Here is a 57671-nt window from a genome sequence, read left to right as displayed (position 1 = left end):
CGCAAATGAAGGCAACAACCATTGAACGGGTGTTGACTGATCTTTATAAATCCCGATAAACGAATGGTCAGTTCTATTGCTTACGAATACGATTTTTGTACCGTCAGGAGACCATTTATAACCTGAATTATTTCCTTTTGCGTAGAATAGATTCTTTGCCGGAGACGAACCATCTATTGCTGCGATTTTGATCTGGCCTACGCTGGAGAATATTAAATCTTTACTATTCGGAGCAATCACCGGATAATCTCCTTCTCCAATTGTAATCGTTTTTCCACCTGCAAAAGGAATACTTAACACCTGCATTTTCGGGGCAACTGGAGAAGAACCGGCATTTACGGGACCTCCATCCCTTCCGCCGTGGTCGCCACCCCTGACAAATACAATCCACTTTCCATCATCGGAAACAGATAGACTAGTTAATTCCTGCCCGTCATCTTCGTTATAGCTGGTTAGCTTCATTACCTGATAATCCGGGGCTGTTGCAGTATAAATATTTCGTTTACCCTGTTCATTTACTGCCCAGGCAATTTTTGATCCGGAGGGGGAAGAAACCAATTGAGAGGGGAATGGATAACTCAATACAGATTTTATCGGGAAAGGTTGACAGAAACCACAAACTGAAAACAAAATAAGAGACAGTAATATAATTGCGGCTTTGTTCATGAGTGATGATTTATAGAAAGTTATGAAAAAAGCCCTTACCGATAAAGGAAAGGGCTTTGTATTAGTTATTTTAATAAAATTGTTACTGATCCCACCAAAGTTTGGTTGTTCGCGGAACTTCAACAGGAACGTTTGAGCTATTCTTGCTTTTTTCTCCCTGGGGATAATCTAACCGTCTGATAAAGGTTGGCAAGGCTGCATTGGCCGGCATACCAAAGTCTTTATATTTGTAATCGAAGCGGCGGGCATCATTCCAGGCTTCAGGATTTAAATATGTGGCGATATATTTTTCTTTAAAAATTAAATCTCTGGTAAGCGATGCAGCGCCAACGGCGACAGTAGGTTGCGCCAGGTAAATCTCCTTATCTGCAGTTGCCACCTGAAATTTATCCATGTTAGCTCGTATAGCGGTTAAATAAGCGTTGTAGGATCTCGTCCTGTCTGTATCAAAAGCAGCTTCAGCTTCTATAAACTTTAGTTCTGCATAGGTTACCAAAAAAATTGGTGAAGTGTTCCCGCTCCATGGTGAGTTTTGGGAAATATAGCATTCATCTTTTCTGGTATTAGCACCGGGTAATCTATTGCCTGCCCCGTTTACCGTACCAATATAAATACCGTCAACCGTTTTATCAGTAATTTTTGGCAGACGAGGATCTTCGATACCGGGATATGTTTTACCGTTTAAAGCATCTATTAATTGTTCAGACAACCACCCCCCTAATGATTGATTGGCATTATTGAGTGCAACAGTTGCCCAAAAGTTCCGTTCCCTGAAAGTTTGCATCCTCGCATCTTCATCGTTAGAGGCAAAAGACTTACTTACGGCATCCAATACAGCCACTGGATTGTAGGTGCTCGTTTTACTTACTTTGTTTAATAAACGTGCCTTTAATGCGTAGGCCATTTTTAGCCAGTTGGCTCTTTCTGTCGAGGTGTTGGTTCCATAAATCAAATCACTGGCGGCTGCAAGTTTCACCGTAGAGGAGGTTTTCGCTAACTCTACAATGGCTTCATCTACCAGTGCCATAGATGATGCATATACATCCTGTTGCCTGTCATACTTTGGAACAAGGTTATTAATGTTAAAGGCCTCCGAAAATGGTGCATCACCCCACAAATCGTTTACCATGATCAAATTATATGCAATAAGCAAATCTGCTACCCCCTTATATTCACTTGAATTTTGTGCGACAGCGAGCTTTTTCATTTCGTTCGCGTCAGCCATTGCAAAATACAGCGCGTCCCAGGTGGTACTGAAATCAATCGACTGGTAGGTGTCTCCTGCTCCACTGGCAGCAGGATTAGCCGTGTATTGAACATAAGGTAAAATGATACTAGCGACATTGTAATTGTTAAATCCTGCCTTATAGGTTGACGTAGCCAGCAACGCATTTAGGGTTGGAGCGGTTACCTGGTTTGGATTATCAGCTACCTTATCGAAGTAACTATCTTTACAGCTCTGGAATCCAAGGGCGGTAATTAAAGCTGAAAACAAAGTGTTTTTTATAATCTTTTGCATCTTTATTCCTTTTTAAAATCCAACATTAAGTGTAAACATAATTGTGCGGGCAGAAGGATAGGTAAATCCTGCTGAACCATCATTATTGCTTCCCGAATCGTACGAACTCGATTCCGGATCGACACCATAGTATTTAGTCCATAGCCAAAGATTATTACCTGTAACAGATAATGAGGCATTTTTGATGGTTTTACTTGGCAACCACCTCTCCGGAAATTTATAAGATAGGCTAGCTGAACGTAAACGTACCCAGGACGCATCAGTTACAAATGGTTCTGAAACATTTCTATAGTAAATACGGTAATAGCCATCGCCATAATCAACTCCATCAGGTGCTATCCTTTGCCCAAGCCAAACTTGCTTGGTATTTGGGGTTCCATTAGCCAGATTGCCTTCAAAGACTTTAAAACTTCTCCTATCGGTGGTGTAATCAGGCAAACCGAATGCAGAGTAAAAATCTTCTAACCAATTATATTTTTCAAAACCAAGCCGGGCATCAAACAACACGTTTAAACTAAAATTTTTGTAATTAAATGTGTTACCTAAACCGACGATATAATTTGGCTGTGAATTTCCTAATAACCTTTGTGTTCCACCTGAAATGATTGGAAAACCGTTGGCTCCGATAAGCAGAGGAAGGTCTTTATCCAATACATTTGGATCCTGAGCAGTTGGCGAATACCTCTGAAAATAACTTCCATAAATGTTACCATAAGGTTGTCCCTTAATCAGTTTCATCGTTACACCTGCATTACCATATCCTCTGGCGGCGCCATACACAATTTCGCTAATACCATTTGGCATAGAAAGAACCTTATTCCTGTTTGCTGAAAGGTTCAGGTTCACATTCCAGTTAAAGTCTTTGCTTACGATTGGCTTACCATTAATGACAAGCTCAACACCACGATTTCTAATATCACCGGCGTTAATTGATTTTGTAACATATCCGACAGCCGATGAAATTTGCGTTTGAACAATCTGATCCTTGCTTAATGAGTAATAATAAGTAAAGTCAAAACCCAGACGATTCTTTAGAAATGACATCTCTAAACCTGCTTCATAAGTATTTGTAAATTCAGGACGCAAATCAGTATTTCCTAAGTTGGGAGCTATAGTTAAGCCACCTGTTCCGGTAGGTAATGAAGTATAAGGTGTGTAGCCCGTGAAAGTAGCATATTCTGATGCATCTTTTCCGATTCTGGCATACGACAGCCTTAACTTGGCCTGGCTAATTACAGCAGGAAGTTTGAACTGATCAGAAAACACGTAACTTAAACTTGCTGAAGGATAGAAGAAAGATCTGCTTTCCTTGGGCAGCGTTGATGTAATATCATTTCTACCTGTTACAGTCAAAAACACAAAATTTTTGTAGTCGAAAGTCGCTTCCCAGAAGTAACCCACTAATCGCTTTTGTCTGATAGACTGACTAGGTGTAAGCACCCCTGCATTCGCAAGATTAAAGAAATTGTAAATACCTAAAATACTTCCAAGCGTTCCAATGTCTTTTATTTTTCGGTCATAAAGTTCCTGCCCTAATCTTAAAGTTCCTGTAATATCATCAGTGAGTTTTGTGTTGAAGGTTGCAACGAAAGTACTGTTGATTGTCCTGAACTTGGTATTATATTCACCGTAATATCCCTGATCGTTATCATACATTGCCTCACCTGTGTACATTGGACCTCTAGCAGTACGGACACGATTATCGTTATAAGTGTCCACTCCAAAACGATAAGAAAAATTTAACCACTTTGTTGGATCATAACTCAAACTTGCGCCGGCTATAAACCTATTCACGTCGCCCTTCAGTTTATTGTTAGCCGTTCCCCAAATGGGATTGTTTGTACCAACGTATTTTTGTGATCCGTCTGCATTTTCGTAATCGGCAACATCATACCTCGGCGACCAGTAAGCCAGACTTTCGCCAAACCGGTCTGCACTGTACGTGTACCCTCCTGAATTTGTAAAGTTCATATTGACAGACGCTTTTAACTTGGGGCTGATCTTAAGGTCTGTATTCAATCTTGCAGACAGGTTTTTGTTATCTGTGTTCGGCATCATTCCTTTTTGATACAATTGAGAAACAGAGGAGAAAAATCTGACAACCTCACTACCTCCGGCTACTGAGACTGAATTTTTCACTTGCTGGCCTGTTCCGAATGCTTGTTCATAGTTATCAAAAAGTTCATCAGGATGTGTTGGATCTTTCAATTTTGCTTCTGCTATGGTTGGACCCCATGCAGGTCCAATCCCCGTAGGTGGATTAGTGTAATCACCCAAAACACCTTGAGTGTACTCTTTTTGCACCTTTGGACTAATCAGAACCTGATCAAAGCCATAACTGCTATTCAAATCAATCTGTAAACCATTTTGCTTCCCCCTTTTTGTTGTTATCACTACAACACCATTTGCTCCCCTTAATCCATATAATGCAGTTGCAGCACCACCCTTGAGTATATTAATGGTCTCAATATCTTCAGGATTAATATCTGAAGCACGGTTGGTCACCCCTCGCGCGCCATAAGCTGTACCTCCTGGATTAGCTCCAACGGTAGAGGTGGAATTATCAATCTGTACACCATCAATTACATAGAGCGGATCTCCCGAGATATTCGGATCTATTGAATTTACGCCCCTTACTCTGATACTGGCGCCCTGACCCGGGCCACCACCAGTACTGGAGATGGTTGCGCCGGCTACCTTTCCCTGCAATGCATTTATAAGATTTGGTTGATGGTTGAAGTTCAAGTCCTCAGACCTAACCGTTTGGGCGGAATATCCTAGAGATTTAGCCTGTCTGGTAATCCCCAATGCAGTGGAGATCGTTACCTCCTGTAATTGCTGTGCATCAGGAGCTAAATTACTATTGATCTCTGCTCTATCGCCAACTGTAATTTCCTGAGTCTTGTAGCCAATCAAACTAATCACAATTATGGCGCTAGTGCCAGGCACCTGAAGCGTAAATTTGCCATTTGCATCTGTCGATGTCCCTGTACCGGAACCCTTAACTTTGATACTCACTCCGGGTAATGCCCCTCCATCGTCTGAAGCTGTAATTCTTCCGGAAATCATTTTCACCTGAGCGGTGGAGGATAGGCCGGATAGTAAAAGACACAGAAAAGAGAGCAATGTAAAGATTTTTTTCATATCTCTATTTGTTTAGGTTAGTGTATTAGTTATATGCAATATATGCTTTTTATAAGCAAAACACTATCCTTTGGAGGTGACAACATGTCCAATGAGATAAAATTTTTACGTAGATTCAGATAGAAAGCAGCTTTTTGCTGGAATTGAGGTATTAAAACACCTAAACGCGGATGACTCGAAGAAATAAAGCTAATTCAAAAATGAAATTCTATGAATTAAACAAGAAGCATTGAGCATACATCAAAAAAGCTCCCGGTTTTCACCAGAAGCTTTAGTATTTATATATTATATTTGGGTTTTACTGTTGTAATCCACCGCCCATTCCACCACCTTGTTGCTGGTCTTGTTTAATATCGTCGTTTTTAATCTTTTTCTTTTCCGTAAATTTCAACTTACCAAATGAGTAACTAAAGTTTACGCCAAATGAACGAAGCGGGTAGTAAACATTTGTACTCTGATAAAGGGTGGTTACTTTATTACCGACTGTGGTAACAGAATTATTTACCGTTTTGATGTGCAAATCACGGGTGAAAGGGTTCAGGGTATTAATACCAATTGATCCCTTTTTATTCAGGATATCCTTCTTGAATGATGCGCCATAAAACACCATGGCATCAGTTTTACCCTGATAGGTTCTTCTTGGAGAGTTAACTACACCAAATAATTCAAAATTATACCCTTTACCGAAACCATAAGCAGACCGGCCGAAGATGTTATAGTTCAAAAATGTTCCTGTGCTTAAACCTGTTTGTTCATTGCTTACCTCATAAGTATTAACACCCAGATTGGTCATTAATGTCCATTTTGGTTTTGGATTGTAAGATGCAAAGACATTTGCACCGTAAGTTTGCGCTGTACCAACATTGAGGTAGGTAGACAATGTTTTATCCACACCATTTTCTCTTAAAGGCGTAATGGAACTTTCTATAACCCCACCTGTGCGACGGTAAAATACGGATGCGTTGATAACTGATCCCTTGATAAAAGTAGAATATCCCAATTCAAAATTATCACTCAATTCCGGACTCAAGCCTGGTTCTCCCTGCCTAACATTAAACTGATCACTCTCATTACGAAATGGATTTAAATAGGCTAGAGTTGGCCTTTGTACCCTGCGGTTATAGCTTAACTTTAAAGTTGCATTGCCTTTTAGTGTTTGAGAAATAATGGCGCTTGGAAACAGGTTAAAGTAATCATTCTTCTGGGTACCTTGCTTCTCAGTATTGAAATCAATGGTAGTATATTCTGATCTCAAACCACCTTTGAAATTCAGTTTTTTGCTTAATTTAAAACTGATTACCCCATAGGCAGATGCAACATTCTGGTTGTATTCAAAGTCCTGGGCAGCATTATTAGAGAATTCACTGTTTATATTTCTGAAAATCCCTTTAGCACCAACCTCCAAAATTGTGGTTTTACTGAATGGGTAAGTATAATCCGTTTGCGCAGTATATTCTTTATTTTTACCTGTATTGCTGTTATTTACTGCAGGGAAGGTACTTCCAACAATTTCATTTTCAAAGTCGGTTGTATTCCGTCCTGAAGATAGCTGACCGGAGATGGTAAATTCTTCACCCTCTTTTTTCGAGGTGTGTTTATAATCCACATTCCAGTCCAGGTTGTTAAATCCCATATCCATATTACTGATATTTTTCAATGGTACACCATTTAAAATGTAATCAGCTTTACCAGGCCCTCCGTTCGAGAAGTTATTATACTTAACTGTAGAACTTAGATTGTTATAAGCATTGAAATCGTAATCGGCTCCAAAACTTCCGTTATAACCATTACGGCTCCACCTGGAAACGCCATCCTGACGAATCGAATTGATGCTGGTTTTTGTTAGTGAGTCTATCCTGGTATTGTTTTCAAATAAAACCCTTGAATCTTGTGCATAGGCCAAATTGGTTCCTAAGCTCGTATTTACACTCAAACGTCCCGTTTTAGCGGTCAGATTAAAAGCACCGTTATTCTGGCGCGTTCCTGCCGAAACATTTACGGTTCCACTCACCCCCTGGGCATTCGATTTTTTAGTGATGATGTTGATGATACCTCCTGAACCCTCAGCATCATATTTGGCAGATGGGCTGGTAATTACCTCTACACTTTTAATTTGTTCTGCAGGAATCATTTTCAAAGCATCAGCTACACTGCTGGCCATGGTTCCTGATGGTTTACCATTAATCAATACGCGAACTGCTCCGCCCCTTAACTGAACGTTTCCATCCACATCAACAGATAACATCGGAACCTTACGCATCACATCAGTGGCATCACCACCGGCATTTGTTCCGTCTGCTTCAGCATTGTAAACCATTCTATCAATCTTGTTTTCGATTACGGCTTTTGTACCCTGAACCTGAACATCGGCCAATGAGTTTTCATTTGATGAGATATATACCGTTCCTAAATTCTGATCGGGTTTAGATGGTGTTGTAACCACCTGAACAGTTTTAGTTTTATAGCCCATAAATCCAATCATCAATTTATAGGTATCGGGAGTAACGTTCTGCAAAGTTATTTTCCCTTTTGGATCAGTTACACCGCCGTTCATGGATTTATTATCCTTTACCCTAAGCAGAGATATTGTAGCATAATCTATTGGTTGCTTGGTAGCTGAGTCTAAAATTACGGCAGAAATCCTTCCGGCAACTGAGGATTTTTGTGCGCCGCCAAAGCCACCGCCAAACTGTGCCTGTGCTTTAAAGAAAATACCAAGAATAAAAGTTAAAAGTAAAATTCGTTTCATGCTAATTTGTTAGTCTATAGTTATTAGTCTGCGCAAATTGCAATTTGTTACAACAGTGTAGAATACTTTTCACGCGAGTCAGTTAATTTGATCGGCAAAAGTGCGACTTTTTTCGGTAAAACGAGCGGAAGATCGAAAATGTATGCCGAGGTGCAGATCAGGGCCTAAAAAAAATGGATAACAAGCAATGTGCTTATTATCCATTCCATATTTCCAATTTCACCTTTCAAATCTCACCTCCCGAATCTCATGTAACATATCTCCAATTACCGTTCGGTATTATTAGGTCTGGTGTAAACCAGTTGCATTACATTGATATTCCGCATGGCGAAAGCCGCCTCACAGTAATTTAGGTAATAATTCCACTTCCGGATAAAGGTTTCATCGAAACCTAAAGCCTTCACCTTATCGAGTTGTTTATTGAAGGCAACGTACCACAGATGCAAGGTTTTAGCGTAATCTAAGCCCATATCTTTCAAATCGACCAAAGTTAAATCGCCTGTGTTATTAATAGCCTTGTTGATTGCGGCCACAGAAGGCAGTAATGAGCCTGGAAAAATATGCTTTTGAATCCAATCTACCCCACCCCGCAACTGCTCGTACCGGCAATCTGGTGAGGTTATTACCTGAAAAGCAAAGATCCCGTCTTTTTTAAGTAGCGACTGACATTTCTCAAAATAAGTCTCCAGATACTGATGCCCTACGGCTTCCAGCATTTCAATGGAAACAATTTTATCAAAAGTCCCTTCAATCTTGCGATAATCCTGAATGATGATCGAAACACGATCTTCCAGCCCCGCCTCACGCACTCTTTCTACGGCAAGTTTCTGCTGTTCTCTGGAAATGGTAACAGATGTAACCCTACATCCGTAGTTCTTCGCAAGGAAAATTGCATTACCACCCCAGCCACTGCCAATTTCTAGTACATGATCTGTTGCTTTTACTTTTAGCTGTTTGGCTAACCGGTCATATTTAGCATATTGTGAATCTTCCAGACTGGTATGCTCATCTAAAAAATAACCGCTGGAATAAGTCATTGTTTTATCCAAAAACGTAGCAAAAAAATCGTTATTAAGATCGTAATGTTCCGAGATATTTTTTTGAGAACCAGCCAGTGTATTGGCCCTTCTAACGTGTGTAAGTTTATTTACAAACTTAAACAAGTTAAGTGCAATCGATTTTACCTTGCTTCCTGTTACCGACGGCGCATTTTCTACATTTAAAAGCACCCAGTTAATTACCTGGGTAATATTCGAGGTATCCCACAAACCAGATGTGTAGCCTTCGCCAAAACCAATGTCTCCATACAGTGCAATGGACTTAAAAAAATCAGGATGATTGACCTGGATGTCAGCTGAAATTTTACCCTCGCCACTTCCAAAGGTTATCACTTCGCCGTTTGGCAATGCTAATTCCAGTTTCCCTAAAGTCATTTTGGCCAGGGCACTCAGTACCACTTTTTCAAAAAAACCTTTTGATGTTTTGGTAGCGACAAGCGTATTCATAAAATTAATCTATTATGGTTTGGGTTTATATGGTTTATATACGTTACGTTGCAGCTCAGGGTTTTCAGCTTTAGGATGAAAGGGTATTTTTTTAATCCACAATTTAAATGCCTGCCAGTGAATCATGCCCATTACCTGTAAAGGGATTAAAGGAATCGACAGAAAATATCTGATCATGCTGGCATTTGATAATGTTTTTTTATCTCCATTTAATGTACTGATAAAAAAACGGTTACCCTGCTTATCAATGTCGTCGATTTTAATTTCAAGCCTGGCATCGGGTACGGTCAGATTGAAATCGAATGAATCATCATGATCGATAAATGGTGAAACGTAAAAATATTTTGTGGTAATTTTTTTAAATGTATTTCCGATTAATTCTTCTTTCCCAAAGAAAAAAAGCTTCATTTCACGGTAAGTATTGCTGATTTCTGCCACACAGCAAACCGGATGTTCATTTTCATTAAAACAAAAGTAGAGCGACACAGGATTGAAGTTGTAACCTAACACATTCAGATTAGTCAGCAACCTGATTTTCAAATTTCTTCCATTCACCCCATTTTGCTCCAGATAATCTTCAAGATGGCCCCTAACGTTCTTAGCCGGATCCGGATTTTCTCTTGGTAATTGCAGGTGCTCGGCATCCCTGAAAGAAAACAAGTTAAATTTATTTCTGCTAAACCACCTCAGCTTTTTTGCCAGCACATCAATTTCATCCAGGTCAATATAAAACATGTATACGCTGTACCAAAACGAATGCTTTTTTGGTGCAAGCCGGTGATGCATCACTTTGGCGGTATATATGGAAGACCTAAAGGGTAAGGTGGTATCTCTAACGGACATGATTAACAAGTTACAAAAAATATTCGTTCAGTTATAAAGCGGGAACAGGCGTGAACGACATTCTGCTATAAATTTTTACACAGATCAACTGCACTTTTGTAAGCATCCTCATGAAAGCCATACTTAAAATAACTTCCGCAATAATATACTGGCCCTGTTTCATTTAGTTGATGAAGCTGGTCCTGCGCCTGCATTGCCGGGACATCAAATAAAGGATGATGGTAATCAATTTCTTTAACGATCTTGTCAGGATTTAACGTGGCTGTCGGATTAATCGAAACAAAGTAATTTGTCTTTTCAGATACACCCTGTAAGCTATTCATCCAGTATATTGTACTTGGCAGCAATTTACCGTCCTGCTTTTCCACGCGATAATTCCAGCTACTCCAGGCCAGTCTCGCTTTAGGCATCTGGGCTTCATCGGTATGTACTACGGCTTTATTCAGCTGATATTTAAATTTCGAAAGGAGTTGGGTTTCCAGAGGTGTTTTATCTTTAACCATTTCAAACGTTTCATCTGCATGGCTGGCCATAATCACCTTGTCAAATTCAAATTTCTCGCCTTTTGAATTTTCGACTTCCACCTTTCCATTTTCAAGTCGCCGAACAGCAATCACTTTATTGTTGATTTTGATCCGGTCGCGAAAAGGGGCAATCAATTTTTCGCGGTAGGCCTGACTTCCATTCTGAAGCGTGTACCATTGGTGCTGGGTATCTAAGCCCAAAAAGCCATGGTTTTTAAAAAACCTGATTAAAGTAACAGCCGGGAAATCCAGAATCTGTTCCATAGGTGCACTCCAAACCGCAGCACTCATTGGAATGAGATATTGCCATAGCATATCATCACTATATCCAAACTCTGCAAAAAACCTGCCTATGGAGTAATCCTGAAATTCCGGTTTGTCGAGAATTTCGATGCTCTGTTTATTGAAACGGTTAATTTGCATCAACATCTTTAAATAAGAAATGTTGAAGAGATTTTTACGCTGGGCGAACAGATGGTTTAAACTAGATCCGCTATACTCCAGATGCTTTGGCAAAAACTGAACGCTGAACGACATATCTGTTTTAATAACCGGGGCATCTATTTCAGCAAACATTTCTGTTAGATTCGGATAAGTCTGGTAATTGAAAACCATAAAGCCGGTGTCCAGATAAATGGGCTTTCCGTTTTCTTCCAGAGTAATGGTATTGGTATGCCCGCCAATGTAATCAGCCTGTTCAAAAATGGTGATGTTGTATTTATGCTGTAGCTTATGGGCACAGCCCATACCAGCTATCCCTGAGCCAATAATGGCAAGTGTATTCATGTAATGTAAAATGGATGTTTGAAAGCGTAGATTGTTTAATATTATTTAACCTTTTGGAATAAATAGTGACAAACCATCCATTCGTTTCCTTTATTGTAATTAAACAATTCGGCGCACGACATATAAAACAAACGCCAGTAAACCCACCATTTCACCGCCTGATCCTTTCCGTAAGTGTTTTCCAGAATTGGCATTATTTCTTTCTTATGCCTATCCATATTACTCAGCCAGGCTTCAGAAGTTTTGCCGTAGTTGGTTCCGTTTACCACCCAGTGCTGATCGATTTTTAAATCGTCGTTAAAATAGAAAAACAGGTGATTCGAAGGCATAATTCCCCCGGTAAAAAAGTACTTGCTCATCCAGTCGGTTTCATCAATTACCTCGAATTTATATGCCAGGGTTTTGTGGGTAAAAATATGAACGAACAATTTACCCTCTGGTTTTAAAAATCCTGCAACTTTGTTCAGCAAAAATTTGTAGTTGCGCATGTGCTCAAACATTTCAACGGAAACAATCCGGTCGAAAGAATCTGCAATATTGAAGGTATTCATATCTGCAGTCAGCACCGTCAGATTTTGTATCCCACGTTGTCTGGCAGTATCATCAATAAAGATTTTTTGTGTAGCCGAGTTCGAAACAACGGTGAAAGTACTCTCCGGAAATTTAGCCGCCATGTACAGCGAGAGTGAACCCCAGCCACAACCCAGCTCCAGCACATTCTGGCCATTTTGCAATTCCGCTCTTTTGCAGGTCAGGGCAAGCATATCATCTTCCGAAGTGTCGATGTCCTTAACACCGGGTTTCCAGTAGCCGCTACTATATTTTAAGTTTTTGCCCAGGCAGTATTGAAAAAATTCCGTTGGAAGTTCATAGTGCTGCTCGTTGGCCTCTGCTGTATTCACTGCAATTGGCGATTGCTTGAGTTCGGCAACCAGATCCATGAATTTTTCCTGCTGCAATTCTTCATCACCAAGCGTTTCATCGTCTAAACGTTGCTTACAAAGTTTTCTGATTCCCAAACGCAATGCAGTATCAGGAAGTTTGTCGTTTTCTAAAAGTTTATCGTACCACATTTTAAGGTAGAAAGTTTAAAAATTAAAGGGCTTAAGGCTTTTATGCGCTCTTAAACCATGGGAAAAAGGCGCTCGTTGTTTGTTGATATTTTTTGTAGGCTTCCGGTTTGCTCCGAAGATTTTGTTCTTCATTGTTGGGTACGCCGGTTACTTTGGTTAACAAATATAAAATGATAGCCGGACTGATAATGGCCAGTATTCCCCATGGGGAAGCCAGCGCAAAGACAAAATAAGCCATCCAGGTTAACCATTCAAAGAAATAGTTGGGATGACGGCTGTAATACCATAGCCCTGTATCGCAAACTTTCCCTTTATTTTTCGGGTCTTTTTTAAACGCAGCAAGTTGCCGGTCTGCAATCAGCTCACCAAGAAATGCAATTAACCAGATGCCTAATCCAACATATTCGAAAAGAGAAATCTCAGTATCGGTATTTGCGGTGATGATGAAAAACGGAATGGCGAGCAAAACATTTGAAATAGCCTGAAACTGGAAAAATATAAAAAAATTCCGGTCAGCCTGCTCACCCCATTCGCTGCGAAGCTGCTGGTACCGGCCTTCCTCCTCATCCAGGTGTCCGATTACCCGCTGCCATAAATGAATACCCAGCCTTAACTCAGCCAGTAAAAAGACAGTGCAGATTAAAATATTTCTGGTTAAAAACCCCTCGGAAAGAAAGAAGGTAATGATCGTGATTACAGGAAAATTCAATGCCCAGAACACATCAACAACGCCGGCATTTTTAATTTTTTTCGCCCAGAGCCAAACCAAAGCCATAATGGTGCAGCATGCAACTAATGAGATGAGGGCAATAAAAAGCAGATGTTGATAATCCATCGTAAGGTTTGGGTTTGGGACTTAGGGATACGTGTAAAACAGAATTTTCTACTCAACGCTACACGTAAATCCTATCTCTTAATCAGTAATTCTTTAATACCCTCGCCCGGTTTTAATTTAAATAAATGAACTAAAACATAGGCCAGAGTGGCTATACTACCTAAACATACGAACAAAATTGTAATAGAGATTTTAAGAATAATACTTTTTTCTTTATAAAACATCCATAAAGTAATAATCAGGATGTTAGCATAGAAATCCCATAATGTGGCTTGCATCCAGGGGATACTACCCAGAAAATCCCATTGTTCAAACAGGTTGCTTTCTAAGGAAGTAGAGATCACTTTATAGCACATGAATACCAACAGTGCAGCGAAAAGGATTTTGAGAAAATTAATCATTGTGCTTGTATATTTTCATCAATATACGACAACAATCGTCAACAGGATGTTTATAAAATGAAATCAGAACCTAACAGCAAAGCCCGTTAAAAATAACGGGCTTTGCTTTATGATGATATGATGGGTGATGAACTAGCTCGTTACTTAAGAGCGTCTACCTGATACTTACTACTCGATACTAAACCTTACGGATCTTGATAATCCTCATCCAGTGCAATACTTTCATTACCGGATAGGTTGGATCAAATTCCCACCATTTGGTTGCAAAATTAGGGCTGTTAGGTTTCTTGTGGTGATTATTCTGAAACAATTCACCCATCAGCAAAAAATCCCACGGTAATGAGTTTTTACTATGATCTTCATTATCATGATTAGAGTAACCGTATTTGTGGCCACACCAGTTCACAATTGCACCGTGTAGTGGTCCCATCAGAAAATGGATCGGCAATAGGATATACATCCACCAGTGATCGGCAAACATGATGTAAAAACCGATGTAAAATAAACCGCAACCGATTCTCCATAACCATGAATCGCCAATTCGGTCAACCAATGGCCACTCCGGGTAATTTCCTCTGAAAGCAGGTTCCGGTTCAATCTTGAAATGAAGGTAATTCATGTACATGTTTTTGGTTGCAATCATCATCCCGAAAACATCTTTAAAGAAGTGAGGCGAATGCGGGTCCTTTTCAGTATCACTGTAGGCATGGTGCATCCTGTGCAGAATGGCATAAGCCCTTGGATTTAAAAATGACGAGCCCTGAGAAAATAAAAGGATTAAATAGAAAAACCGCTCCCAGAAAGGTTCCATTTTAAACATCTTGTGTGATGAATAACGGTGGAGAAAAAAGGTTTGGCTAAAGAGAGAGGAAAACCAATGGCAGAGAAAAAAAATAAGAATTATCATGTATGTGTATATGCCTTAATAAACGGAATTAATTGACATTTAGTTTTATACTGGTTAGTTATGTCAAATAATGCGTATAAAGCGTAAGGTATTTTATTTGAAAAAGGCACGAGTGTTCATCCAGTCGTGCCCTTTTCCTATTGGGTATTGAATATTTACTATCTGCCAAAATCATCCTGAACGCGAACGATATCGCTTTCATCTGATGGGTTTGAAGCATCAGTATGTTGCCAGATCTCTGCCACAACGCCCCAGTCATCTAAACCAATGAGGCGGTGGCGTTCGCCTTGCTGCAATTTGATCTGGTCTTTTGGTGCGTATTTTTTCACTTCACCTTCTTCGTCAGTTTCACTGGTTTTGATACCAACTGTACCTGTTACCACTTGCCAGATTTCGGCTCTGCGGTGGTGATATTGCCATGAAAGGCGTGTGTTTGGGGCTACAATTAAAATTTTCGGACTTAATTTACCACCAATTTTTAAGCTTTCTACATCTAATCCGTCAAAATAGGTATCAGCAAACTGTTGAGCCTGTGCTTCATCAATCACAAAAAAACCACCCCATGGGCGTGTTTCATCGCGGTTTACTACATTAAAACCTTCAATCTTTAAACGTTGTGCAACGTTATCGAATATTTCGCTTTTGTCGTTTTCCATAATTGCCGTAAAAATAGTGCTTTGAAATTAAAAAAGAAGTTTCGGACCGCTTATTTTTTAGCGGGACGAATAAGTGAGGTTTTATTGAACTGAGTTGAAACCTATAACTCCATAAAACCCTCCCCTACGCCCTGCTCGTCCATCCCTACAAAAGAATAATGTCTGGGTAAAAACCAGCCGATGGTTTGCATTACCCCTCTGTAAGTTTCCTCGTCGCTAAAATCTTTGGGAGTGATATTGAAAACAATGTCCTGGGTAGTACCCTGCCCGCCTGCCTGTTCTCTTACCATTAATAGAACCTTGGGTTGCTTGACCCCATTCAATTCCAGGAATTCTTTAATTACTTTTCTGGTTTGCAGTGGCAGGATGGCTTCGGATGGTTGCCCGATCATGATCTGCTCATTTTCAGCAATGGTTTCATCCATTACTTTTTTAGAAAAAGGAGTTTCTGTATCTGTATAAAAGGTCTTATTCAAATGGTAATTCAAAATATCGCCATAGGTAAGCACCCAGTCGGCATGTGTTGGAGAGGGGTTAATCACCACACCATAACCGGCATCCAGTAAAAAGTCATCTTTCATCTGGTCGATTACATAACACTGAAAACTTTTATTGGGTTCGGGCAAAAACAGCTGAAAATAGGGAAAGCCATCTGGTCCGGTGATGATCTGAGGCTCACCACAACGAAAACTGGCCTGCGCAATGTTTCCTAAAAATGCATCTACCCAAGCTGCATCCCGTTGTTCAGGCGCTACCTGAGCCAATTCAAATAGCACACCTGTCTTGCTTAAATCTCCAAGATAGGGTTCTTTTGTCTGGCTTGCTTTGCCACCTTCCTGAGGCGCGATTGCCTCTTCCTTTTTCTTTAAAAAATTAAATATTCCCATTGAAATGCCAAGGTAAAAATTATAAATTACATTAATAACGCTTCGGAAGAGGAATTAATCCTCCACCTCTTTTTCAATTTTTTCCTGTGCCAGCGCCATATCCTCGGTGTCAGCTTCAGGTTTTTCATTTACAACAATAGCGGCAGGGCTATATTGCAATTCTACATACATCGGGAAATGGTCAGAACCACAACTATTTAGTCGTGTAATGCCACCAAGTGCAAAATCCCGCGAGCAGAAAATATGGTCGAGGGGAAAACGCAGAAAAAAATATTTTGCGTTGAAGCTATTGAAAAAGCCCCTCCCACGGCGCGGATCGAGTAAGCCACTCACTTTACTAAATAATTCGGTGGTATAACTCCAGGCCACATCATTCAGGTCGCCCATCACCACAACCGGACCTTTCATTTCTTTCGCTTTAGTGCCCACCAGGAGTATTTCTTTGTCCCTTTCAGTCGACCTTGGATTCTCCTGCGGGACGGGAGGTTCCGGGTGCAGGCAAAATAATTGAACTGGCTGACCAGAGGGAAGAATTACCGTGGCTTCAATCGAGGGAATGTCTTCTTTTACCAAAAACTTCACTGATCCATCCACAATATGAAGTCGGGAATACAACAGCATCCCGTAGGTATTTTCCAGGGGCATACTTAAATGATGAGGGTAACGATTCAATAGCGGACCCATTTGCTTTGCCCACCAGCCATTCGTTTCCACCATCAGGATGACATCCGGATCGCATTCTTCGATCAGTTTATGGTAGGCCGCGTCATTGCGGTTATCCTGAAACACATTGGCGATAAAAAGCCTCAAGCGCTGCGACTGATCTGCATTTTTAATTCCAATAATCTGCTTCCGACCCAATTTTGTAAAAGGAAGAATAAGGTAAATGAGGTAGATCAGGTTGGCTGCCAATGCAGCAAGAATGGAGATATCCCAAACAGTACCATCGGCATATAGAAAACAAAAACAGATTAACACCAATAGATTAACAACCAGTTTCTGAAGTCGCGGATATTCGAAAACCCGGAATATCCAGAAATCATGTCGGATAAAGGGAATCAGGGTAGCCAGAATCAAAAACAGTCCGAGGCCAAAAAGAACGTCGTGCAGCATATTATTAATAAATGTTTGGTTGTAAAATGATGGATACGACTAACCCACCAGTCATCATATCAGCCTTTCAGGCCGCACTTTTATTGTCGTTGGGAAATGAACACCAAACCAGATCAAATGTTTGCTTCCGAAGGGAACATTATTTCAAAGCATGCATTGCTGTACTAATTATTTTTTAATTGGCAAGGGTGGCGGTGCAGTTGTAGGAATTATTTTCTCCCGTTCGTTTCCCTTTGGCTTAGGGAGCCCATCGTAATGGTAAGATTTTTCCGGATCTTCACACCCCGTATAAAAAATAGGCTTTGGCAGAATATTACTGACCGCTACGGTGCCATCGGTTTTGGTGAGCACTTGTTTTTGGAACTTATGTAAATAACGGTTATCACTAAAAGGATTACTTAAAAAGTATGCTTCATTTTCTGCAGCGGTTTTACTGGTGTATAGATAGGTGGCCTGATCAAAATGATAATCGCCCTCATTTTGCAAAAAGGTTTGATAGTGCTTATTGGCTAATATACCATTTTGTGTAGCGACTTTTGATTGATGATACTGCTCCTTCACCTCCATAATTTCCTTCCATTGCTTCTGCTCATCCTCGTCGGACTTATTTTTGAAGTATCCGGTGTCTCCACCATAATTAGATAATTTGATCACTGCCAGGTTATTTTCCTTTGTAATGATCCCATTGAAATCTTCATTCTCTTTTTGACGAGGACTATATACCACGATGAAGTCATTATATCCACCACGGTTTTGATAGGTGAAAGCTACCTTCTGACTATCGACGTCCCTACCTGCCTGCCCGTAAAGCGTTACGGTTTTAGTTCGATGAGGTAACTGATAAACGAAAGGCCCGTCAAAACAATTTGCATCCTCATTGAACACCTGATGAATGCCATCCTCCGCAAAGCGAATAAAAGTTAGGCTACGCCCGTCGAAACCAACAAAGTTTATTTTTGTAGTGTCGCCGATAGATTTGTTCAGAGTAGCATATATTTCGAATACTTCAGGTTTATCTGGATAAAAGTTTAACTCATTCTTGTTAAAGCTATAATGACCGAACACCGCAGTTGCATAGCCGTATAGCATAAATTCGCCGTCATCGAAGAGACAAATCCCCTCGTTGCTTCCATATCTTCCTGAAACCTCTTTATAATCCATTTCTGTGTTATTACTTTGTGCAAATGAAAATTTTACTACCGTCAAGGCAAAAAGAAGTAAAGCAAATATCTTTTTCATACTAGAAAGATCAGGTTTAAGATTGAACACCACACGAATATAAATAATTAAATCACTGATCGGTGTATTGATTAACATACAATTCTATTGCCTGCCCATTTGACGGACAAATCTGATTGATTTTGCACCACTTTTGTGCTTAACGGAGCGGAGATTCAACCCTTGATAAGCAGGGCACTTACAGGGCCTTTACCAGGGGTTAACAGCGAATTGCCCCTACTAACCCCCTACTACTCCCCTGTCAATCCCGCATCAATCGCCTGTTAAAATAACGCTCTGGCTGAAAAAGATTCTGCTCAATATACTGTTAAATAACACTGGTATTCCTGTGGATTCTATGTCACGTTGAGATTACCATATCTGATAAACTGGATGCAGAGAGCGCTTTAATTCGAGGAATGCTCCTTCGCCATTTGTAGAAAACGCCATTGAACACGGGTTTCGAAATCTTCAGTAAGACGGACTTTTAACAATTGGTTTTGGTTTAAAAAACGGGCAGCTGCTCATTCTGATTAAGGACAATGGCAGTGGTATTGCCGATTAAACTCTTTCTCCGTCGGGAAAAACCTCCCTGGCACGAGTGATATTAAAGGAACGGCTTAAGGCATTGTTCAAGGTGGATTGTCAGCATGCCTTTTTTGAGGTTACCGATAGAAAAATAAATCAGGAGAAAGGTGTAGAAGTTCAGTTATTCATTCCCATGGTACATGATTAAAACCGAAATGAAACTTTACGTGCTCGAAGATGAAGCACTGATCTTACAGCACATGTTACAAATGCTGCAGAAACTCGATTTTCTGCGGATAGTAGGCCATTCGGCCGACATTGCAAATGCATCGAAGGAAATACCTGATTTGAAACCAGATATCATTCTGGCCGACATCAGACTTGCATCTCACGGGTTGTATGGGAATCTATTTTTTAACCTTTAATACTTTACGTACGTGACTTTCATCTATCAGTCCAAATTCAGCGGCAATCTGCTTTAAACCATGATTCCCTTTCAGCATTCGATTTTTAATTAGCGTAGTTCGGTAAGTTCTAATATATTCCCGTAATGTTGTGCCACTGTTGCGCTTAAAATAAGTACCGATATAGTCATTTGTGGTATTAAAATGGGCAGCTATGGCGTGTGCACGTAGTTTATCGGGTGTGTATATATTCTTGTGCAGATAACAGAACAGCGCCTGCATATCCCGTGTATGTTTGGGGCTCGTTTTTAAACCGGGCATATTCCGTTGAAGTATAACCGAGAGTCCCAGCACCTGTTGCCAAACCAGTTGCTCATTCAGAAACAGGTCTTTTCTTAAAGATAGTATTACATCAAAAATTTGTCTTACGGTTATCCTATCCTCTAAGCAAAGCTCAAAGCCGGACAGATGTGTTTCCCGGCTTTTCACCAAATATTCCAGCGCTTGCAAACCGTACACAAAATACGCACAATGAAGATGTATATCAGTGAACTTGACATATACAAACCGAGTTGCATTCTCAATTTTAAACTGATGGCTTTCTTCGGGGCCAACCAGGAACACATCACCAGGCTGGTAAGGAATCCTATATTCATTGATCATATGAATACCCGTCCCATTCATGATAAAGATAAACTCATAATGGTTATGAAGGTGAAGGGGATGGGGCCAGGTCTCCACCTCAAAGTCTGAGACCACTATTGGTTGAAACTGCTTGTATCGCTTCATGACATAAAAGTACCGATTTGTATCGGATTTTTACCCCAGGTTAAATTTCAAGATCCCACACCTTTGTATCTAAAGATTTAGAAATGGAAAAAACAGCCTTAGTGGTGGGTGCAAACGGGGTAATTGCATCCAACCTGATTAAACATTTACGTACGCTCGGTAACTGGAACATTATTGGCCTGTCGCGTCGCGGAGGTCAGGATCAAGAGAGATTAAGCTACATTCGAGTGGATCTGCTGGATAGTCTGGAATGTAAAAACGTACTTAGTAACCTCAGTCATGTCACCCATATATTTTATGCAGCATTCAAGGATATGCCGACATGGGCAGAACTTGTACAACCAAATCTCGACATGCTAATCAATGTTGTAGAGGCTATAGAACCAGTAGCAACAAACCTTCAGCATATAAGCCTGATGCAGGGGTACAAAGTTTATGGTGCCCACCTGGGGCCTTTTAAAACCCCGGCGAAGGAAACCGACGCAGCACATATGCCACCCGAATTCAACGTAGACCAGCAGGAATTCCTTGAACGAAAACAACAGGGAAAAAAGTGGAGCTGGTCGGCAATCAGACCTTCTGTAGTGGCCGGAACCGCACTGGGCAATCCCATGAACCTGATCTCAGTGATTGCAGTTTATGCAGCAATTTCAAAGGAGCTCCGAATTCCACTGCGGTTTCCAGGAAAACCAGGAGCATATGATAAGCTCATGGAAATGACCGATGCCGATCTGCTGGCCAAGGCAACAGTATGGGCAGCAACCGAAATTCAATGTGCCAACCAGGCCTTCAACATTTCCAATGGCGATCTGTTTCGGTGGAATGAACTTTGGCCAAAAATAGCAGCATATTTTGGTCTGCAAGTTGCGCCCCCACTCCACATGTCGTTACAGACGGTGATGGCAGACAAGGAATTGCTGTGGACGGAAATGTCCATAAAATATGGCCTGAAAAGTACATATGGTGCGCTATCTTCATGGCCATTCGGAGATGCAGTGTTCTCGTGGGATTATGATTTTTTTGCTGATGGTACCAAAGCACGTCGGTTCGGTTTTCATGAATTCATTGATACAGAAAAGATGTTTTATAGTCTTTTTGATGAAATGAAAGCAAACAAAATTATTCCCTGATGAAAGTCGGTATTAAAAGGATTTCAAAATGATCTGTTGAACATCTTCCGGTCAGTAACTTACTTGTCGGTTTGCTATAGGGAAATCATTTGATGATAAGAATGGTTCCAGCGCCGTTTTCTAACCTGAAATAATGATGGTGTTCATAGCGTAACTCAACTATATCTATCTGGCACACTTTTCCTTTTATCCCACTATCACTTCGGACATTATATCCAATCTTAATGTTTGCCAAATCAACCAAACTTGAATGACGCCCAATCTGAACAATTGGGTTTACTGATTTTGATCTGGTCTTTAGCGATACTACATTTTGGCTTGCTGGTTCCTCCAGACTAAGTGTATAACTGCTTCTCATAATAATTTTGGTTATGAGCTATATACGATAATTACTTTATCAGAGTTTCGATAGCGAAAAAATCGGTGAGAAATACGCTGGGGGGAAGTTAAAACAAAAGCGGTAAAAACCCTGTTCTTCCGGCATAACCATATATTCTAAAACTTTTAGCTATGAAGGGATTGTCGCCATGGGGACTGAGTGCAATTACCGAACTCAGTAACGCAGCAGAAACTTACAGTCATCATTTCAATGGAATCCAACTGAGCATAAAAATCACTTCCGACTCAGTATGGGTTACTATTTCAGCAGATGGCCAGTCACCTATCCATTTCCGGCCTTGCTTTATTCCTTCCGGTAAAATACAATCTTTTGAAAGCCAGACAACGGAGAAAGGATGTAAGATTGATGTTGATTCGATGATCGGGAGATTTAAAATTACAGTAACCTTCTCGAGCGAAGAATACCCTATGCTTCGTTACAAGTGTGAATTTACACCAGCATATGATTTGTTTATACCATTCTGGCCGAAAGATATCCTTTTACAGAATCACAAGAGGGATCCGATAAAAGATTTTGGCGAAATCCATTGCACCCAGCGGCAAACCCGTTCAGGCTTGATCTACTTCACAAAGCCCTCCAGCAATCTGCGCGTACTTTACTTTCAAAATCTTACCTCACTTTCAGATTTCTGCGAGCAAACCGGAACCTCCCTAAGCGGAGTAGTTGGAGGGGAACTTCCTGAAATCGGTCTGTCTTTGCCTCCCAGTATAGAAAAGCCTTTAACTGCAGGCAAACCAATAGTCCTTTCTGATGCTCATATCTGTTTAAATCAAGGATTAAGTGGAGATTCAGATCAGGCGATTGACTACCTGAATATGCTGTCAACCATTTACATCTCCTTGCCCAAACCCAACACCCAATATCGCCCCTGGCCAAACATCCTAAAAAATGGACTGAAAGATCTGATCGAAAACCCAGGTTGCTGGTCGCGGGTGGTAGGAAACAGCTACCTGAATGCCTACCTCTGCGATTACGATACGCCACCAGAAATCATGGTGCAGCTCGCTGTACTTCTCCCTTTGCTCGATTACTCAGAGTGGAGTGGAGATAAGCTGGAAGTAGTGGATACAATCAAAAAAGGGCTTAGCCCATTTTACGATGAAAAGCTGAAGTCCATAGTTCGTTGGCATCCCGGCGCAGTTGAAAAACTAAAAGGAGAAGAAGAACAAAAAGTTCCATTAGTAATGGACTCGTGGTACCTTCACCATCCTCTCCTTAATCTTTCCAGACTGGCTTTAAAAGGTGATAAATCTGCAGAAAAACTATTTCTGGATTCCCTGGGCTTTGCAATTAAGGTGGCACACCAGTTTAAATATGAGTGGCCGGTTTTTTATAAAATGGATACACTGGAAGTATTAAAAGCAGAAACCGAACCAGGAAAGGGTGGTGAGCAGGATGTTGCCGGATTGTATGCACATGTAATGATTCAGGCTTACACACTTACCAATGAAGAAAAATACCTCAATGAGGCCATAACTGCTGCAAACAAACTTGCATCAGTTGGATACGAAGTCATGTATCAGGCAAATAACACTGCTTTTGCGGCTGGTGCATTGCTCAGGTTGTTTAAGATAACGGGTAATCCTCTACACCTCAATTTGAGTTACCGGTGTCTGGCATCTCTTTTTCAGAATGTTCAGTTATGGGATTGCAATTACGGATATGGTAAAAATATGCCCACATTTTTCGCATTATTCCCTCTTACAGATGCGCCTTACACAGCCGCTTATGAAGAGCAGGAGGTGTTTTGCGCCTTTCACGATTTTCTGAATCACGCCACCGGTGTCGACCTGTTGCCTTCTGTAAGGTTGTTATGTGGGGAATACATCCGTTATCTTATAGACCGGGCACCTTTTTATTATCCAACCATGTTGCCTGATGAAATGCTGTCGGAGGAGGTAAAAACTGGCGAAGTAGAACGTGATTTATGGATTGCATTAGAAGACATCCATGATGGCATTGAGCAAAGTGGTGCAGTGGGACAAGAGGTTTATGGCGCCGGGAATGCCTTTGGAATATTACCAAGACACTTTATCAGAATTCCAGATGAAACATTTATGATCTATGTTGACGGGCCGTTTGGAACAGTGCGCAAAAAAAGCGGAAAAGTGACTTTCAATATGTTAAGTCACCAAGCCATGACCTATCGGGTCAAAATTGTATTCCACCAAGAATATCAGGCTGATTTAAGCTTTAAAATGGCTTTAAATGGCACCAAGTTCCTTCCAGTAGCAGTTAAAAATAAACAGATTGAGATGGATGTAAATGGTAGTCATAAAGTAAGTATCAGCTGGAACCAAAGTGGTCAAACATTAAGCTGATTCATCTGTTGGTTAATATAACATCAACCTTGTAAAAATGGATCAACACGAATTTAGTTTAATTGCCGACCGCTACTCTACCTCTTTACATTCCAACGCACTTCGTTTTACTCAAGATGACGATGAAGCCAAAGACCTTGTGCAGGAAACACTATTAAAAGGGGTGCGTTTTTGTCATAAATTCGACCAGGGAACCAACGTCAAAGCATGGTTATACGTCATCATGAAAAATACTTACATCAACAGTTACCGACAGGCAAAAAGGCGACAAGAAGTGATACAGGTGGATGACGAGATATCGAGTGCCAATCTGATGAGTAGTGCATCAACCAATAGCGGTGAGTCTACATTCGTGATGAATGACATTCAAAAAGCAATGCAAAGTATTCCGGAAAATTATCGCATCCCCTTTCAGCGATATTTCGAAGGGTATAAATACGAGGAAATCGCTGTTCAAATGAATATACCATTAGGTACCGTAAAAACGCACATTCACCAGGCCCGGCATTTGCTTAAAAAATATCTTAACAAATACCGGGAAGGGGCAAAGTAATCTCAAAGGAAAATCAATTCAAATTGTGGTAGCGGCACTAGTATTTCTGAATGCTGTCTTTAACGTCCACTCGCTTACCTGGATTCAGGGAATCCTTTTTTATTGTATCTTCATTATCTTTGTAATAATCTCCCTTTACCGGTTTGTAGTTTGTACAGGCTGCCGCGATTAAGGTAAATGCTGTAACTACAACATAAATAGCATGATTTGTTTTCATAGTTTCCGTTTTAACATGAGAAGCTGATTAGGCAGCCTTTGTTTTGTAAAGCTCATATTCAGGTATTCAGCCCTATCAGTGGTTTATACTTAGTTTTACAACAGATTTGTAAGCAAAAAATTTTGGGGGATACTAACTTGTTTTAAACCAAATCCCGATTGTGTTTAGCCAACACACAACTGATATTTTTTCAGTCTGGAGCTGATTTTTTTTCATAAAAACTGAAATTTTTTCAGGATTTTATAACATAAAATTACAAATCATGGTTTGGCATTTGAGTTGTTCATGTATAAGGGAGAACGCGGTTTGGCGTTCATTTGAATTAATTGATTTATAGTCCATTTATTAACTAAAAAATTTTAAAAGGAGATTACACTATGACATTGGTTAAATTTAATCCTGAGAAGAAAAACAATGCATTAATGCCAGGCTTTAATGACATTTTCGAATCTGTACTTAGCGATAGCTTTTTCGCAGACCGTAAGCTAAATACATTACCTGCGGTCAATATTTCAGAAACCCCCGAATCTTTTCATATCGAACTTGCTGCGCCAGGACTGAAAAAGGAAGATTTCAAGGTTTCAGTTGAGCGGGAGACATTAACAATTTCAACACAGCGAGAAAGTCAATCATCAGATAGAACTTACAACAAAAGGGAATTCAGCTTTCACTCGTTCACCCGGGCGTTCACATTACCTGAAAGTGCCAATGTGGATGGAATACAGGCGAGTTATAACGATGGAATTCTAATGCTTACCATTCCAAAAAAAGAGGAAGCAAAAATGGTCACACGCCAGATCGAAATTCAATAATTATTTAAAATGCCGCGAAGAGCGGCATTTTTTGTTTAATTACTTTTACTACAGATCAGGTCGATTTGAACAAGTGCTGTTGGAATTTCCAAATCAGCTTATACAGCTTCATTTTCTGAAGTAGAATGTTTATTAATCTCAATAATCTGAAAATATGAACTGACTTCATTCTTTATCACTAAATCAATGTGCTCAGAAAAATCTACTAATTCGGTCACCCTGCTCTTCAAATCATTTGTAAATTTTTCAACATCAACATCGCCCCTAAGTATAATCTCAAGCGTTTCAGTGGTTCTCCAATTGGTTCCGGTGATCCCATGGAATACCGACTGAAGTTTTGACGGGAACTTTTCTTTTGCTTCCAAAGCTTCTTTGGATAATGAATTCGGCATATTTCCAGCTTCACCTTCGTTTCCTTTTTCCCAGTCAGCTCGGGCTTCTTCGGATCCAAAATCCCCCTCTCCTACTTCGCGACTCAAAAAGCCGGCCTCGCTTTTTACGCGATTCTCTTGAGAATTTTCGTTACTCCTAAATCTTGGAACCTGGTTGTCGGGCATATTGGTTCGCTCAACTATATTATCTGCCTGTGGATCACCAAGGTTTTTATTTTTTTCGTTCTGACTTTCCATGTTCTGATATTTTAAAATTATGAATATATTATTAATAGCTAAACGCCCGGTAATTGATTTATGACGATCTCGTTACTGGATTTAGCCTCACTCTTTTAGCATGCGTTTATCTGTCGATAACCCTATCTTTTTAATCAATAACTATCTTAAAACCCTATATGTTTAAACTCTTTTTGAATTCGGACAATTACGGGTATAAATACACGCAGGCAGGTATTTGTACCATTTAACAACAATATGCTAGCCGGCATTCCCTGTAGAAAAATTTATTTCTGCACCTAAATACTTTTTATGTCTTTCTATAATTGCCTATTCTATATCAAGTTTTGGAAAAACTTTTTCTCCAAAATCTATAATAAAATCGTTTTGATTCTTATTTACATTATGCAAGATCAGGCGGTCGACGCCAAGCCCGAGATCTTCTTTAATCCACTCTAAATGTTGGTTTGGGTTCGAAGATATCCGAACATGTTCATGCATCTGCGTGGGTTGCACCAGTTCAGCCACCGCATCGAAATGGGCTACCGTTGGCAGTTCTCCCAGCACACTTCCCTGAAAGATATTACTTCTCCATTGCTCATAAGCTCCTGCGATGGCCTCATCTTCGGTCCTGGCGTAAGAAAGCTGCGTTTTTACATGAACAGGTTTGCCTTCTCCGCCATTTTCCCGAAAGGAATTGATTAATTCACGGAGTTCAGCATGCGGTCTGTTAGTTGTTAACAAACCATCCGCCCATTCACCAGCCCATGTTGCCGTTTCCTGGCTTACCGCTGCACAAAATAATAAAGGCTTTTCTGCAGGTAAAGTATATAATCTTGCATTTTCCACCGTGATGAGTCCCCGTTGCGATACCTTTTCCCCATCCAATAATCGACTCATCACCTGATAACATTCCATAAGACGGGCATTTCTGATTGATTTTTCAGGCCACTTATCCCCGGTAATGCTTTCGTTTAACGCCTCGCCGCTTCCGAGTGCCATGGATAAGCGCGCTGGAAACATCTCATTTAGGGTGGCAAGCGCTTGCGCAACAATTGCAGGGTGGTAACGCTGACCGGGTGCACATACCATGCTGAAGGGTAGCTTCGTTAGCTGCATCGCCGCGCCAAGCCAGGCAAAAGCAAATCCGCTGTGCCCCTGGCGTTCGCTCCAGGGGTGGAAATGGTCGGAACTTGAAATTGCAAAAAAGCCATTCTTTTCCGCCAGCTGAACATATTTTAGGAGTTCGCTGGGTGCAATCTGTTCGTGTGATGCGTGATAAGCTATTTCCATATGGTTATGGTATCAAATTCATTTTTAAGCCAATTCTGTTAACTTGCCCGAAGTACTGTGACACTTCTACCTTCAATGTCTACCATTTGGCCAGCTGAAAGGTTTGTCATTCCTACTTGTAAAGTTCCGGTGCTGATCGCAACACTCCATTTTTCCGGATAGCCCCCTTCCGGAAGTTTAAAGGCTATATCATCAGCGCCCGCATTAAAGATGATAAAGAAATGAGCATCCAAAATTCCATTGCCCTTAACATCTGTACTGATGATACCTTCCCCATGTAAAAACACACCAAAACGTACCGGAGCAATACGCTCCCAGTCGTGGCGTTGCATTTGAGTGCCGTCTACATTAAACCATCCGATATCCAGCAGGCCGTCTGCCTCAATCGTGCTGCCGAGGATCCACTCTTTCCTACTCAAACTGGGGTGATTTTTCCGAAGCTGGATCAGCTGAGCCGTAAAATTTTGTAACCCGGCATCAGCTTTTTCCCAATTGATCCAGGATAGCGCACTGTTCTGGCAATAAGCATTATTGTTACCATGCTGCGTCCTGCCCAGTTCGTCTCCCGCTACAATCATTGGAATACCTTGTGACAGGAAGAGTGTCATCAGGTAATTTCGTTTTTGTTTAGCCCTTAATTGATTTACTTCTTCGATGGCCGTTTCGCCTTCAGCACCACAGTTCCAGGAGTGGTTGTGAGCCTCACCGTCCTCATTGTCATCACCGTTTGCTTCATTACATTTTTCATTATAGGTAACCAGGTCATGGAGTGTAAAACCATCGTGGGCAGTAATAAAATTGATGCTGGCAGTTGGCCTCCGGTAATCTTTCATATACAAATCCGGGCTACCCAGTATGCGCTGGGCAAATTCGCCCATCAATCCCTCCTCCCCTTTCCATACCCTGCGAATCAGATCTCTGTATTTACCATTCCATTCTGCCCATTCGGCAGGAAACTTTCCTACCTGATAACCACCCTCACCCACATCCCATGGCTCTGCGATGAGCTTTACCTGCGAAATAATCGGGTCCTGATGAATAATATCGAAAAATGCGCCCAAGCGATCTACCTCATGTAAACCACGGGCGAGTGTAGATGCCAGATCAAAGCGAAAACCGTCGATATGTACTTCCTGCACCCAATAACGTAAACTATCCATAATAAAACGGAGTACAGCAGGCATCCGGCTATTGAGGGTGTTTCCAGTGCCTGTATAATCTGTGTAGTAACGTGGCTCATTTTCTTCCAGCCGGTAATAGGTCTGGTTATCAATACCTCTAAATGAAAGCGTTGGGCCATTGTGGTTTCCTTCAGCCGTATGGTTATATACCACATCAAGAATCACTTCGATTCCATTGGCGTGGAAGGCCCTCACCATTTCCTTGAATTCCTGCAGTTGTTCCCCATTTTTTCCTGTAGCAGAATACCTCGAATCTGGCGCAAAAAAACCGATGGTATTGTAACCCCAGTAATTGTGAAGTCCCCGCTCGATCAGGTGCCTGTCTGATACGAAATGGTGCACAGGCATTAGTTCGATCGTTGTTATTCCCAAAGATTTGAGGTATTCGATGCACTCCGGATGCGCTAGCCCGGCATAGGTACCGCGCAGTTCTTCCGGAATCCGGGCATTTAACTGCGTAAATCCCCTTACATGCAATTCGTAAATCACCGTTTGGTTAAACGGGATTTCAGGTGAAACGTCATCCTGCCAGTCGAAGTACTGATCAACCACTACCGACTTGGGTATAAATGGGGCATTATCCTGATCCGAAAAACTTAAGTCGCCCAGGGGCGAGGAAATTTCATAACCAAACAAAGCATCATCCCAGGTGATATCACCTGATATGGCTTTCGCATAAGGATCAATCAGCAGTTTATTCGAATTAAAGCGCAGGCCATCTTCGGGAATATAGGGGCCATAAACCCTGTATCCATATTTTTGCCCAGGGCCTACACCCTCCAGGTAGGTATGAAAAATATCATGTTCGCGCTCCGTTAGTTCATATCTGGAAATTTCGATTTCATCCTGGTCAAAAAAGCACAATTCTACCCGCTCAGCATTTTTAGCAAACAGCGCGAAATTAGTACCTCTTTTGTCCCAGGTAGGACCTAACGGGAAAGCCCGGCCAGGTAATTGTTTCCATGTTTGCATGTTCGTTTAGTTCTAGGGTTTATCATTGAACATACGCACACAAGCTGAAGTTTTGGAATACTGCCTATAAGTGCCAGCTTCATGTATTTCGGGTATTTGATACCGGTTTAATACGGTTGGTGACTTATATAAATACTTAGGTTTGAAACATTTGGACCCTAACTGCAGTTTATGCTAATATTGACTCACTACATGTTTTTGAGACCAATCCTTAAATTATATGATCATTCCACCAGAATTATTAATCAAAACGCCCCTGAAAGGCCTGGCTGCCAGAATTCAACCGCAGGTTTACAAACAAGATGACGTTTACTGTGTGCTCTATGGAGAGACCCCACAAAACGGAATTTTCGGGTCTGGTCTTTCCATATCTGAAGCGATAACGAACTGGGACGACAATTTTCATAAGATCCTCAAAGACGATACGAAACTAAAAAGCGTTCTGGCCAAAATGTCTCCACCTGCAGATGTGGCCAGATTTCTGGAAGATTACCGGGAGGAGGCAAGGAACGACAGTACGGGTTACGATCTGAACAAGAGTTTTTAACATTTTCCAAAATCAGGGGAAATATATTAGTGCGCTATCAACCCACGTCATAAACTTTCAACTACTTAAACACATCCAGCGCACTGGCAATCACTTTTTGCATATCAATCCCTTTACCGAGCACCCCTGTAAACAGATCGCCGGTTTCTTTTAGTCGGTCCACCGCATTAAATATGGTGAAGTCCTTCATTTTCAATCCTGGTTTAACTTCATCCCAGGTGAGTGGCATGCTGACTGTGGCCCCTGGCTTTGGCCGCAGCGAATAAACACCGGCGATAGTGGCGCCGGGCCGGTTTTGCAGAAAATCAAGATACATTTTCCCGCCCCGGTTAGAAATCATGCGTTCAAGCGTAGTAAATTTCGGCAGCTCGCGGTTCACCTGGCGAACCACCAGATTGGCAAATAGCTGACTTTGCTCATAGGTATATTGCGCACCGAGGGGAATGTAAATGTGCATACCGGTTGAACCGGAGGTTTTAGGATAGCTGGGTACCCCGATGGCATCGAGTACCTGCCGGGTAACCTGCGCGGCCTTAATTACCTGGTCGAACGTGTTTTTGTCCGGGTCAAGATCGATGACACAATAATCAGGATAATCCGGATTGGCAGCTCTTGAAAACCAGGGGTTCATTTCAATACAGCCCAGGCTGGCCATCCACAGAAGTGTTGCCCGGTTATAACCGAGCAGATAACTTTTCTCCTCTCCTTTTTCGTTGGTATGTGGCATAGTATGTGCCCATTCCGGGGCTGTCTCTTTCACATTCTTTTGATAAAAGCTTTGACTGTGAATACCTCCCGGATACCGGTTTAGCGACATCGGCCGGTCGAGCAGATAGGGCAGCATCAACGGGGCAACGGCATCGTAATAATTAAACAGTTCCCTTTTGCTCACCTTATCCTCCGGCCAGTAAAGTTTCGATAGATGGGTAAATTTCAACAGGTGCCCATCGATCTTTTTCTCCTCGGTATCTGCTCTACCCATTAACAGCGGGGTTTCTTTTGGCTTGAAACTTTTGCCTTTTACGGGTTTCGCGGCTTTAACTACAGCTTTTTTGGTTTCGCTCAAATCTTGCATCATCTCAGTCATATCTTCTGCGTCTAAAATTTTAGCCACAGAGTCCGATAATTTAAGGTTGCTGTTTGTTTTTGCTGATTTGCCGTTCTTACCCTGCTTACTGATGTTCTTTTTAAGGGCTTTAGCCGATAATTCGATCCATACCGGCGCATGATCGCTGGCGCCCTCCCAGCCCCTTACCTCCTTATCTACATTTCCCGATTTCAGCTTTTCTGCCAGGTCGGAGCTAAGCAGGAAATGATCAAGGCGGAGCCCTGCATTTCGATCGTAAGCCTTACGGAGGTAATCCCAATACGTATAAATGGCTTCATCAGGATGGAGTGTGCGGATGGCGTCTGTCCATCCCTGATCTAATAAACTCGCATAAGCCTTTTTAATCTCCGGCTGGAAAAGTGCGTCGTTTTTATACTTCTCAGGTTTATAGGTATCCAGATCAGTAGGCATCACATTGTAATCACCAATAAGCAATACCGGTAGTCCCGTGGCAATTAAAGTTTTTGCGTGGTCCACTAATCGCCCAAACCAGCGTTTCTTATATTCAAATTTTGGTCCTGGAAAAGGATTGCCGTATGGCAAATAAATACAGCCAATTACTGTCCCGAAAGTAAATACTTCCAGGTAGCGGCTATGGGTATATTCTTTATCCTCCCCTGGAAGGTCTCGCCTCAGCTCCTTAATTTCTTTCTTGCTTAATACCGCTACGCCGTTCCATGCCTTCTGTCCGTGCCACACCGCATGATAGCCGGCTTCATTAATCTGGCTAATCGGAAAAGATTTATCCTCGCACTTCAGTTCCTGCAAACACAAAATATCCGGCTGAGCACGTTGAAGCCATTTCAGCAGGGTTTCGATCCGGCCATTGATGCCGTTGATGTTATAAGTCGCGATTTTCATAAGCCAAAAAAGCCCCGCAAGTGCGGGGCTCATGTTTTACTTCACTTTCTTCTCAATCGCCTTGCGCTGATTCCCTGCGCCGGCTTTTGCTTCTTTAACTTTCGCAGGTTTCACATCAAGTTTATCTGCTTCGTATTTGATTTCATGATCCTGGTTAGAAACAGAGTTTCTTTCCACTTTTGTTCCTCTTGCCATAATGTTTATATTTTTAGGTATATTAGTTAAACATTTGTTTTAGCATGATGGTTTGGAAATTCGCTCAGCTTGTTATTAAGATAGCATTTTTAAATGCATAAATAGAAGGAACAAGCACATCTGAAATTAAAGTTAATTCAGGTAACCTTTTATTGTACCTATCAACTCATCAAAATCAAAGGGTTTCGATATGAATGCTGACGCACCAGCTTCAGCTGCAATCTGCTTTCCTTCCCGGCTCGCAGAGATCACAATCACCGGCAGATGCATGGTTTCTGGATTTTTCCTCAATGTGCGCAATACTTGATCTCCGGATAGTACCGGCATCCACAAGTCAAGAAGAATAAGATCAGGTGATTGGGCTTCAATTAAATGTTTAATATTAAGGCTATTTTTTTCCGGAATTATGGTATAACCGGTATCCTCCAATATCAGTTCAAGCATATCCAGTATTCCTTCATCATCATCGCAGATGAGTATTTTTTTATTCGGCATCCAAATCCCCTTCTTTTATTGGAATTGTAAAACTAAACGTAGATCCTTTTCCTTTTTCACTCTCGACCCATAACGTTCCTTCATGATTTTTAATGATCTGATCGCAAATGTATAAACCTATTCCCATTCCCGGGAAGCGTTGTTGAATATCCCCCGCCCTGAAGAACCGTTCAAACACCTTTTTCTGATCCTCCTGACTAATACCCATCCCATAATCTGTTACCGAAAGTTTCACATAATCAGAAATCCTGGAAATGTAGACTAAAACCTCATTAGAATCCGGAGCATATTTTATCGCATTCGAAACCAGGTTATTCACAACCTGAATAATATGAGACTCATCGCCCCATAAACGAACGCCAGATTGCCCTTTTACAATAATTGTGTGTTGTTGCGCAGCCGACTGGATTGCCTCGACTGAATCCACTACCATTTTATCAAAGTCGAAGGATGCTTTATGCAATTCTATATTTCCAGTTTGAATTCTTGAAACGTCAAGCAGTTCTGCAATGAGGGTATTGAGCCTTTCCACATGAACGACGGTCTTACTAAGGATCATTTTAAATTTGTCGCTCGATTCTTTAGGAGCCATACGTTCCAATGCCTGAATATAACCTTTAATGGTAGTTAATGGTGTTTTCAGCTCATGGCTTGCTATCGAAAGAAAGTCGTCCTTTCTCCGCTCAATTTCCCGCCTGTCGGTAATATCTTCGATGGCCAGCAAAATCTGATCTTTGTATTGGCCTTCCAGCTCAACCCTATAGGCGTTCAGCAGCATCAGTTTTCTCCCGATATGCGGAAAATCATGTTCCACCTCAAAATCTTCAACCGGGTTATTGGTGGGTAAAATGCTGATCAAAAGCTCTTTCAATTGGGGAATATCCCACTGGTGATTGCCGAGGTCATATAAATGCTTACCTACAGTTTCTTCCGCGTTAACTTTAAATGTTTTTAGAAAATGGGTGTTCGCACTGACCACGAAAAATTTGGGATCCAATACCAGAAGACTTTCTCTAACGGTTTGGATAATACTGGAGAGGAACGCTTCACTATCCCGTAGTTCCAGCGTACGCTCCTGGATAACCTTTTCCATTTGATCCTGTTGCTGACGGAGATCCTGCTCCGCTTTCTTTCTGGCAGAAACGTCGTTTTGCACCCCAATGAAGTGGGTAACGTTACCGGCTTCGTCTTTAATGGGAGACATGTACAATTCGTTCCAAAACAGATCACCGTTTTTGCGGTAATTACGAATATCAACCGTGCATTCGATGCCTTTTTCAACAGCATTTTTCAAAATGCTCCTCGCGTGCTGTCCCCGGTCATCTTTCTGAAGAAAACGGCAATTATGGCCTATTATCTCATTTCTTTGATAGCCACTGATTTTTTCAAAAGCCTGATTACAGTATATTATCGGATTATCAGGCTGCGTATTATCGGTAATGATAATCCCGGATATTGATGCATCTAAAGCTTTAGACAAAAGCCCAAAATCTTTTTCCCAGTTCTCCTTTGAAAAGTTGAACTTTCCGTATTGAATTTTATCCAAATCTATTTTTTTTTCTAAAATAAAACATGGGCTGCACTTCGAAAGGAAATATTCCTAAATGTTTTTAGATTCTCTCCTTTTGTATGCAGCTGATATTTTTACGCTGAATGTAAGTGAACTTAGTTCGATGCTAACAGTGCAATTTTCAATGCTAAAACACCATCTTCTATGGTTATCTGAAGTTCGTGGTCTTTGTTCTCTATCTTTTGTATCAAATCACTCAATATAGATTGCACACACTTACCATACACCTCACCTTTAGATTCATGAATTTCAAAAGTACCTGTCATCACTTCATCAACAGGATAAGCAATTCCGGCAAAAACTTTGGTGGCTGTATCGTGGCTATATTCACTGCTGCCCCATCCCTCAGGTCTTGAACTGTCTTCGGATGATTCCAGCGACTCACTACTTAGCATCGTCCAGCCAGGTAGTTCACCGATTTCTGCCTTAGTCATGGTATTTACCATTGCGTGAATTTTACCTTTCAAAGGCATCCAGCCTTCAATTTCTATTCTGGCCAGGTCATATGCAAGTTGTAGCGTGGTCTGTTCAAACATTCCCGGTCCTGAGAAAGCATGATAATAGCTGCCAATCAGCCCGTCATCATATAACACCATGGCTGCTACCCTATCGCGTTGTTCGCTGTTCCGGTGATGGGAAGTTCCAAACACTTGCTTAAACTTTTGCCTGGTAAGTGAATTTACAATATCAAAAAAATGTACACCATGCTCTACCAGAATGCCACCAGACATTTCTTCATTCCAGAACCAATGTTCCAGCGGTAAGGCCTCATCCTGAGCATAGTTATTCACCACAACATGTCTTAACTCTCCAAAGGCACCACTTTCACCCAGTTCTTTCACTTTTTGCATGATGGGATTATAGCGGATCATGTGATTTACCGTGATGATTTTCCCGGTTTCCTGCTGTACTTTAAGAATCTCTTCTGCCGTCTCTTCTGTAATGGCTACCGGTTTCTCGAGCAATACATGTTTACCTGCCTTCATGGCTTCGCATGCCATCTCCGCATGTAAGCCTGGCGGAGTAACGATGCTCACAATATCAATTTCAGGATCGCCAAGCAACTCTTTCCAGTCGTAGTAAACTTTGCAATCAGGAATATCATGGGTCCGCTGACCTGTCTCTGCGATGGCAACAACCTTTGCATTGTCCATCTTATCGAACCAATGGTGAAGAAACTTTCCGAATCCACCGTAACCAATTATTCCTATCCTGTAGTTTTCCATGTGCTAATGCCTGATCAATTGTATTAAGATATCAATATAGTCTAACCAAAATTGGTAGCAATTGGTTTTACCTTTCGAGGATTTGCGGCAGTGGAAGCATTGCGTACTCGAATGATCAAACAATCAGACTGGCCCACTTGTTGAAACCACTATGTCAAGGAGAAAGCAGATCAGATCAAAGGACCAGTTCGATGCAGCATTGGAACTGGAAAAGTCTGGCGATACCGGGGGTGCGATGAAACTTTACCAAAAGGCAACCGTAACAGATCCCGCCAATCACCATGCCTGGAACAGGCTGATGATAATCTACCGAAAGACCAGATCTAGGGAAGATGAAGTAAAACTGATCAAGCTTGCCATCTCCAGCTACCAGGGCGCACTACATAGCAAACAGGAGGAATGGGCAAAGCAGAACAGCGAAAAGGCAGAAAGCACACGTGAACTTGCCCGGGTACTAGGTCTGCTCGAACCCACCGGACTTCCAAAAAATGACGACACTACTATAGAAAAATGGCAGACCAGGTTGTACCTGCTGGAATACCGGATCAAGAATGCCAGGAAAACAAAGCCTGCGAAAAAGAAACCAAAAGCTGTAATGCCTAAGCCGAAAACGGCACTCCCCAAAGCAAAACAAAAACCGAAAAGAACCACTACAAAGCCAGGAACAAAAAAATAATCACTGCGGTAGATTTTTTAGTGTTAAGATATCCTATGCGAAAACATGGCATTCACCCACTCATCCTGGTTAAAGTTTTGCATATCAGTTTGTCGGCCCACCATCGGCCTGTGGTATCATGTATAATGCCTGCATTAGCCGAATCGATTCGCTGAGCAAAAGTGCTTAATGATGCTGCTCCCAGCAGCAACGTTAATGAAAATACCATGCCGAACGCGAATAGAGGACGTCCAAAAATCTGTTTCATAGTTTTAATTTCCATCAAAACTATAATCTATATATGTAGAAATTCTGTAGTTCGGGCTTGGTACTAAAAAATGATCGAAAAATAATGCCATCCAGCATCCTCCCTATAATCAATCTGATAACCATAGAGGTTGCATACCTGCCTGGTAATGGCCAGGCCTAATCCCATTCCTTCCGATTCAGATGATTTGGAGAAACGGTCGAACAGCCTCGTTTTATTGTCAAGCGCCTTTCCAGTGTTGGCGATCACGAGCCGGGATGCAGAAAGTTTCACGGCGATACTTCCACCCTTGATATTGTGCCTAACGGCATTGCTGAACAAATTGTTCAATAGTATATCGGCAAGATACCTGCTCATAACGGTCGTTTTTTCCTCCATTCTGATTTCTACAGTTAGTCCATCGCGTTCGAAAAATTCCTGAAACTGCCTTATCTTCTGCGAGATCAGCTCTTTCAGATGAACTTGTTGAACGTCAGAAATCAGGTTATTCTCTATTCTAGCCAGTAAAAGTAAAGACTGGTGAAGTCTGGAAAGCCGTCCGGTCGCGTGGTAGATATCCTCCAGAAGCGTACCCTGCTCAGCGGTAAAGTCATCCGTCTGAAGCAATGAATCAAGCTTTGAATTGATCACTGCCAACGGCGTCATCATTTCATGTGAGGCATTATCGGTAAAGCTTTTCAGCTCTTTGTAATCCTGCCTTACCCGCGCAGCCATAGCATTGGCAGATTGATTAAGCTCCTCAAACTCGTCAATGCGGCTGGGTTCCGGACCAACAAGCTCCATCCTGGTCACCTCGAAATTCTTCATTCTTTTAAGGATATTGTAAAAAGGTTGCCAAAGCCTTTTGAGGAAAAACCTGTTGATCAAAAAAAGCGTTCCTAATAGCACAATGGTAACCGCCAGTGTAATCATCAGGATTACCCGAACCAAATTTTCTGACTCTACTCTGGACTTGATGATGGTGACTAATATGGTTTTCCCTTTAAGATTGACCGTGGTCAGCAACATCCTTCCCGGCTCCTCTTCTTTCTCCTTAGGGTTGTAGTAGGTGGTATAGCTAAAATCCCTGATCGCAGGACTATCCACTGTCGAAGGATGGTAAGATACCTGCTGATCGAGGTAAGTCGCAGGCAGGGGAAGTTCATGGAAGGTATTCGTATACTGACGAATCTCATTTTCTTCCACCGCAAGATCCCTATCGAGTTTATTGGTGAGGATGAGGTGTATAAAAAAATAATAGATAACCCCGGTAATCACCAATATGATCATAGAGGTGATGATATTTACCCTGTTGTAATGCGCTGATAGCTTCATGTGTCAGAGAATTTATACCCAATTCCATATACAGAGCGCAAATAATCACGCGCACCAGCCTCTGCAAACTTTTTTTTCAGGTTTTTAACATGGGTATAGATAAAATCAAAGTCATCCGACAAATCGATTTGATCTCCCCACAAGTGCTCTACCATGGCATTTTTTGTCACTACTTTATTTTTATTGGATAGAAAGTAAACCAGCAGATCAAATTCCTTCCTTGTTAGTACGATAGGCTTTTCATTAATTATAACTTTCATAGCTGCCACATCAATTTTCACTTCATTGAAAATGATGATGTTACCTCCATCAAAGTTTTTACGACGTACGATAGCGCTCACCCTGGATTTAAGTTCCGAAAGATGGAATGGCTTGACCAAATAATCATCTGCTCCCATATCAAGCCCCGATAGCCTGTCGTTAAGAGAGTGCCGTGCGGAAATTATCAGCACACCGTCTTTTTTATTCATTTCCTTTATTCTTGACAGCAGTTGAAGTCCATCACCTCCTGGTAACCCAAGATCTAACAGAATGCAATCATAAGTATAAAGTTCTATTTTCCCGGTTGCTGAATTGAAGTCGGCCGCATGTTCGCAAACATTCCCCTCCCCCTTAAAATAAGACAAAATACTTTCTGCCAATGCAGGCTCATCTTCGATAACTAATATTTTCATTGATGCAATTGTACATTCAAAAATAGGTAATAATTATTTTTGTAAAGCTATCCGGTTTCATGGCTTCTGGATCGTAAAATAACAATAGATGATTTAGTTGGCCATATTTACAATCGTAATATTGCAATATAGAACTATGGAAATTACCAGGACAGAAATTTTACGCAGTAAAATGCATTCAACTGTGATCTGCGTTCCATTGGGCGAATATTTATCCACATTGCTAATCAGGCTTTTCGCTTTGCTCCAAAGCCAGTTCGGAGATTCGGAGTACATCAAGTTCCATACTCAGATGTTCAATTTTTTCCAGGGCTTTAAACTCCAGTCTTCTGCTCTCTGAAAGCTCCGCTATCCTGGCAATTTTATCAGTAACATTGTGCGCATGCTGGATGATATACTGTATCTCTCCGTGCTCGTCCAGCACCGGATTGTGGCTGGGCTCCCAATAACGGGTGATAAATTTGCCCGGACGGGAAACATCAGGTACATCATAGCGTTGAATGTTCATTGTGTGCGGCTTTTTGGTTCGCAAAACTTCCTGCAATTAGGCATTGATGTTTCTGACCCCGTCTGCATCAGGAAGGTCAGGATTATCCGGAAACGCTTCGAATATGTGCTTACCAACAATAGATTCCCTTGAGGTTTTCGTTGCGTCCAGGAAAAGATCACTAGCGGTAAGAATCATGAGCGATGGAGAGATTACCAGGTACATGCTCGGTACCGTTTCCAAAGTTTTAAGCGGGTCTTGTGGTGGCAGCGATCTTCTTTCGTTCATGAGTCGAGTAGTTAAACAAATGTAAAAAAAAACACTACATACTCACTTTTTACTACACATTACCTATACTGCTTTTTGTAAAGCTATCCAGTTTTTGAACTTTCCGTGTTGATCCCTATGTGGATCCAAAAAATGACTAATGAGCATCATAATTGAATTTGTGTACACCTTAACTATTTCACAACAGTCACTTCGAGTTCAACTTGTAAAGTTTCAAACAAACTGGTCACTTCAAGTACCGTGCTGGCTTGTTTTATATTATGTTTTGCTATCCAATCCTGAAACACATCAAAATTGGGGAAAAGTGCAGCAGAATCGGTAGTATAAATATTCAGACGAACAATATTTCTCAATTCATAATCCGCCTGAGCTACTATTTTTTCTACATTCCGGATAGCTAATGTTAACTGCCTTCTCATATCAGCATCGCTGGAAACACCGTTTTCATCGATAGCGGTTTGTCCGGAAACATAAAGTGTACCCGTAACCTGTTTCGCTTCTACAGCCTGAACATAACTTCGGGCATCCTGCCATTTCCATGGGTTTATAATTTGCTTTACCATATCTGATTATTATTATTTCATACAAAACTCGAAATAATGAATCAGGGCAACCTGTGACAAATATCACAAAATGATTTTAACGTGAAAATCTACTCAAAGTTTCCCTTGAAACGCCCATGTAAGATGCCAACATCCCTTTGGGTACCCTTTGAATTAACGATGGACTATTACGCTGCAATTGTTCGAAACGTTCTTTTGCATTTGAAGTGAGAAAAGATAATATCCGTCGCTGGGAGCCTATATGGCCACCTATTGATTTTTGCAAAAAGAAATATTGCATTTTGCCCGATTGCTTACAAAGCTCGTGGAAACTTTTTAACGAAACACCATAAACTACAGTGTTTTCAATGCACTCTAACGAGAGTGTAGCAGTCCTTTCAGCATAGTAGGCTTCAAAATCTGTTTCCCACCAATCTTCCATGGCAAATGAAACAATGTGAGCATTGGCATCCCGATCCGTAAACACTAATTTTACCAATCCAGATAGGATAAAGTATAAATCTTGAACCGCTTTACCTTCCTGAATAATGTGCTGGTTTTTTGGGAAATATTGCACTTTAAAATGACCTTTGATGGCCATAAATTCGTCGTCGGAAAGCAATACCACTTTTTCTATATGCTTTCTTAATTGCAGTTCAGATGCATCCATCATTCAATTTATGCCAGGTGTAGATTCAGGAAAAACTTATCTTCCAGTGATTACTTTTCGATGCGCCAAGCCCCAATCTGATAGATTATTGATAATTGTTTTTAAAGAAAGGCCATACTCCGTAAGTTCATATTGTACGGTTATAGGCTGTGTACTCAACACCGTTCTGCTCACCAATTTATTTATTTCCAATTCTTTTAACTCCTTACTGAGCATTTTATTTGATATTCCCTTCACATCATTCAGAACATCAGAAAACCTGCGCTTGTTATAATAACAAATGGAGGTTAATATAGAAATTTTCCACTTTCCGCTAAGAATGTCCATAGCATCATGAACGGCCATAATTTTCTTGTTGTGATCAACTTCTTTTTTATTTTCTACTAACATCAGTTACCTGGTTACCCGAAAGTTACTATTACTTTCCGTTACAAAGTAACTAAAATAAATCTAATCAGTATAAATTTGTCGTCGAATCATAAATGAAAAGATCATGAATTTTAAAAATAAAAATGTGGTAATTACCGGTGGCACGACCGGAATTGGACTAGCTACAGCTGTAGCCTTTATCGACGCAGAAGCTACCGTATGGATTACCGGACGAAATGAGGCAAACCTTAAAAAAGCAGCTGCAGAAATCAATAGCTCAAACTTAAAGACAGTGGTTTCAGACACTTCCAAACTGAATGAAATCGCTGTTTTAGAAAATGTTATCGTTGAAAGCGGCCAAAAGATCGATGTATTATTCCTGAATGCAGGAATAGGAACATTTAAAGGAATTGAGCAAATGACTGAAGACGATTTCGATTCGCAATTCAACACGAATGTGAAAGGGCATTTCTTTACCCTGCAAAAACTAATTCCTCACCTGGTTGATGGGGCTTCGGTAATCTTTACTTCCTCTACTGCAGCTACGTCTGCCAATGCGGGTACCAGTGTATACTCAGCTACCAAAGGTGCATTAAATAAAATTGCTCAGGTTGCAGCTAATGAATTGGTGGCAAGAAAAATCCGTGTAAATGTAGTAAGTCCTGGATCGACAGCCACTCCAGGACTATCCAGTGTGCTTTCGGATGATGCTAAACAATATGCTGCCAGTGTTACCGCCTTAAATAGATTGGGCGAACCTTCTGAAATTGCAAAAACAGTTTTATTTCTCGCCTCAGATGCTGCCAGTTTTATCAATGGAACAGAGCTTGTAGTAGATGGTGGCTACCTCAACTATGCCACTAAATAATGCGTTGAACAATAAATAATTAAAAGGAACGGCATTTGTCGTTCCTTTTTTGTTAACAAAAAAAGCCAGTAACTTTTATCAAATTACTGGCTTTCAATGCAGCTTAAAGGCTATACGCAATACCTGAACTATTTGGCAGCGCCAAATTTACTAACAGGAAGATAAACTGCAGGATCGCGTTGGATATTCATATCAAAAAGTAACCGCTCCCACTCCAGTACAAACGGTTTTTTCATTTGCACATTCATAAAGTGTTCAATATTATCGTTCCATACTTCATACACCAAATACTCTTCTTCTTTCTGTAAATTTTGATGCAGAATAGAACTTACAAAGTTTTCTTCTCCTTCTATAATCGCAAATAATTTAAGTAGTTCTTCTTTAAATTGAAGGTGATTTTCTTTTGTGGCGGTGAACTTAATCATTAAAGTGAATTGTTCCATTTTTTCTGTTATAAATACGGTTAGCGCTAATAATGCTTAATCTTTCCGGGGATAAATATTCTTTTAATTTCCCCCCAAAATTAGGCAATCTCTATTTACTTTTTTAACAAAGTATCCAAAAGTAACAGTAACTTTCGGGTCACTAGATAACCTCATAGTTACTTGAAAAAAGTAACAAATAAATATCCCTATTTTAAGACCATCTTGCCTCCTATAAATTACCAGCGAAAAACGAGGATATTATTGGAAAGACGCTCTAAATTTTTGATGCGATTGATTGGTCTTTGCCTTAAACAATTTGCTAAATTACTCCGGATGTTCGAAGCCAAATTCGTAAGCCATGTCACTGATAGAGAGAGAAGTCAGCAAGAGTTTTTCTTTCGCTTTTTCAGTCATTTTTTGCGATCCGGCAAGTTCCTTAAGCTTGAATTTTGGCTGAGCACATTTGAGCCATTTCAGCAGGGTATCGATCCGGCCATTAATGCCATTGATGTTGTATTAAAATTGTAAGATCAAAAGCTAAAAAACACCAGGTATACATCAATTTATTTTACTAATACATATATATATATCGTTAAACGTCCCTAACTGTAAAGGGAAACCCGTATCAGACCTACTGAGGTCAAAATTCAGCATTATTCTACTGATGCTTTTACTTTAAAAAAATCCTAGTTCGAATAGAGTTTAAGCAAGCGCATAGTACGATTTTTCAATAGAATCAATTAGTATATACTTAGATTCTCCTAAATGGGTTAGGTTAAAAAAACCTGATCGGATAATCATTTCAAAGCTGCAAGATTGATAGCCACCAGCGATTGTTTAGTTAAAATAATCTCAAATGTCACCAACGCTCCCCGGCGGAAAGTGTTTTCAAACTCATTGCCGTAGAAAAAGATATGTTGATTGTTGCTGTCCCTGATCAAACCTACCCTGGCTGGTTTGTTGTACGATAAAATTTGACCTGTTCTCATGATTTTGTGATGATTTAATTAGCGATGACTATTTTGATTTGACTTAGTAATTGATTGAGGGCCGGCTCATCGGGTAAGGGCATGCGGAGGTTGGGCGATGAGCGGAATTTTTAATATCGAATTATCTTCTACCGTGCAGTTGGAAATCGTTAGATGTGGCGACCACTTCGTGATCAGGTTTGTTATCCCCTTGCAAAAAGCCTGATTATTGGTAACCTGGTAGACAAATAAATCGCCACCGGCCTCAAAAACCATCAATGCAAAGCGTTTTTCATCACCGAAAAACACAATGAATTCAATCTGATCGCGGAGCAACCTCGCCAGTTCCAGGCCATTAAAATCGTTTTCGGTCAGGCCGATAATGAGCATATCCGGAACAAAAGCAATGGCGATCAGGGTGTAAGTTTTTATTTTATACTTCCACTTGAAAAACAATAGAGACAAAATAACCAGATATGATAGAAGAAGTGCTTTATACAGGGAAACGAGTGGTGGTAATAGGTACTTCAGTAGGTGGGCTGAACGCACTCAAGATAATTTTAGGGGGACTTCCTGATAACTTCGAGGCTCCTATCTTAATTGTCCAGCATGTTTCAGCCGATACCGCAGCCAGTATTATGGCCAATGTCCTCGCCAAATCCTGTAAGCTTCCCTGTCAGGTTGCGATAAATGGAGATCAATTAAAGGCTGGTTACGTATACATTGCACCTTCCGACCATCACCTGATGATCAGTGATAACAGGAATATACTCATCTCGAAAGGTGCTCAGGAAAACGAGTTCAGGCCGGCCATTGATGCGCTGTTCAGATCGGCTGCAGTAGTATTTACTAACCGGGTGATTGGCGTATTGCTAACCGGTTATTTAGATGATGGCACGGCGGGGATGACTGCAATACACAGATGTGGCGGGCTTTGCATTGTGCAGGACCCCGAAGAGGCTGAATACCCGGATATGCCGCTTAATGTACTCAATCAGATTGATGTTGAATACTGCGTCAGACTTGAGGAAATCCCGTCGCTATTGTTAACCCTGGTAAAAAGAGAAAATCCAAACAGTGCGACGGTTCCAAAAGAGCTTATTGTTGAGGCAAAGATTGCCAGGCGGGTATTGAGCGACATTCCTGCAGTAAACGCATTGGGCGATATTTCTCCTTTTAATTGTCCGGGATGCGGAGGGGTTCTATGGAAAATTGATGAGGAAGGCACACTTCGCCCGGTGTTTTACCGGACATGCTTATTCTGCTGCTGCGCTGCTGGAAGAGCAAAACCTAAAACTTGAGGAAACCATGTGGATTGCCTTGCGCATGTTTGAAGAACGCAAAAACCTGCTAACCACAATAGCCAGAGAACAAAAAGGGGCTCATGCAAAGTCTGCACAAGAAAGAGCAGACGGATCGCAGGTACATATCGACAGGATAAGGGCAATTTTAAATCGTGAATAAATAAGCTATCATTTTAAGGCATTGCCTACATGAGTCTACTCATGGTTTGTTCCCCAATATCGCTAACTAAGTATAGAAGCGTACAGGGGGTTGTGCTTTGGTTTCACACCGGAAAGATTCAAATCATAAAGCGCTGCAGCACGCGCAAATTGCAGGAAATCGTCTATGTGGCCGGCGAATAGTTTAGAATTTTAGGGTTAAGATATTCTATGTGAAGACATAGCATCCACCCACTCATCCTGTTTACATCTGGGGCATTGATTCGCAGTATCAAGGAACATAACGTTGGCACAGTTTGTACAGGCGTATAAACCTGGAACCGCAATGTGTTTAGACTTTTTTGCAAAAGCCTTTGGAAAAACCGGCAGACCAGGCTTTACTTCATCTTTTTCATAATATAAAAAACTCACCTGCCCATTGGTTTCCAGCACTGCTGTCCTGATCTGGCCAATGTGTTCTACACTTTGCACACGCATTTCAGAGAAAAATTCATCCCGTGCAAAATTCGCATCTCCGTCCTCTGCCATTGTAAACATTCCATCTTCAATAATATATTGAGGAACACCCTCAAGGATGTTTTCTACTTTCTGATTTTTAACTGCGAAGTACGTGATCAAACGGTATGTCAACAAGATGACAAGAAAAACGATCAAAGATGGTAAAATAGCTGCTTCGCCGCTCAACATTGGGTCCCCGGCAGCAGATCCCAAGGCAATAATAATCGCAATTTCAAATATACTAAGCTGCCTTACCCCCTTCTTTCCTGTCGACCTGAGAAAAACCAATATCATGGTGAACATAATAACGGTACGTAATCCAATTTCCAGCGCCATAGCCCCATCAAGACCGTTCAAAAAAATACTACTCCAATCCATATATCAGGGGCTAAGGTTTTAAAAAGCTTTGCTAATCAACCAACAATAAATGCAATCGTTTGTTTTTGATCCTGTTATCGTACCATTTTCCGTTTTGGCGGGCGCTACTTCCATTTTATGAGCGATATTTTAAAATTGGCGGCAGTTATGATCCACCGCCATGGAGTTGGTTAGTTCAAAGCAGGGGCTAATGGCCAGTCAACAGGGATATCTGTCAAAGCGTGTAAATAGTTAGTGATAATTTTGTCACCGATCACGATAGTTACATCAATCAGGCTTTCTTCAGTATAACCAGCTGCAAAAAAGTTTTCTAAAACTTCAGCAGCTACATGACCACGATTTTCAGTTGTAGCCTTTACGAATTTGGCTAAAGCATCTAATTTAGGATCAAACCCTATAATAGCTTTGCGGATGTCCAGGATCTGCTCATCAGTAAAACCATTCATTTTCGCGAATTGAGTATGAGCACTGAGACAGTATGCGCAGGCATTTACCTGGCTAACCACTAAATTGATAACTTCACGCTCTTTCGATCGAATAGACGACTTTCTGTTTTGTAGTGTCAGGTAATCACTTAGTGCATTTTCAGAATGAGCGAATATTGCAAATAAATTAGGTACCAAACCTACCATGCCTTGTAAATTATCGAATATACCCTGATTAGCTGATGATACTTGTTCTCTGGTTGGAATTGGGAAATTTTTCATGATTTGTATATGTATTAATTGTTTGAAATTGTACTATACAAAGGTGCGGGTATGAACATGCCCGGCGAATAGAGATACTTCCCGTTGTGATGTAATATTTGCCTTTGGCAAATATTTAAATGTTGGGGTCCGGGCGCAGGGGGCTTATTGTCCAGGTAGATGGGTGAATTTGGCATTTCGAAAATCAGACGGTGCATAGCCGGTATGCTTTTTGAAAAGATTACTAAAATAAGCCGCGTCATCATAGCCCAATTCGTAGCTGATCTCCTTTGCTGACTTATCCGTATACATTAGCAATCTTTTTGCTTCCAGTATAATTCTTTCCTGTATTACAGCCAAAGGCGACTTATGATTGTATAAAGCAAAGTAGTTAGCGAGTGTTTTGGGTGATTTATTTAACTGGTCGGCATAAAATTGTACCGTGTGTTGTTTGCGGTAATTATTCTCCACCATGAGATTATATTTACGCAAAACATCAAGTTTGTCATCGGTTAATGTATGCTCCTTTAGATATTGCTTTTTTGCCAGGCGGGTTATAATAATAATAAGCCGCTTAAGCAGCATTTGTAACATATCCCGCTGTATTGCATCAGTATCTTCAAACTCATCAATAAATACGGGCAACAGCATGTTTAATTTTTTTTGTTGCTGCTCATCCAGTTTAATAAACATCGTTTCAACAGAACCGTAAAATAAAAAGCCAACGCAGCTTACTTCTTTATCATGATCTACTATACAATAAAAGTTCCTGTTATACTGCCAGGCAGTAATTTGTCCGGGCTTATCAAATGTAAAAGTCTGATTAACCATTAATGGCAATACAGTTTGAGATGGGAATGCATAACTAATACCATCGATGGTAACAGTTTGTTCGGGCCCGTTATTCCAGGCAATTGTTAAAAATTTGTTTTGGCGATCCCGCTGAAAGTATAGCCTGTCGAATTTAGCTTCATGGGTTATCAGGTGTAGTTCTCCAGCAGTGATAGGATCTATGTAATCAAACTTCATGGATTAGTGCAGACGTTTATGTAAATATAACCAGAGTATTTTATTATTTCACCTGTTGTTAAACTGGATTTATGGGCTGCATCGGTTTACCATTGAATATCACAAAACTTACAGTTTTCCTGGCCTCCGAAGATGCCGGATGGGTAATTGAATGAAGAATCACGGTTTTTCGAGGTTTATTGCAATAATAAAGCAACTTCAAGTCTACAGCGATTACAAGCTGGTAAGGCTTTAAAATAACGTAAGAGCAGCATAGCTATGCTAAACTGCCTGTTATAATTGTTATTGTGTTCATTGAACAAAATGAACAAGATCTGAGATAGAAAATACTCCGTTGATTCTCGAAACCAAACGCGATGAAACTACTTCTATTTTCGATTTCTCTATTACTCGTCTCGATAACTGCCTATTCGCAAACCGGGTGCAGACGTACAGCTACCGGCATAGCATATACATCACAATTGTTCGATGGCAGCTACAACTTCAGTGGACCTTCATTTGATGCATCTAAAATGTGTCTTCCTGTTAACGACAATGGTGTCCCGTGCACGATACGCATACCATTTACACCGACAACATACCCAGGTGTTCTTGGAAATTACAACGTACTTAATTGCAATATGGACCATTCGGATTTAATGTTCCTTGCAATCGCAATTAATGCTATATGCATGATAAGAATAGTCAAGAAAGAAAGTAGCCGAAACAGTCTCCGTGAGGTTAGGTAAATGAGAACAATGAACAATCTATCATCCTGGGTATTTGGGCTGGAGATTAGCCAGCCATTCTCGAATGCCATTTTACCGTTTTGTAATTTTGGATTTACGGGCAATCCTTTATGACATAGCTTCACAGGATTTACACCAACCAATTCGGTAAACTTTTCATGACTGATATCTTCAAACCCCCAAATACAAAATTGTAGATTTACTTTATGCTTTTTCGCAAGTATCTTGCTAAAACAAGACAACAAAAGTTTCCGGCTTCCCGTTTATTAAAACATAACGACTAACCGCCAATCAACACTGTAGGGAAACCCAATGCTACTGTCCCACCGTGAGCAGTGCTGTCGCCCATCCTCACCGCTGGTTTTCCGCAAATTAATACTGTTGCAGATCCCTGAACCAGCGTATCCGGTGGCCCGACGCAAACCGCAGCATCCCCCACGACTGCGGCAGGGAGTCCACCAATCAATACTCCAGGCGTGCCGGGTCCAATTATCGGACCGCCTACATGTGGAACAGGGACGTCCCCCGGCGTTATCATCGAACATATATGCAAATCAGTTATTCTAGCTGCAGGCTTTCCCATCATATGATCAGTTAATATTAATTAAAGCGCCTTTCAATACCATCTGTCCCGAAGAACTCAATTCCGCGCTCGCATTTCCTGAGGCCCGCAAACCCATGGCCGCCTGCTGACGAATATTTAACGCATCGATATCAACATCTGCATCAGCATTCAGCATCACATTCACACCAGCATCTATCTTAATGCTGCCCTTAGCCGATAAGTGTAGGTCTTTCACGCTCAATATCGCAATACCCTCCGTCCCGGTTGAAATCACATTACCATGCTGATCCCTGATTTCCGTTTTTTTATTCCCATCATCAAGCCTGAGCGAATTACCTCCTGGGGTACGGATCGTAATGACCTTTTCCTTATCGTCAAATGAAATTTCCAGCTGCGCCCGGGTAACGATCGACTTTACCGAATTGTTGACGTCATCAGCCTCAGCATATGGTTTTTTAGAGGGACTGTACAGGGATCCCAGCACAACAGGATGAGCAGGATCACCATCAAAAAATCCGACCACCACCTCATCACCCACCTCAGGAAGAAACCGGGCACCTGCACTCGCCGTGGCATAAAAGTTCGATACCCTCGCCCAGGTCCCTTGCTGTACTTCGACGCCCGAGTTCAGCCTTAGCTGAATCCGGTATAATGAACTGGGATCTTCATGCAGCTTCATTACCGTAGCAAGCTGCAGTCCATTGATACCTTTAGGTTCCGCGGCAGACTCAACATTAACATGCCTCCCGTGAACAAAATCAGAAATATCTAATCCAAATCCCACACTAGTCACCCAATTCCCACCGCTGATGGAATGAGTAACCGAAGACACAAAAGCCTGGCCATTATAATGTTTGCCAACACCATAAAGTTCAATCAGTTTCCCCAGACTCACCAGACTACTCCCCTGAAAACTCACCTTCCCTTTCATTGCAAAAAGGCTGAGATTAAGCCCGGGTTCTTCAGCAATTTCATTGACAGTGGCCAGCGCCCCGATGTCCCATGCCGCGGCCTTTATTCCAGGATCCTGCAGTCCGGCATCCAGCTCAGCGGTAAAGCTAAAAATCGATTCACCCATCACCAGCCGCAATACAGGCTCTCCCGCCAGATCAGGGGGCGCAACCCTTACTTCATCACCTCTTTCACAGGATACCAGAAAACCTAACGCTGACGCACTTGAGCATATAAAAGCCCAGTCTGTCATCCCACGCTGATGCAAAGTTTCCAGCTTAAAAGCGGTTTCCGTAACACTTGCTTTCAGGCCATTTTTTTCAATCACCTTCGAAACGATGCTACTGTCAGCCAATCCCGCAAATTCCGTATTCCTGGAACTTAAGCTCATCCGTACCGCCCTTTGCTTGCAGCTCAGCCTGAACGTACTGGCAATTTCAGCCGATACCTCAATCCCCTGTTTTACGATTACTCCCATGAACACCGGAGTGATATCGTTCTCCCCGTAACCCGCCAGGATTTCGATATCGTTTCCCGGAAGAAAAATATCATTGTCGCCAAATGCCGGGTTTTGAGTATCCAGCGCAGCGTCAGAGAATGAAATTTCCGCATAAGAAATGCTGTTGAATGCATGACCAACTTCTATAGCCAGCGGAGTATACTGATCTTGTAGCACAGATCCGTTAATTTTTAACACCACGGAAAAGGTGAGCGGGGAAATTTCAGATGAAGGTTTAACAGCCATTTTATATTGTGATCAAAAATTAAGACGATCTATTGGTTTATCGCGTAAAAGTTAAGCATTTTCGTGAAACCCTCATAGTAGTTTTGGCAGCGAAAACACATCAAAACGCCATTGAAACTAAAGCACTCACTAAAAGCCTGTCCACAGTTTTATGATATTGTGTATATTTAGCAATCTAATGTTATAGAACTCGACGTTATTATGATCAATCTAAATTATACGCCCACAGAAAGATTAAAAATTCCCGGAGCAGTTAACCGGGTGAACTACATTGTAAACGCTTGCAAGGATAAAAATATATTAGACTTAGGATGTTTTGACGAAACCGCGTTAGTCAAAGAAGAATCAGTAAACTATTTGTTCAAAAGAATTTCGGATGTTTCCGCTTCTCACATCGGGGTCGACAATTCCAGTTTGCTTCCGGCAGAAGGACTGAGTTTCGGAGAGCAGGTCAAAATTGTGAGAGGAGATGTATATGATTTGGAAAAATTGGAGTTGAAGAAATATCATTTTGACTTGGTAGTGGCAGGAGAATTGATCGAACATCTTCCTGATACCCTCAGGTTTTTCAGGAATATGAAACGCGATTTTCAAGGAAAACGCCTGATCTGCTCAACCCCCAATTCTACCTCTCTGTCTAACATGCTTTTGTCGCTATTCAAGCGCGAATCATGCCATATTGACCACTATCAAATTTATTCATTTAAAACGTTAAACACCCTATGCAGGTCTGCTGGCTTTACAAGTTGGCATATCATTCCATATCATGTGAAATACACGGAAATGATAATGAATGCGCGGGGTTTGAAGCGCCAGTTGGTAAAAGTTGCGGAAAAAACCATCAATACTGCAGAAAACCTTTTTCCTATGACTGCGGGAGGCTATATTGTCGACATAGAGATTTGAAATAACAAGCACGTACACTTTTATAATTTTGTGTAACATTTTAAATTAGGGCTAATGCAAACGTTCTCTTTTGATTCATTCCTTGAAACTTATCAGCTTCATCATTCACCCGGGGGCCCTATTAAACAACATGATGCAAATTTCGCAGAGCATGGACAAATCTTTCTGAGCCTTTTAGAGCTCGGACTTTTCGAAACCTATGAATACCTGTATCAGGAATGCCGAAATTCCGCCGACTTCAAAAGATGGATCATCGATAAAAAAGGTGAGGCAATTTTTCAAAAAGCACAAAAAAAGTTTGGTGAATTTTTGTCTAGTCAGATCGATTTTGAAAATCAAAATGGTTTACTATCCGCTGATCAGCACCTATTTTGGGAACAACATGGCTATCTTCAAATAGAAGGCATGATACCTGACAATGACTGCGATGCGGTAGTAAGTTTGATTTCAACTACTCTGGGAATTAATCTTCATGACCAAAGTACCTGGTATGAACCTCATGAAAAGCTGCAAGGCCTAATGCTGCAGCTCTATCAAGGCAAAGCTATAGAACAGATCAGAAATAATGATAAAGTGAAGGCGGCTTTTTCAGATTTGTACAAAAGAGGGAGCCTCCTGCCCAATTGTGAAAAAGTAAGTTATAACCCACCGGTTACCGAACACTTTAAATTTAAAGGAAGTCCGCTACACTGGGATTTCGATTTTGCTACAGGTCCAGAATATCGTATTCAAGGACTGGTATATCTCAACGATGTACCCGCAAACCGTGGAGCCTTCACCATAGTTCCGGGCTTTCATCACCAAATAGGTGACTTTTTAAAGCAATACGCAGATGTAGAAATGGCCATGAAGGCTTTACGGGGTAAGGGGCTGGAAAAACCGCTCGCTGGTAAGAAGGGAGATCTCATTGTCTGGCTTGAATCTTTGCCACATGCAGCTAGTCCAAATTATTCAACTTTGCCACGCTTTGTTCAATACGTCAGTTTCACCCTTTTTTAATCTAAAAACGATCGGAATATCACATACGTATTCGTATCAGGAGAAATACTTAAAAGTAGCATATATCGAAATAAACCTTAAAATTTATAATTAATTATAGTATTTTTAGTAAATTTACCTCACATAAAACATGATAAACTTTTAACGCTCAACCATCCCATTAACGCTAATGAAACTTATTGGATTTTCGATATTCGGCTTGCTTTTAGGCCAATTTGCCATTGCTCAGACTGTTGTTAACGGCAAAAACAGTAACCCAATTTTAACATCTGTACCTTTTTTAAATATCACCCCAGATGCCAGATCAGGTGGAATGGGTGATGCAGGTGTCGCTTTATCTCCGAGTACCTTTGATACTTATTGGAACCCCTCTAAAATGGCCTTTTTAGACGAGGAAAACCATGCTTCCCTTTCTTACACACCTTGGTTAAGAAATATTGCACCTGATGTTAATATGGCGTACCTTAACTATGCCAGGCGAATCAATGACCGAACGGCTATTGGAGCATCATTTAACTATTTCAATCAGGGTCGTGTTACCGCTTATGACGGGAACGAAGTTTATCTGGGCGCCTATCAGCCGAATGAATTCTCTGTTGATTTTTCAGTAGCCAGAAAGCTTGGAACAAATTTTTCAATGGGCGTTACCGCGAAATATATCTACTCAAATATTATTGGAAGCAGCGCCTCAATAGCTGGTGCGGCCGGCCATTCAGCCAGCGCCTTTGCTGCCGGAGTATCTTTGTATTACAGTCACCCCATACAGCAATTTGGTAAAGAGGGCCGATTCTCCTTTGGAACAAACCTTTCGGATATTGGAACAAAAATGAATTACTATGATAATGGCATTAATTATTTCCTCCCAACCAATTTGAAAATCGGCGTTGCAGACGAATTCAAAATAGACGAACAAAGCAAATTTACGCTTACACTTGACCTGAACAAACTTCTGGTTCCTACGCCCCCTTTGCAAGATGCAAACAAGGTTATTGTTGCAGGAAGAGACGACAACAGTCAGTCTATCGTTTCGGGGATCTTCGGTTCTTTCGGCGATGCTCCCGGGGGAGCTTCAGAAGAATTTAAGGAGATAAGTTATGCTGCAGGGGCCGAATACAAATATGACGAGAAATTTGCACTTCGCGGGGGTTATTTCTATGAAAACCCTTATAAAGGAAATCGCAGGTATGCTACTTTGGGAGCGGGGTACCGTTATCAAAATCTGATGCTTGATTTTTCTTATCTTATAGCTACCGACCGGAATAATCCGTTAAACAATACCGTTAGGTTTACACTAAGTGCTAATTTTGGAAAAAAACGCTATTAGAAAACTGATCAGCCTTAAACAGATTTCAAAATTTTAGTTAGGCCATGTTCAAAAATTTCACATCTTTATCGGTTAACTGCGTCAATTAATTTTAGTGTAAATCCCCGCAAAATAGAAAGGGCGTCCTCAAACGATAAATTTGATGTATTGATTTCCAGCGCAGCATTGTGTGGCACCTCAAAAATGTCGTTTATCCCCGTCAGGTTGTTCACTTTATCTGGATGTCCTTCCGGCAAAAATGACCTGTTGTAAAGACCTTTAGTATCGCGTTTGATCAATACTTCTATTTCACACTTTAGGTACACCAGAAAAGCATTCCCGAATTTACCGAACAACATTTGCCTGCCTTCGTGATATGGATTTATAGCTGCAATAATGATCACATCAAAATCTGGTATTAAAGAAATGGCCAACTCACCGAGCCTTCTGATGTTTTCGATCCGGTCGGCGCGGGAGAAAGCAAGATCAGCGCATAGCGTTTTTCTATACTCATCGCCATCAATCACTTTTATCTTCAAATAAGGCACCTGCTGAACCAGGGCATTGGCCAGCGTAGTTTTACCAGCGCCTGACATACCGGTTATTTGTATAATTAATCCCATATCGGCTACAGCGTATTAAGCAATTCCTGATAGGCTTCTTCAGCTATCGGGTAATAGCCGGCATTGAATACAGCATCTCCGGCGAAAGGCTGATCGGGATGTTTGCTGTGCGTTTTAAACCTCCTCTTCATTTCAATGGAAACTAGTGGCGAAGCATTTGTAGCTAGTAAGAACGATTCGACCATCTCCATTGCGTCCCCTTTGAAGTTAAAGAAATAATTTTTTGGGTGATTCAAAGCACGTACATGCTTTAATTTTTTATAGAAGTTCGCCAACACACAGGCACTGAAATAATTGAAATCCTGATAATGGCTTTCCGTTATTTCCACTTCCAGTAGCCGCTCAGAAATCATTTTCGGAACCATATGTATGCCACGCCGCTGATGATGAGAGGCAATAACGGGTTTAGGATCTCTTAAAATAAAGAAGAACGGCGTCCCCGGATATAACGCCCGCAACCGATCGTAGAAATGAATGTGCCAGCTATCGAGTTTGAAGTACAAATTCTGCTGATTATCTCTGCGTTTATTGCCCAGAATGGAAATCAGCTGCTTTAAGGCAAGATTGATTTGTTCATCGCTTAGCGACATGTCTTTTTGCCGCGCACAAAGCAACTGATCAATAATCGGGGCCTCAGGATATACAATATTGCCTTTATCGATTGAAAGAGACTGAGACAGTAGAGTAGAGCCACATCTTGAAACGTGGAAAATAAATGCAGTTGGACTGATGGGACTGACCTGTTCTGACCAAAGACTGATGCAATCCAGTGAAGACGTACTTCTGAATCTTGACCTGTTGAACATTTCGGACCTGCAAATTGAAATGGTTTCATCAAAGAAAGGCTCATTGATATGGTGGTCACCAAGATCCAACCAATTAACCAACCATTCGCCTTCTATGAATTGAAGCGCATAAGGGATCCAGTTTCGGAGTTCATTCATTTAATTGTTTGCGAAGATCGGAAATAAGTGCCAGGGAACCAGGCGTTCCTATTAGCGCTAACTCATCAATTATATGTTTCAAGGTTTCAGGATCATATTGCTTTTTCTTTTCTGCTAGTTCAAAGCCTTCGGCAGTAAAAAACTGATCTGACCATTTGTTCCTTAAACCATCGATAACAAGGTGGCATCTGAGCTCAGTACCATGATTTAGTACACTATGAGACTGATCGAAATCGATATACCACAGTGATCCCTCGTCAAGGAATAGTTCTTCTCCATTCACTGTGAAGCGGACGCCTGGATTCGTTTTTATGGGTAAATGCAGTCTGAAACTACCATCTGAATAATTACATCCGTTATCACGGTGTGGAAGAATTTCAGCGCCTGGATGTAACGCCATCAGACGAATAGCCTCTTTTTCAAATTTCAGACCGTCGATGATTGATTTGATGTAGGGTAATTTAGCCATGAGTGGAGTATCAACATAGCGATCAGCTCCAAAATGAGCCTTGATATCCTCTGATTTCCCGCTTTGTGAACGCAATGAAATGCTTTCCCATTTCCCGTGATAATCTTTGGTATTAAAATGGGATTGCCAGCTGTGTTCAGTGGCTGTTGAGAGCTCCTGCTGTAGAAGCGCAGTATCGTATTGACGATTAAATCGAAGATAATCTGGCAATGATTATAGTAGGTTATATGGTTTGGAAATTCAGCTATTAAAGTAAAAAGGCCATCTCTTTAAGATGGCCTTTACTATATCTTAGTTTCGTGAAGGAAAAATACCTTCTATCGCGATAATGTAATTCATGGCGATGTAAGGTTGCATATTGTTGTGTGGAGCACTTCCCCCAGCTGGGCTAACCGCTGTAGCAGCCATAATGCCGTTTGCAGGTTTCGACGAGTAGATATTGGTCCCTGACCCTGTAAGCGGATCATTAGTGTCGGCTAAAACTGCCCCAGTAGGGCTTGTCGAATCGGCTTCCCCTGCTGTTGTATTAGCTCCTAAAGAGTGAGTATGAGAAGGAATTTGACTTAAACTTAAAGTAACTGTTTCGGCTCCTCCTTTGTTACCTAATACGTAGTTGGTACCTGTAGCGGCAACACCTTGTTGAACAGGAACTAAACCAGTAAGGTTGGGTAACTGAAAAGTGTTTATCCCATCACCACCATATGTAACACCAAGAATAGAAAATAGAGCAGCGTTCGTTCTGATCTGAAGCGTTTGACCTTGACAAAATGCCCAACCCCGTGGAGCAAAGTTGCCTGCGAACATAATTATTTGACCAAGTATAGGATCCATGATTAGTTGTTTTAGATGATTATTTGAAGTTGTTTTTTAATTTATATTAATCGAAGTAAGGAGCCGATACTGGACTCCGGTATTTGTTTGTTGCATTAGAATTCCTATCGTATCACCTGCGGATACAGCTAAGGTACCAACTGCCGAAGCGCTTGAGTTAGAACCAACTGTTCCATTAACACCTAAGTTAACCGTTAATCCGGTATTGACGCCATTTATGACAATTGTGGCTGTTACTGTCGTAGCTGCTCCCGCAGCAACTGGACTAGCAAAAATTCTGAAATTACTTAACAAGCCGTTTTTTGGAACCATCATCGCGGTGAGATAAAAATTCGTTGTATTTATCGCTGCGCCTGAATATCCTGAAACTGGCAGATAAGAATTAAGTGCTGTCTGGATAAGAGTATTGGCTGTAAGAATTCCCGCTCCGGTTCCTGCAGCACCTGTAGCTCCCGTAGCTCCAACTAAACCCGTTGCACCTGTGACACCCTGGATACCCTGAGCGCCTGTAGCACCGACCGCTCCAGTTGCTCCAGTCGAACCGTTTGCACCAGTAGCTCCAGTAGCACCCGTTGCTCCGGTCGAACCGTTTGCACCAGTGGCTCCTGTGACACCCTGGATACCCTGAGCGCCTGTAGCACCGACCGCTCCAGTTGCACCAGTCGCTCCTGTTACACCAGCAATACCTTGAATACCCTGGGCACCTGTAGCCCCAGTCGCCCCGTTTGCACCAACTGCGCCTGTTACACCAGCAATACCTTGAGCACCCGTTGCTCCGGTCGAACCGTTTGCACCAACTGCGCCTGTAGCACCTGTCGATCCATTAGCACCCGTTGCTCCGGTCGAACCGTTTGCACCAGTAGCGCCTGTTACACCAGCAATACCTTGAGCACCTGTGGCACCAGTCGCTCCGTTTGCACCAACTGCGCCTGTAGCACCTGTCGATCCATTAGCACCCGTTGCTCCGGTCGAACCGTTTGCACCAGTAG

62 protein-coding genes (1 of these 62 cut by a window edge) are annotated in these 57671 nt (G+C 41.3%); 14 read left to right on the top strand and 48 right to left on the bottom strand.

Features of this window, described 5'->3' with window-relative positions; genetic code table 11:
• The 15 genes from AC570I_RS00515 to AC570I_RS00445 form a co-directional block, all read right to left on the bottom strand.
• A protein-coding gene (locus AC570I_RS00515; RefSeq protein WP_497403372.1) for a S9 family peptidase crosses the window boundary here: on the bottom strand, positions 1-666 show its 5' portion. 1419 nt of this gene lie to the left of the window's left edge; the window shows 666 of its 2085 coding nt (coding positions 1-666); its start codon is at positions 664-666; the stop codon falls past the left edge of the window.
• An 82-nt stretch (positions 667-748) separates the two neighbouring features.
• Positions 749-2185: a SusD/RagB family nutrient-binding outer membrane lipoprotein gene (locus AC570I_RS00510; RefSeq protein ID WP_497403370.1), complete on the bottom strand. Its 1437-nt coding sequence runs from the start codon at positions 2183-2185 to the stop codon at positions 749-751.
• A 12-nt stretch (positions 2186-2197) separates the two neighbouring features.
• Entirely contained in the window at positions 2198-5329 is a 3132-nt protein-coding gene (locus AC570I_RS00505) for a SusC/RagA family TonB-linked outer membrane protein (RefSeq protein WP_497403368.1), read from the bottom strand.
• A 298-nt stretch (positions 5330-5627) separates the two neighbouring features.
• Complete coding sequence (locus tag AC570I_RS00500; RefSeq protein ID WP_497403366.1) at positions 5628-8078, bottom strand: TonB-dependent receptor domain-containing protein; 2451 nt, start codon at positions 8076-8078, stop codon at positions 5628-5630.
• Positions 8079-8344: 266 nt separating this feature from the next.
• Positions 8345-9583, bottom strand: a complete 1239-nt coding sequence (locus AC570I_RS00495; protein ID WP_497403364.1) for a class I SAM-dependent methyltransferase — start codon at positions 9581-9583, stop codon at positions 8345-8347.
• A 12-nt stretch (positions 9584-9595) separates the two neighbouring features.
• Positions 9596-10426, bottom strand: coding sequence for a DUF1365 domain-containing protein (locus AC570I_RS00490; protein ID WP_497403361.1), 831 nt, complete (start codon positions 10424-10426; stop codon positions 9596-9598).
• A gap of 65 nt (positions 10427-10491) precedes the next feature.
• A complete protein-coding gene (locus AC570I_RS00485) occupies positions 10492-11736 on the bottom strand; it encodes an NAD(P)/FAD-dependent oxidoreductase (RefSeq protein ID WP_497403359.1) in 1245 nt (414 codons plus the stop codon).
• Between the two features lie 41 nt (positions 11737-11777).
• A complete protein-coding gene (locus AC570I_RS00480; RefSeq protein WP_497403356.1) occupies positions 11778-12809 on the bottom strand; it encodes an SAM-dependent methyltransferase in 1032 nt (343 codons plus the stop codon).
• 40 nt (positions 12810-12849) lie between these two features.
• Entirely contained in the window at positions 12850-13644 is a 795-nt protein-coding gene (locus AC570I_RS00475) for a DUF1295 domain-containing protein (protein ID WP_497403354.1), read from the bottom strand.
• A 71-nt stretch (positions 13645-13715) separates the two neighbouring features.
• Positions 13716-14045: a DUF1475 family protein gene (locus AC570I_RS00470; RefSeq protein ID WP_497403352.1), complete on the bottom strand. Its 330-nt coding sequence runs from the start codon at positions 14043-14045 to the stop codon at positions 13716-13718.
• 178 nt (positions 14046-14223) lie between these two features.
• A complete protein-coding gene (locus AC570I_RS00465) occupies positions 14224-14952 on the bottom strand; it encodes an acyl-CoA desaturase (RefSeq protein WP_047798368.1) in 729 nt (242 codons plus the stop codon).
• A 158-nt stretch (positions 14953-15110) separates the two neighbouring features.
• A complete protein-coding gene (locus AC570I_RS00460; RefSeq protein WP_047798369.1) occupies positions 15111-15608 on the bottom strand; it encodes a cupin domain-containing protein in 498 nt (165 codons plus the stop codon).
• A gap of 101 nt (positions 15609-15709) precedes the next feature.
• Positions 15710-16495 (bottom strand): hypothetical protein, encoded by a 786-nt coding sequence (locus AC570I_RS00455; RefSeq protein ID WP_497403349.1) that lies wholly within the window; start codon positions 16493-16495, stop codon positions 15710-15712.
• Between the two features lie 54 nt (positions 16496-16549).
• Positions 16550-17608, bottom strand: a complete 1059-nt coding sequence (locus AC570I_RS00450; RefSeq protein WP_497403347.1) for an endonuclease/exonuclease/phosphatase family protein — start codon at positions 17606-17608, stop codon at positions 16550-16552.
• Between the two features lie 168 nt (positions 17609-17776).
• Complete coding sequence (locus AC570I_RS00445) at positions 17777-18847, bottom strand: preprotein translocase subunit SecD (protein WP_497403345.1); 1071 nt, start codon at positions 18845-18847, stop codon at positions 17777-17779.
• Between the two features lie 707 nt (positions 18848-19554).
• Between AC570I_RS00445 and AC570I_RS00440 the strand changes: the two genes are divergently transcribed.
• The gene (locus tag AC570I_RS00440; protein WP_497403343.1) at positions 19555-19779 is read left to right on the top strand and encodes a hypothetical protein; all 225 of its coding nucleotides are present in this window, start codon (positions 19555-19557) and stop codon (positions 19777-19779) included.
• On the opposite strand, the gene AC570I_RS00435 is transcribed toward AC570I_RS00440, so the two are convergent.
• Positions 19762-20547 carry an AraC family transcriptional regulator gene (locus tag AC570I_RS00435; protein WP_497403341.1) on the bottom strand — a complete coding sequence of 262 codons (786 nt, stop codon included), beginning with the start codon at positions 20545-20547 and terminating at the stop codon, positions 19762-19764. The genes AC570I_RS00440 and AC570I_RS00435 overlap by 18 nt on opposite strands.
• 83 nt (positions 20548-20630) lie before the next feature.
• Between AC570I_RS00435 and AC570I_RS00430 the strand changes: the two genes are divergently transcribed.
• The gene (locus tag AC570I_RS00430) at positions 20631-21677 is read left to right on the top strand and encodes an SDR family oxidoreductase (RefSeq protein WP_497403339.1); all 1047 of its coding nucleotides are present in this window, start codon (positions 20631-20633) and stop codon (positions 21675-21677) included.
• Positions 21678-21762: 85 nt separating this feature from the next.
• Here AC570I_RS00430 and AC570I_RS00425 read toward each other — a convergent pair whose 3' ends face one another.
• Positions 21763-22035, bottom strand: a complete 273-nt coding sequence (locus tag AC570I_RS00425) for a hypothetical protein (protein ID WP_497403336.1) — start codon at positions 22033-22035, stop codon at positions 21763-21765.
• A 152-nt stretch (positions 22036-22187) separates the two neighbouring features.
• On the opposite strand from AC570I_RS00425, the gene AC570I_RS00420 reads away from it, so the two are divergent.
• Positions 22188-24398, top strand: a complete 2211-nt coding sequence (locus AC570I_RS00420; protein ID WP_497403334.1) for a hypothetical protein — start codon at positions 22188-22190, stop codon at positions 24396-24398.
• A 37-nt stretch (positions 24399-24435) separates the two neighbouring features.
• The gene (locus tag AC570I_RS00415; RefSeq protein ID WP_497403332.1) at positions 24436-24951 is read left to right on the top strand and encodes a sigma-70 family RNA polymerase sigma factor; all 516 of its coding nucleotides are present in this window, start codon (positions 24436-24438) and stop codon (positions 24949-24951) included.
• A gap of 37 nt (positions 24952-24988) precedes the next feature.
• Here the strand turns inward: AC570I_RS00415 and AC570I_RS00410 are convergent, their stop codons facing one another.
• Entirely contained in the window at positions 24989-25168 is a 180-nt protein-coding gene (locus tag AC570I_RS00410; RefSeq protein ID WP_497403328.1) for a hypothetical protein, read from the bottom strand.
• Between the two features lie 377 nt (positions 25169-25545).
• Here AC570I_RS00410 and AC570I_RS00405 point away from each other — a divergent pair, with 377 nt between their 5' ends.
• On the top strand, positions 25546-25980 hold the full coding sequence (locus AC570I_RS00405) for an Hsp20/alpha crystallin family protein (RefSeq protein ID WP_497403324.1): 435 nt from the start codon (positions 25546-25548) through the stop codon (positions 25978-25980).
• Positions 25981-26078: 98 nt separating this feature from the next.
• Here AC570I_RS00405 and AC570I_RS00400 read toward each other — a convergent pair whose 3' ends face one another.
• From AC570I_RS00400 to glgX, 3 genes are all read right to left on the bottom strand, one after another.
• Positions 26079-26609 carry a hypothetical protein gene (locus tag AC570I_RS00400; RefSeq protein ID WP_497403322.1) on the bottom strand — a complete coding sequence of 177 codons (531 nt, stop codon included), beginning with the start codon at positions 26607-26609 and terminating at the stop codon, positions 26079-26081.
• Between the two features lie 309 nt (positions 26610-26918).
• Entirely contained in the window at positions 26919-27881 is a 963-nt protein-coding gene (locus AC570I_RS00395; protein ID WP_497403318.1) for a TIGR03885 family FMN-dependent LLM class oxidoreductase, read from the bottom strand.
• A gap of 38 nt (positions 27882-27919) precedes the next feature.
• Positions 27920-30034, bottom strand: coding sequence for a glycogen debranching protein GlgX (gene glgX / locus AC570I_RS00390; protein ID WP_497403314.1), 2115 nt, complete (start codon positions 30032-30034; stop codon positions 27920-27922).
• Between the two features lie 220 nt (positions 30035-30254).
• Here glgX and AC570I_RS00385 point away from each other — a divergent pair, with 220 nt between their 5' ends.
• On the top strand, positions 30255-30581 hold the full coding sequence (locus AC570I_RS00385; RefSeq protein ID WP_497403310.1) for a hypothetical protein: 327 nt from the start codon (positions 30255-30257) through the stop codon (positions 30579-30581).
• 61 nt (positions 30582-30642) lie between these two features.
• Here AC570I_RS00385 and xth read toward each other — a convergent pair whose 3' ends face one another.
• The 5 genes from xth to AC570I_RS00360 form a co-directional block, all read right to left on the bottom strand.
• Positions 30643-32583, bottom strand: coding sequence for an exodeoxyribonuclease III (gene xth, locus AC570I_RS00380; RefSeq protein ID WP_497403308.1), 1941 nt, complete (start codon positions 32581-32583; stop codon positions 30643-30645).
• 3 nt (positions 32584-32586) lie between these two features.
• Positions 32587-32745, bottom strand: coding sequence for a DUF3606 domain-containing protein (locus AC570I_RS00375; protein WP_082120603.1), 159 nt, complete (start codon positions 32743-32745; stop codon positions 32587-32589).
• A gap of 132 nt (positions 32746-32877) precedes the next feature.
• Positions 32878-33240 carry a response regulator gene (locus tag AC570I_RS00370; protein WP_497403304.1) on the bottom strand — a complete coding sequence of 121 codons (363 nt, stop codon included), beginning with the start codon at positions 33238-33240 and terminating at the stop codon, positions 32878-32880.
• On the bottom strand, positions 33230-34786 hold the full coding sequence (locus AC570I_RS00365) for a sensor histidine kinase (RefSeq protein ID WP_497403302.1): 1557 nt from the start codon (positions 34784-34786) through the stop codon (positions 33230-33232). The genes AC570I_RS00370 and AC570I_RS00365 overlap by 11 nt, the downstream gene beginning before the upstream one ends.
• A 119-nt stretch (positions 34787-34905) precedes the next feature.
• Positions 34906-36036 (bottom strand): Gfo/Idh/MocA family protein, encoded by a 1131-nt coding sequence (locus AC570I_RS00360; protein WP_497403300.1) that lies wholly within the window; start codon positions 36034-36036, stop codon positions 34906-34908.
• Positions 36037-36187: 151 nt separating this feature from the next.
• On the opposite strand from AC570I_RS00360, the gene AC570I_RS00355 reads away from it, so the two are divergent.
• Complete coding sequence (locus AC570I_RS00355; RefSeq protein ID WP_497403298.1) at positions 36188-36712, top strand: hypothetical protein; 525 nt, start codon at positions 36188-36190, stop codon at positions 36710-36712.
• 52 nt (positions 36713-36764) lie between these two features.
• On the opposite strand, the gene AC570I_RS00350 is transcribed toward AC570I_RS00355, so the two are convergent.
• The 8 genes from AC570I_RS00350 to AC570I_RS00315 all read right to left on the bottom strand — a co-directional run bounded on the left by AC570I_RS00350 (position 36765) and on the right by AC570I_RS00315 (position 41324).
• Complete coding sequence (locus AC570I_RS00350) at positions 36765-36959, bottom strand: hypothetical protein (protein ID WP_497403296.1); 195 nt, start codon at positions 36957-36959, stop codon at positions 36765-36767.
• Positions 36960-37022: 63 nt separating this feature from the next.
• Complete coding sequence (locus tag AC570I_RS00345; RefSeq protein WP_497403294.1) at positions 37023-38273, bottom strand: sensor histidine kinase; 1251 nt, start codon at positions 38271-38273, stop codon at positions 37023-37025.
• Positions 38270-38947, bottom strand: a complete 678-nt coding sequence (locus AC570I_RS00340) for a response regulator transcription factor (RefSeq protein ID WP_497403292.1) — start codon at positions 38945-38947, stop codon at positions 38270-38272. Before AC570I_RS00340 ends, AC570I_RS00345 begins: the two co-directional genes overlap by 4 nt.
• Positions 38948-39170: 223 nt before the next feature.
• Positions 39171-39455, bottom strand: a complete 285-nt coding sequence (locus tag AC570I_RS00335) for a hypothetical protein (RefSeq protein WP_497403290.1) — start codon at positions 39453-39455, stop codon at positions 39171-39173.
• A gap of 36 nt (positions 39456-39491) precedes the next feature.
• Positions 39492-39722 (bottom strand): hypothetical protein, encoded by a 231-nt coding sequence (locus AC570I_RS00330; protein ID WP_497403288.1) that lies wholly within the window; start codon positions 39720-39722, stop codon positions 39492-39494.
• A 173-nt stretch (positions 39723-39895) separates the two neighbouring features.
• A complete protein-coding gene (locus AC570I_RS00325) occupies positions 39896-40285 on the bottom strand; it encodes a RidA family protein (protein ID WP_497403286.1) in 390 nt (129 codons plus the stop codon).
• Positions 40286-40361: 76 nt separating this feature from the next.
• The gene (locus AC570I_RS00320; RefSeq protein ID WP_497403284.1) at positions 40362-40937 is read right to left on the bottom strand and encodes a Crp/Fnr family transcriptional regulator; all 576 of its coding nucleotides are present in this window, start codon (positions 40935-40937) and stop codon (positions 40362-40364) included.
• Positions 40938-40970: 33 nt separating this feature from the next.
• Positions 40971-41324 carry a winged helix-turn-helix transcriptional regulator gene (locus tag AC570I_RS00315; RefSeq protein ID WP_497403282.1) on the bottom strand — a complete coding sequence of 118 codons (354 nt, stop codon included), beginning with the start codon at positions 41322-41324 and terminating at the stop codon, positions 40971-40973.
• A 103-nt stretch (positions 41325-41427) separates the two neighbouring features.
• On the opposite strand from AC570I_RS00315, the gene AC570I_RS00310 reads away from it, so the two are divergent.
• Entirely contained in the window at positions 41428-42171 is a 744-nt protein-coding gene (locus tag AC570I_RS00310) for an SDR family oxidoreductase (protein ID WP_497403280.1), read from the top strand.
• Positions 42172-42299: 128 nt separating this feature from the next.
• Here AC570I_RS00310 and AC570I_RS00305 read toward each other — a convergent pair whose 3' ends face one another.
• Positions 42300-42614, bottom strand: coding sequence for an antibiotic biosynthesis monooxygenase (locus tag AC570I_RS00305; RefSeq protein ID WP_497403278.1), 315 nt, complete (start codon positions 42612-42614; stop codon positions 42300-42302).
• Positions 42615-42929: 315 nt separating this feature from the next.
• Between AC570I_RS00305 and AC570I_RS00300 the strand changes: the two genes are divergently transcribed.
• On the top strand, positions 42930-43124 hold the full coding sequence (locus AC570I_RS00300) for a hypothetical protein (RefSeq protein WP_497403276.1): 195 nt from the start codon (positions 42930-42932) through the stop codon (positions 43122-43124).
• A 269-nt stretch (positions 43125-43393) separates the two neighbouring features.
• Here AC570I_RS00300 and AC570I_RS00295 read toward each other — a convergent pair whose 3' ends face one another.
• Complete coding sequence (locus AC570I_RS00295) at positions 43394-43585, bottom strand: hypothetical protein (protein ID WP_497403274.1); 192 nt, start codon at positions 43583-43585, stop codon at positions 43394-43396.
• Positions 43586-43651: 66 nt separating this feature from the next.
• The gene (locus AC570I_RS00290; RefSeq protein ID WP_497403272.1) at positions 43652-44029 is read right to left on the bottom strand and encodes a hypothetical protein; all 378 of its coding nucleotides are present in this window, start codon (positions 44027-44029) and stop codon (positions 43652-43654) included.
• Positions 44030-44040: 11 nt separating this feature from the next.
• Here AC570I_RS00290 and AC570I_RS00285 point away from each other — a divergent pair, with 11 nt between their 5' ends.
• Entirely contained in the window at positions 44041-44865 is an 825-nt protein-coding gene (locus AC570I_RS00285) for a chemotaxis protein CheB (RefSeq protein ID WP_497403270.1), read from the top strand.
• A 7-nt stretch (positions 44866-44872) separates the two neighbouring features.
• Positions 44873-45028 carry a hypothetical protein gene (locus AC570I_RS00280; RefSeq protein WP_497403268.1) on the top strand — a complete coding sequence of 52 codons (156 nt, stop codon included), beginning with the start codon at positions 44873-44875 and terminating at the stop codon, positions 45026-45028.
• 197 nt (positions 45029-45225) lie between these two features.
• Here the strand turns inward: AC570I_RS00280 and AC570I_RS00275 are convergent, their stop codons facing one another.
• The 6 genes from AC570I_RS00275 to AC570I_RS00250 form a co-directional block, all read right to left on the bottom strand.
• Positions 45226-45903: a DUF421 domain-containing protein gene (locus AC570I_RS00275; RefSeq protein WP_497403266.1), complete on the bottom strand. Its 678-nt coding sequence runs from the start codon at positions 45901-45903 to the stop codon at positions 45226-45228.
• A 170-nt stretch (positions 45904-46073) separates the two neighbouring features.
• Entirely contained in the window at positions 46074-46610 is a 537-nt protein-coding gene (locus tag AC570I_RS00270) for a carboxymuconolactone decarboxylase family protein (RefSeq protein WP_497403264.1), read from the bottom strand.
• Positions 46611-46754: 144 nt separating this feature from the next.
• A complete protein-coding gene (locus AC570I_RS00265) occupies positions 46755-47618 on the bottom strand; it encodes a helix-turn-helix domain-containing protein (protein WP_497403262.1) in 864 nt (287 codons plus the stop codon).
• A gap of 598 nt (positions 47619-48216) precedes the next feature.
• Positions 48217-48588, bottom strand: a complete 372-nt coding sequence (locus AC570I_RS00260) for a DUF4279 domain-containing protein (RefSeq protein ID WP_497403260.1) — start codon at positions 48586-48588, stop codon at positions 48217-48219.
• Positions 48589-48626: 38 nt separating this feature from the next.
• The gene (locus tag AC570I_RS00255; protein ID WP_497403257.1) at positions 48627-48884 is read right to left on the bottom strand and encodes a PAAR domain-containing protein; all 258 of its coding nucleotides are present in this window, start codon (positions 48882-48884) and stop codon (positions 48627-48629) included.
• 52 nt (positions 48885-48936) lie between these two features.
• On the bottom strand, positions 48937-50607 hold the full coding sequence (locus AC570I_RS00250; protein WP_497403255.1) for a phage baseplate assembly protein V: 1671 nt from the start codon (positions 50605-50607) through the stop codon (positions 48937-48939).
• A 201-nt stretch (positions 50608-50808) separates the two neighbouring features.
• Here AC570I_RS00250 and AC570I_RS00245 point away from each other — a divergent pair, with 201 nt between their 5' ends.
• From AC570I_RS00245 to porV, 3 genes are all read left to right on the top strand, one after another.
• The gene (locus AC570I_RS00245) at positions 50809-51513 is read left to right on the top strand and encodes a class I SAM-dependent methyltransferase (RefSeq protein ID WP_497403252.1); all 705 of its coding nucleotides are present in this window, start codon (positions 50809-50811) and stop codon (positions 51511-51513) included.
• A 54-nt stretch (positions 51514-51567) separates the two neighbouring features.
• Positions 51568-52512, top strand: coding sequence for a phytanoyl-CoA dioxygenase family protein (locus AC570I_RS00240; RefSeq protein WP_497403250.1), 945 nt, complete (start codon positions 51568-51570; stop codon positions 52510-52512).
• Between the two features lie 169 nt (positions 52513-52681).
• A complete protein-coding gene (gene porV, locus AC570I_RS00235; protein WP_497403248.1) occupies positions 52682-53836 on the top strand; it encodes a type IX secretion system outer membrane channel protein PorV in 1155 nt (384 codons plus the stop codon).
• A gap of 65 nt (positions 53837-53901) precedes the next feature.
• Here the strand turns inward: porV and AC570I_RS00230 are convergent, their stop codons facing one another.
• From AC570I_RS00230 to AC570I_RS00210, 5 genes are all read right to left on the bottom strand, one after another.
• Positions 53902-54438, bottom strand: coding sequence for an adenylyl-sulfate kinase (locus AC570I_RS00230; protein WP_497403246.1), 537 nt, complete (start codon positions 54436-54438; stop codon positions 53902-53904).
• Positions 54439-54443: 5 nt separating this feature from the next.
• A complete protein-coding gene (locus AC570I_RS00225) occupies positions 54444-55382 on the bottom strand; it encodes a hypothetical protein (protein ID WP_497403243.1) in 939 nt (312 codons plus the stop codon).
• Positions 55375-56061, bottom strand: coding sequence for an aspartyl/asparaginyl beta-hydroxylase domain-containing protein (locus AC570I_RS00220; RefSeq protein WP_497403239.1), 687 nt, complete (start codon positions 56059-56061; stop codon positions 55375-55377). The genes AC570I_RS00225 and AC570I_RS00220 overlap by 8 nt, the downstream gene beginning before the upstream one ends.
• Before the next feature lie 81 nt (positions 56062-56142).
• The gene (locus AC570I_RS00215; RefSeq protein WP_497403237.1) at positions 56143-56682 is read right to left on the bottom strand and encodes a phage tail protein; all 540 of its coding nucleotides are present in this window, start codon (positions 56680-56682) and stop codon (positions 56143-56145) included.
• Between the two features lie 36 nt (positions 56683-56718).
• The coding region (locus tag AC570I_RS00210) for a hypothetical protein (RefSeq protein WP_497403234.1) at positions 56719-57671 on the bottom strand (953 nt) is incomplete at its 5' end.

It is taken from the genome of Pedobacter sp. A2324 (assembly GCF_059693705.1).
The sequence above is the reverse complement of the archived record's forward strand: the minus strand, read 5'-3'. Positions and strand labels throughout refer to the sequence as shown.

Excerpts from the sequence above, each read along its gene's own strand:
- AC570I_RS00510 (WP_497403370.1), bottom strand. The coding sequence starts at position 2,185 with ATGCAAAAGATTATAAAAAACACTTTGTTTTCAGCTTTAATTACCGCC.
- AC570I_RS00505 (WP_497403368.1), bottom strand. The coding sequence starts at position 5,329 with ATGAAAAAAATCTTTACATTGCTCTCTTTTCTGTGTCTTTTACTATCC.
- AC570I_RS00500 (WP_497403366.1), bottom strand. The coding sequence starts at position 8,078 with ATGAAACGAATTTTACTTTTAACTTTTATTCTTGGTATTTTCTTTAAA.
- AC570I_RS00495 (WP_497403364.1), bottom strand. The coding sequence starts at position 9,583 with ATGAATACGCTTGTCGCTACCAAAACATCAAAAGGTTTTTTTGAAAAA.
- AC570I_RS00490 (WP_497403361.1), bottom strand. The coding sequence starts at position 10,426 with ATGTCCGTTAGAGATACCACCTTACCCTTTAGGTCTTCCATATATACC.
- AC570I_RS00485 (WP_497403359.1), bottom strand. The coding sequence starts at position 11,736 with ATGAATACACTTGCCATTATTGGCTCAGGGATAGCTGGTATGGGCTGT.
- AC570I_RS00480 (WP_497403356.1), bottom strand. The coding sequence starts at position 12,809 with ATGTGGTACGATAAACTTTTAGAAAACGACAAACTTCCTGATACTGCA.
- AC570I_RS00475 (WP_497403354.1), bottom strand. The coding sequence starts at position 13,644 with ATGGATTATCAACATCTGCTTTTTATTGCCCTCATCTCATTAGTTGCA.
- AC570I_RS00470 (WP_497403352.1), bottom strand. The coding sequence starts at position 14,045 with ATGATTAATTTTCTCAAAATCCTTTTCGCTGCACTGTTGGTATTCATG.
- AC570I_RS00465 (WP_047798368.1), bottom strand. The coding sequence starts at position 14,952 with ATGATAATTCTTATTTTTTTTCTCTGCCATTGGTTTTCCTCTCTCTTT.
- AC570I_RS00460 (WP_047798369.1), bottom strand. The coding sequence starts at position 15,608 with ATGGAAAACGACAAAAGCGAAATATTCGATAACGTTGCACAACGTTTA.
- AC570I_RS00455 (WP_497403349.1), bottom strand. The coding sequence starts at position 16,495 with ATGGGAATATTTAATTTTTTAAAGAAAAAGGAAGAGGCAATCGCGCCT.
- AC570I_RS00450 (WP_497403347.1), bottom strand. The coding sequence starts at position 17,608 with ATGCTGCACGACGTTCTTTTTGGCCTCGGACTGTTTTTGATTCTGGCT.
- AC570I_RS00445 (WP_497403345.1), bottom strand. The coding sequence starts at position 18,847 with ATGAAAAAGATATTTGCTTTACTTCTTTTTGCCTTGACGGTAGTAAAA.
- AC570I_RS00440 (WP_497403343.1), top strand. The coding sequence starts at position 19,555 with ATGATTAAAACCGAAATGAAACTTTACGTGCTCGAAGATGAAGCACTG.
- AC570I_RS00435 (WP_497403341.1), bottom strand. The coding sequence starts at position 20,547 with ATGAAGCGATACAAGCAGTTTCAACCAATAGTGGTCTCAGACTTTGAG.
- AC570I_RS00430 (WP_497403339.1), top strand. The coding sequence starts at position 20,631 with ATGGAAAAAACAGCCTTAGTGGTGGGTGCAAACGGGGTAATTGCATCC.
- AC570I_RS00425 (WP_497403336.1), bottom strand. The coding sequence starts at position 22,035 with ATGAGAAGCAGTTATACACTTAGTCTGGAGGAACCAGCAAGCCAAAAT.
- AC570I_RS00420 (WP_497403334.1), top strand. The coding sequence starts at position 22,188 with ATGAAGGGATTGTCGCCATGGGGACTGAGTGCAATTACCGAACTCAGT.
- AC570I_RS00415 (WP_497403332.1), top strand. The coding sequence starts at position 24,436 with ATGGATCAACACGAATTTAGTTTAATTGCCGACCGCTACTCTACCTCT.
- AC570I_RS00410 (WP_497403328.1), bottom strand. The coding sequence starts at position 25,168 with ATGAAAACAAATCATGCTATTTATGTTGTAGTTACAGCATTTACCTTA.
- AC570I_RS00405 (WP_497403324.1), top strand. The coding sequence starts at position 25,546 with ATGACATTGGTTAAATTTAATCCTGAGAAGAAAAACAATGCATTAATG.
- AC570I_RS00400 (WP_497403322.1), bottom strand. The coding sequence starts at position 26,609 with ATGGAAAGTCAGAACGAAAAAAATAAAAACCTTGGTGATCCACAGGCA.
- AC570I_RS00395 (WP_497403318.1), bottom strand. The coding sequence starts at position 27,881 with ATGGAAATAGCTTATCACGCATCACACGAACAGATTGCACCCAGCGAA.
- glgX (WP_497403314.1), bottom strand. The coding sequence starts at position 30,034 with ATGCAAACATGGAAACAATTACCTGGCCGGGCTTTCCCGTTAGGTCCT.
- AC570I_RS00385 (WP_497403310.1), top strand. The coding sequence starts at position 30,255 with ATGATCATTCCACCAGAATTATTAATCAAAACGCCCCTGAAAGGCCTG.
- xth (WP_497403308.1), bottom strand. The coding sequence starts at position 32,583 with ATGAGCCCCGCACTTGCGGGGCTTTTTTGGCTTATGAAAATCGCGACT.
- AC570I_RS00375 (WP_082120603.1), bottom strand. The coding sequence starts at position 32,745 with ATGGCAAGAGGAACAAAAGTGGAAAGAAACTCTGTTTCTAACCAGGAT.
- AC570I_RS00370 (WP_497403304.1), bottom strand. The coding sequence starts at position 33,240 with ATGCCGAATAAAAAAATACTCATCTGCGATGATGATGAAGGAATACTG.
- AC570I_RS00360 (WP_497403300.1), bottom strand. The coding sequence starts at position 36,036 with ATGGAAAACTACAGGATAGGAATAATTGGTTACGGTGGATTCGGAAAG.
- AC570I_RS00355 (WP_497403298.1), top strand. The coding sequence starts at position 36,188 with ATGTCAAGGAGAAAGCAGATCAGATCAAAGGACCAGTTCGATGCAGCA.
- AC570I_RS00350 (WP_497403296.1), bottom strand. The coding sequence starts at position 36,959 with ATGAAACAGATTTTTGGACGTCCTCTATTCGCGTTCGGCATGGTATTT.
- AC570I_RS00345 (WP_497403294.1), bottom strand. The coding sequence starts at position 38,273 with ATGAAGCTATCAGCGCATTACAACAGGGTAAATATCATCACCTCTATG.
- AC570I_RS00340 (WP_497403292.1), bottom strand. The coding sequence starts at position 38,947 with ATGAAAATATTAGTTATCGAAGATGAGCCTGCATTGGCAGAAAGTATT.
- AC570I_RS00335 (WP_497403290.1), bottom strand. The coding sequence starts at position 39,455 with ATGAACATTCAACGCTATGATGTACCTGATGTTTCCCGTCCGGGCAAA.
- AC570I_RS00330 (WP_497403288.1), bottom strand. The coding sequence starts at position 39,722 with ATGAACGAAAGAAGATCGCTGCCACCACAAGACCCGCTTAAAACTTTG.
- AC570I_RS00325 (WP_497403286.1), bottom strand. The coding sequence starts at position 40,285 with ATGGTAAAGCAAATTATAAACCCATGGAAATGGCAGGATGCCCGAAGT.
- AC570I_RS00320 (WP_497403284.1), bottom strand. The coding sequence starts at position 40,937 with ATGATGGATGCATCTGAACTGCAATTAAGAAAGCATATAGAAAAAGTG.
- AC570I_RS00315 (WP_497403282.1), bottom strand. The coding sequence starts at position 41,324 with ATGTTAGTAGAAAATAAAAAAGAAGTTGATCACAACAAGAAAATTATG.
- AC570I_RS00310 (WP_497403280.1), top strand. The coding sequence starts at position 41,428 with ATGAATTTTAAAAATAAAAATGTGGTAATTACCGGTGGCACGACCGGA.
- AC570I_RS00305 (WP_497403278.1), bottom strand. The coding sequence starts at position 42,614 with ATGGAACAATTCACTTTAATGATTAAGTTCACCGCCACAAAAGAAAAT.
- AC570I_RS00300 (WP_497403276.1), top strand. The coding sequence starts at position 42,930 with ATGTTCGAAGCCAAATTCGTAAGCCATGTCACTGATAGAGAGAGAAGT.
- AC570I_RS00295 (WP_497403274.1), bottom strand. The coding sequence starts at position 43,585 with ATGAGAACAGGTCAAATTTTATCGTACAACAAACCAGCCAGGGTAGGT.
- AC570I_RS00285 (WP_497403270.1), top strand. The coding sequence starts at position 44,041 with ATGATAGAAGAAGTGCTTTATACAGGGAAACGAGTGGTGGTAATAGGT.
- AC570I_RS00280 (WP_497403268.1), top strand. The coding sequence starts at position 44,873 with ATGTGGATTGCCTTGCGCATGTTTGAAGAACGCAAAAACCTGCTAACC.
- AC570I_RS00275 (WP_497403266.1), bottom strand. The coding sequence starts at position 45,903 with ATGGATTGGAGTAGTATTTTTTTGAACGGTCTTGATGGGGCTATGGCG.
- AC570I_RS00270 (WP_497403264.1), bottom strand. The coding sequence starts at position 46,610 with ATGAAAAATTTCCCAATTCCAACCAGAGAACAAGTATCATCAGCTAAT.
- AC570I_RS00265 (WP_497403262.1), bottom strand. The coding sequence starts at position 47,618 with ATGAAGTTTGATTACATAGATCCTATCACTGCTGGAGAACTACACCTG.
- AC570I_RS00255 (WP_497403257.1), bottom strand. The coding sequence starts at position 48,884 with ATGATAACGCCGGGGGACGTCCCTGTTCCACATGTAGGCGGTCCGATA.
- AC570I_RS00250 (WP_497403255.1), bottom strand. The coding sequence starts at position 50,607 with ATGGCTGTTAAACCTTCATCTGAAATTTCCCCGCTCACCTTTTCCGTG.
- AC570I_RS00245 (WP_497403252.1), top strand. The coding sequence starts at position 50,809 with ATGATCAATCTAAATTATACGCCCACAGAAAGATTAAAAATTCCCGGA.
- AC570I_RS00240 (WP_497403250.1), top strand. The coding sequence starts at position 51,568 with ATGCAAACGTTCTCTTTTGATTCATTCCTTGAAACTTATCAGCTTCAT.
- porV (WP_497403248.1), top strand. The coding sequence starts at position 52,682 with ATGAAACTTATTGGATTTTCGATATTCGGCTTGCTTTTAGGCCAATTT.
- AC570I_RS00230 (WP_497403246.1), bottom strand. The coding sequence starts at position 54,438 with ATGGGATTAATTATACAAATAACCGGTATGTCAGGCGCTGGTAAAACT.
- AC570I_RS00225 (WP_497403243.1), bottom strand. The coding sequence starts at position 55,382 with ATGAATGAACTCCGAAACTGGATCCCTTATGCGCTTCAATTCATAGAA.
- AC570I_RS00215 (WP_497403237.1), bottom strand. The coding sequence starts at position 56,682 with ATGGATCCTATACTTGGTCAAATAATTATGTTCGCAGGCAACTTTGCT.